A 57,671-nucleotide genomic window follows, 5' to 3' on the forward strand; every position below is an offset into this window, starting at 1 on the left:
CAGGTCGGTATCGGCGATCTTCTGCCCGCGCGGATTGACCAGCAGGGCGTGGCCGGTCAGCAGGCTGTACCAGGACAGGCGCTGGCGGCGCAGTGTGCCATCGCCGGTATCGATGTCGAACCAGCTGCCGAATGGCAAGGAGGACAGCTGCTGGTAAGCGGCTTCCTCGGCACTGCTGCGCGGTGTGGCGGGCGTCGTGCCGGCGGCCGTACCGGCGTGCTCGCCCAGGCGCGCGCGCGCCTTCAGGCGGGCACTGAGTTCGGTACGCGAGGTGCTCTCGTCCTCGCCGCCAGGCGTGGCCAGCCTGCGTGCGACGGCGGCGGCTTCCTCGGCGTGGTAGCCGACCTGCAGCAGGGCGGCCTCGACCTCGGCAGCAAGCGTTGCATCGGTGCCGCCGGGCGCATCAACGGGCTGCGCGGTGATGGTGGCAATGCGTTGGGTCTGCTGCAGGCGTTCCTGCCACTGCGGTGAATCGTCGCCGTGGCGCAGGCGGGTCAGGGTGAGGGCATCGGCCCAGGCCTGGCGCAGCAGGGTCTGCACGAAGCGGGGCGGCTCCTGCGCGTCGCAGCACTGGTCGATCTGTGCACTGGCCTGGCGCCGGGCCAGCTCCAGCCGCTCCTTGCCGCGTGCAGCTTCCACATGGCGGCGCTCGGCCAGCTCGGCGCGATGCGCTGCGGCGCGCTGATGCTGCTGCACTTCCTCGTTCGCGCTGGCGAAGGTTTCCGGCGCCCGCGCATCCTGGCCCAGCAGGCCCTGCACGCTCTGTGCCATGCGCTGCAGCAACTGCGGGTCGACATCATCGTCGCCCAGCCAGTTGGCGCCGACTTCGGCAATCTGGTTGAGCAGTTCGCGCGCGGGGTGCTCGTCGCGCACGAAGAAGCCGGGGTCGGCCATTGCCGCACGTGCCAGCGGCACCTGCAGGCGCGCCAGCAGGGCGGCCGGCACCGGGTCCGGACGCTGCTGCTGCTGCACCTGCTGCATCAGCATGCGCAGCAGGTCGAGGCTGTCGCGGTCGTGGCTGCCCAGCTGGGCCTGCGTGCCATGCTCGCTGCGCAGTTGCGCCACCACGGCTGCCTGCAGGTCGGCTACGCCGGTGGCGGCGCTGGACTGCGCCTGCAGGCGTGCGAGGACCGCATCCACGGCCGCGCTCGGCACTGCATCGCGATCCGCAGGTGCTGCGCTGGCATGGCGTGCCTGCTGCAGCAGCGCATGCAGCGCGCTGCCCGTGGAGGTGGTCAAGCCCGGCAAGGCCGCGCCGGCCGTGCTGTCATCCTGGAAAGCGTCCTGCACCAGGCTCGACCAGGAGCCGGCCGGTGCCGATCCGTTCCAGCCGGTCAGTGGCGCGGCGGCACGCTTTGCCGGCTGCGTGGCGCGACCACCGCCCACCGACTGGGTGATGATCCGCCGGGTGCTCGATGAACGCGCCAGATAGGGGGTGTAGACCAGGCCGGGCAGCACGCCGTGCTGGGCCAACAGGGCATTGGCACGGTCGAGGATGTCGCCCAGGCGTTCCAGCACCTGGCGTTCGAAGCTGCGGTACAGCGCCAGCTGAACGTCGACAGTGAGCGAATCCTGTTCGGCAATCCGGCGCAGCATGGCGCACAGTGCCTGTGGTGCCAGCGGCAGGGTGTCGGCCTCGAAGGCCGGTGCCGCCGCCAGTACGCCCAGGCGTTGGCCCAGCAGGTTCAGCGTGTTGGTCGAACGCAGCGTCTCCCGCCGCACCATCTCGGTCAGCAGCAGGTCGCGGTCCACTTCATGTTCATCGACCAGCGACAGCCCGAGCATGCCGGGCAGCGGCGGCGGCGTGGAACCGGGGCTGAAGTGGGCCGTGGGTTCGCGCAGCCGTATCAGCGCATCGGCCACGGCATCAAGCATGCGGTCAGCGAAATGACCGGAGAAGGCATGCAACTGGCCGCGCTGGGCCATCAGCTCCGCCTGCAGCTGCGGATTGCGCGCGCGATCCGCGTCGTGCAGCAGCGTCTGCTCCAACGCTTCGACGGTCAGGATCAGCGGCGCGGCCAGCGTTTGCCGGCACAGGCCGATCAATGCGCCCAGCAGCTCACGCACCCGAGGTGGCAGGTCGCTGGCGGCCAGGCGGGTTTTGTCGGCAGAGGTAATGGAAAAGACAGCTGACATCGGCGAGCGGTACCCGGATTCCCGCGGATCGATCTTGTGAATCTACCGTGTCGGCCGCAGTCGGCGCTACTTTAGGGTGAACGTGTCTCGCGTCTGCTGGGGAGGGACGACGGATGAACGGTAGTGCCGGTCGCTGGCCGGCAGCGCTGTCTCCACCGGAGTGCCGGCCAGCGGCCGGCACTACCCGCTACGGCGGAAGGTCTATTCCTCCAGGAACAGGCTCACCACATCGTTGGTGAATCGGCGGCCCAGCTCGGTTGGCTGTACGTGGCCGTCCGCCACATCCAGCCAGCCGCGCTGGACGGCCTCCGCCAGCGGTGCGTCCAGCACGCTGCGCGGCAGCCCGGTGCGCGACTCGAAATCGCGCAGGCCGAAACCTTCGTGCAGGCGCAGCAGGTTGAGCATGTACTCGAACGGCAGCCGCTCCGGCGCGATCACGTCGTCACCACCGAACGAGGCCGGGGTGCCCGCGCTGTCCAGGTAGGCCTGCGGATGCTTCAGCTTCCAGCGGCGCAGCACGTGTTCTTCGGCACCCGAGCTGATCTTGCCGTGCGCGCCGGCACCGATGCCCAGGTAGTCACCGAAACGCCAGTAGTTCAGGTTGTGCGCACTCTGGCGGCCAGGGCGTGCGTAGGCGCTGACTTCGTACTGGTTGAAACCGGCCTGCGCCAGCAGCGCCTGGCAGTGCTCCTGCATGTCCCAGGCGTTGTCTTCATCGGGAATGCCCTGCGGCGGCCGCGCGAAGAACACCGTGTTCGGTTCCAGGGTCAGCTGGTAGTGCGAGATATGGGCCGGTTGCAGTGCAAATGCGCGTTCCAGATCGGCCTCGGCACCGGCCAGGGTCTGTTCCGGCAGCGCGTACATCAGGTCGATGTTGAAGTTGTCGTAGCCCGCGTCCTGCGCCATCTTCACCGCGCGCTCGGCTTCGCCACTGTCGTGGATGCGGCCCAGACGCTTGAGCATGGCATCGTCGAAACTCTGGATGCCGAAACTGAGGCGATTCACCCCGGCCGCGCGGTAGCGGTCGAAGCGGCCATGTTCGGCGGTGCCCGGGTTGGTTTCCAGGGTGATTTCGGCATTGGGCGCGAAGCGCAGGCGTGCGCTGGCCTGCTGCAGGAAACGGTCGATCGCTTCCGGCGGGAACAGGCTGGGGGTGCCGCCGCCGAAGAACACGCTGTGCACCACCCGGCCCCAGACCAGCGGCAGGTCCTGGTCCAGGTCACGCAGCAGCGCGTCGATGTAGGCGTCGAACGGCAGCTCGCCCTTGGCCTGGTGCGAATTGAAATCGCAGTAGGGGCATTTGCGCACGCACCACGGCAGGTGCACGTACAGCGACAGCGGTGGTGGCACCAGTCGCGGCGGGCTGTCGTGGTCAGCGGAGCAGGCTTCGCCCGGCAGGTGGTTGCAGTGGTCGTGGTCGTGCGGCATGGGCTTGTTCGGTAGTGCCGGCCACTGGCCGGCTTCCCTGGTTCGATCGGGTGGCGTCAGTACAGCGTCGCCAGCTGCTGCTTGAGCTGGTGCAGGGCAATGGCACGGTGGCTGATGGCATTCTTCAGTGCCGGCTCCATTTCCGCGGCGGTCAGGCCGTGGGTGGTGTCCAGGAACACCGGGTTGTAGCCGAAACCATTCGTGCCGCGCAGTTCGCGGATGATCTGGCCTTCCCAGCGGCCTTCGCAGATCAACGGCTGCGGGTCGGTGGCGTGGCGCAGCAGCACGATCACCGCATAGAAGCGGGCGCTGCGCTGGCCGTCGGGAATGTCGGCCATCGCGTCCAGCAGCTTGGCGTTGTTGGCCGCGGCGTTGGTCGGGTGACCGGCATAGCGCGCGCTGTACAGGCCCGGCGCACCGCCGAGTGCGTCGACGATCAGGCCCGAATCATCGGCCAGTGCCGGCAGGCCGGTCGCTTCGCAGGCCGCGCGTGCCTTCAGCAGCGCATTCTCGACGAAGGTCAGGCCGGTCTCTTCCACGTCGCCCAGGCCCAGTTCGGCGGCCGAGGTGATCTGCAGCGGCAGGTCGGCGAGGATCTCCTGCATCTCCACCAGCTTGCCGGCGTTGTGGCTGGCCAGTACCAGTTTCTTCATTGACGGGGCTCCAGCAGGTCCCAGGTGTTGCCATACAGATCGCGGAATACCGCGACCGTTGCATAGGGTTCTTCGCGCGGCGCTTCCAGGAACTCGACTCCCGCGGCAAGCATCGCCGCGTGGTCGCGGTGGAAGTCGTCGGTGTTGAGGAAGAAGGCGACGCGGCCACCGGTCTGGTTGCCGATGCGGCTGCGCTGCGCCTCGTCGCTGGCACGGGCCAGCAGCAGCGCGGCGGCGCTGCCGTCGGTCGGGCCGACCACCACCCAGCGCTTGTGGCCCTGGTCGATGTCCTCCAGCAGTGCGAAGCCGAGCTTGCCGGTGTACCAGGCAATGGCTTCGTCATAGTCGGCCACCACCAGGGTGGTCAGGGCAAGGCGCCGGTTCATGCCGACAGCGCCGCCTGCTGCGCGGCCAGCAGCTCGGCCACGCCCTTTTCGGCCAGGCCCAGCAGCGCGTCCAGTTCATCGCGACGGAAGGCGTGGCCTTCGGCGGTGCCCTGCAGTTCGATGAAGCCACCACCGTCGTTCATCACCACGTTCATGTCGGTGTCGCAGTCGCTGTCTTCGGCGTAGTCCAGGTCCAGCACCGGGGTGCTGCGGTACACGCCCACCGACACCGCGGCCACCGCGCCCAGGATCGGGTTGCGCTTGATGTCGCCACGCTTCATCAGCACGTTCACCGCATCGACCAGGGCCACGTAGGCGCCGGTGATGGCGGCGGTGCGGGTGCCACCATCGGCCTGCAGCACGTCGCAGTCCAGGGTGATGGTGCGCTCGCCCAGCGCGTTGCGGTCCACGCACGCGCGCAGGCTGCGGCCGATCAGGCGCTGGATCTCCAGCGTGCGGCCGCCCTGCTTGCCGCGGGCCGCTTCGCGATCACTGCGGGTATGGGTGGCGCGCGGCAACATGCCGTACTCGGCGGTGACCCAGCCTTCGCCCTTGCCGCGCAGGAAGCCCGGCACGCGGTTCTCGACGCTGGCGGTGCACAGCACGCGGGTTTCACCGAAGCACACCAGCACCGAACCTTCGGCGTGGCGGGTGAAGCCGCGTTGAATGACGACCGGGCGGAGCTGGTCGGGCTGGCGGCCGCTGGGGCGGGAATCGGACATGGTGCGGGTTCCGTAATGGCGAGGGAGTACGCCTCCACGCCCGCGGCCTTCACGGTGCGGGCAAGGGGGCTCTGGTGAGGGCGCTAGGGTACCATTCCCCCTTTGCACGCACCGGACACATTCCATGATTCGAAGCATGACCGCCTATGCCGGCGGCGAGCGGGTCACCCCGTGGGGCACGCTGGGCTGCGAGCTGCGCTCGGTCAACCACCGCTTCCTGGAGGTCGGCACCCGCCTGCCCGAGGAACTGCGGGCGCTGGAGCCGCAGCTGCGCGAGCGCATCGCCGCACGCCTGAGCCGTGGCAAGCTGGATCTGGTGGTGCGCCTGCGCGCGCCGGAAGCGGCGGCCAACCTGCAGGTGGACGAGGCCCTGCTGGGCCAGCTGGGCCGCCTGGCCCACCGCCTGACCTCCGATTTCCCCAACCTGCAGGTCAGCTTCACCGACCTGCTGCAGCTGCCGGGCGTGACCCGTGGCGAGGCCACCGATGCCGCGGCCCTGCAGGTCGAGGCACTGGCCCTGCTGGACCAGGTGCTGGACGGCTTCGTCGAGGCCCGCGAGCGCGAAGGCGGCAAGTTGTCGGCGGCCATCAGCGAGCGCGTGGACGGCATCGAACGCATCGCCACCGAAGTCCGCACGCTGATTCCGGCCATTCGCGACGGCCAGCGTGCCAAGCTGGCCGCACGCCTGGCCGACCTGCCGCACCCGGTCGACCCCGGCCGCGCCGAGCAGGAACTGGTGCTGTGGCTGCAGAAGCTGGACGTGGATGAGGAGCTGGATCGCCTCGGCAGCCACATTGTCGAGATCCGCCGCGTGCTCAGGCAGCGCGAGCCGGTCGGCCGCCGCCTGGACTTCCTGCTGCAGGAGTTCAACCGCGAAGCCAATACGCTGGGCTCGAAGTCAGTGGACAGCCGTACGTCCAATGCCGCGGTGGAGCTGAAGGTGCTGATCGACCAGATCCGCGAACAGGTGCAGAACATCGAGTGATGTTGCATCCAGCATTACAGCAGGGGCGCCTTCGGGCGCCCTTCTCATTACAGCGTCTCAGCGGACGCTGACACCCGGCAGGCCCGCGCTCAATCGCCCCACGACGGCTGCCTGGCCGAACCCTGCGTCGTGGAAGCAGGCCAGCACCGCGTCCACCGCTTCCGGGGCGCAGGACACCAGCAGCCCACCGCTGGTCTGTGGGTCGGTCAGCAGCGGCTGCCAGTGTGCCGGCAACCCATCGGCGAAACGCACCTCCGCACCATACGAGGCCCAGTTGCGGTTGGACGCGCCGGTCAAGCAGCCGCGCTGCAGCAGCTCCAGGGCCTGAGGCAGCAGCGGCACCTGTGCGCTGTCCACCTCCGCAGCGACACCACTGGCGCGACACACTTCCAGCAGGTGGCCGAGCAGGCCGAAACCGGTGACATCGGTCATCGCGTGCACACCGTCCAGCGCGGCCAGGGCCACGCCCACGGTGTTCAGGCGGGTGGTCGACGCGATCATCTGCTGGTAGCCGTCGGCGTCCAGCACTTCTTTCTTCAGCGCCGACGAATACACGCCCACGCCCAACGGCTTGCCCAGCACCAGCACATCGCCGGCGCGGGCATCGGCATTGCGCCTGAGCCGCTGCGGGTCGAGCACGCCGATCGCGGCCAGGCCATAGATGGGTTCCACCGAATCGATGCTGTGGCCTCCAGCGACCACGATGCCGGCATCGGCGCAGGCACGCTCGCCGCCCTGCAGGATGCCGCGGATGGTCTCCTGCGGCAGCGTGTTGATCGGCATGCCGACGATGGCCAGCGCGAACAATGGTCGTGCCCCCATCGCGTACAGGTCCGACAGCGCGTTGGTGGCGGCGATGCGGCCGAAGTCGAACGGGTCGTCGACAATCGGCATGAAGAAATCGGTGGTGGCGACGATTGCCTGGCGGTCATCGAGGCGGTACACCGCGGCGTCGTCGCTGGTCTCGCGGCCGACCAGCAGTTCGGCCGGTGCCGGAAGCGCTGGCACGCCACGCAGCAGTTCGGACAGCACGCCCGGCGCGATCTTGCAGCCGCAGCCGCCGCCGTGTGCCAGCGAAGTCAGTCGTTGCGGGGCATCGGCCGTTGAAGGGGCGGGGGACTGCGCGTGCGTGGCCATGCCGACATCTCCTGCGGAAACACCAATGGCGGAAGGCAGCAGGAGTCGAACCTACCAGGGAACGATCGACGCCCCCTACTGGGTTTGAAGCCCAGCCGCATGCCCGGATGCGCATGCCTTCCGAAAGTACGGCGGCACCGGTGGGCTCAGTCGCGGGCTGCGTTCCACTGCAGGTCGCCGCGCGGCCGATGCTGGTCACCGACGCGTCGAGTGTAGCCAACGCGGTTGAAGAACTCCAAGATCTGGATGCTGCGCTTGCGGCCCAGGCCGATGGCATCGCGGAAGGTGGCCGCATCCACCGTGCCGGTGGCCTGCGACAGCTGCGCGACGATCGCGGCCAGCTCGGCAATGCGGGCCGGTGCATAGAACAGGTCCGGCACTACCTGGAACAGTTCGCCACGCGCGGTAGCGCGGCGCAGGACGGCGCGGACCTCGTCTTCGGCCAGACCAACGTCGGTGGCCAGCGTGCGCACCCACGGTGGATCGAAGCGACCGGCGTGCAGCTGCGGCAGCACGCGTTCCAGCAGAAGCCGTTCGCGTTCCGGTGGCGCATGGTCATGGCCGGGCAGGCGCCACCAGGCGCCCACGCGCTGCACGCTGCCGTCGTCCAGCAGGTCCTGGAGAAGCGCGATCCAGAGGCTCGCTGCAAGCGAGGGCAGGGTGCTGCGCTGAAGGCGTCCGCTATCAACACCGGGCTCGTCCGGACGTCGCTCGTGCCAGCTGCGCAGCGACGTGATCACCTGTTCGCGAAGCGCCTGCCAGTGCGAAGCAAGGATGACCACCGTGTCTTCGCGGGTGACGATGCGCCGCGTGCCCGCAGGAAGATCGATCCGGTCCGCCGCGCGCCGGCAGTAGCGTTGCAGGGCGGCCATGGCTATGCCGAAGGAAGCCTGCTGCAACAGCGGGCCGATTCCCGCACCTGTGGCCAGCTGCTCCAGTGCGCCCAGCCAGGCGAGCCGTGCCTGGCTGCGCCGGCGCCGCTGTGGCGGGTCCGGATCGAGCACGATGCCACCACCCAGCGTGCGGATGGCCGCTGAATCACGGGCGATGAAGCGATCACCGCACATCGCACAGACCGGTGCATCGAACACCAGTTGCACCAACTGTCCGTCGCCGTGATCGACGTCCTCCAGCAGCACCACATGGGCCTGCCGGTGCATCGTGCCCCAGTGGATGTGCAGCGGCGCCCAGTCGCGCAACGGTGTTGCCAGTGCGGGAAGCCGCAGGCGTACGTCGACGCGACGGGTCGCCAGCAGGGCGCGCGGGTCGGCGATCCAGTCGCCACGGTGGATGTCGTCGCGGGCGATGGCAGCCAGGTTCAACGCGCAGCGCTGCCCGGCCATGGCGTGTTCGCTGGCCTGGTTCTGCGCGTGGATGCTGCGTACGCGCACGTCAGTGGCGGCCGGCATCAGCTGCAGATGCTCACCCACTGCAGCGATGCCGCCGTGCACTGCGCCGGTCACCAGCGTGCCGTGGCCGGCCAGCGAGAACACGCGGTCCACCGGCATGCGGAACAGCTCGCTGCGCAGTTCGGCCTGGCGCGTGTTGGCGTTGTCCGACGCCCACGCGTGCAGCTGGGTACGCAGCGCGTTGATGCCAGAATCGTCTGGTGCGGTGCTGTTGCAGGCGAATACGGGGGAATCCTGCAGCGGCGTTCCGGCCAGCAGCGCGGCGATCTCGATCTCGACCCGGGCCAGGCGCGCCGCATCCACACGGTCGATCTTGGTCAGGGCTACCGCGCCGCGGTCCACGCCCAGCAGTTGCAGGATCGCCAGGTGCTCGCGGGTCTGCGGCATCACACCGTCGTCGGCGGCGATCACCAGCAGGGCGACATCGATGCCGGTGGCGCCGGCCACCATCGTATGCACGAAGCGTTCATGGCCCGGCACATCGACGAAGCCCAGCGTCGCCTCGGCACTCCCGCCGCCTGTGCTTTCCACCGGGACATAGGCATAGCCCAGCTCGATGGAGATACCGCGCGTGCGCTCTTCCTGCAGGCGATCGGTTTCGATGCCGGTCAGTGCGCGCACCAGGCTGGTCTTGCCATGGTCGATATGCCCGGCGGTGCCGACGATCATGCCTGCAGCGTGCTCCATTGCGCGAGGAAGGCGGCTTCGTCGGTGGGTTCCAGGCAGCGCAGGTCCAGCCACAGCGCGTCATCGGCAATGCGGCCAAGCACCGGTCGCGGCAGCTGGCGCAAGCGCTTGGCCAAGCGATCCAGCCCGCCGCGGCGCGCGCTGGTAACGCGCAGTCCGGCGCTTGCCAGCTGCGCCTGTGGCTGCGCGCCGCTGCCGATCTGGCTGTACATCGAGGCCCGTTCAAGCGCGTAGTCGGCGGCCAGCGACGCGCGCATCGGCTGCAGCAGGCGGTGTGCCTGCTCGTCGATGTCATCCCGCAGGCGCGAAAGGCTGCGCAGGGTCGGCAGCCGCAGTGCCAGCCGTTCCGGTTCGCGGTACAGGGCCAGCACGGCTTCCAGTGCGGCCAGGCCCATCTTGTCCATGCGCAGCGCCCGCTTGAGCGGATTGCGGTTGATCCGCGCGATCAGGTCGGCGCGGCCGGCGATGATCCCGGCCTGGGGGCCGCCCAGCAGCTTGTCGCCACTGAACGAAACCAGATCGGCGCCGGCCGCCAGTGCTTCCTGCACGGTGGGCTCGTGCGGCAGGCCGAAGGCCGCCAGATCGCACAGGCTGCCACTGCCCAGGTCCACCACCAGCGGCAGGCCGTGCTCGTGCGCGATCGCAGCCATCGCCGCAGTGTCGACCTTGGCAGTGAAGCCGGTGATCGTGTAGTTGCTGGCATGCACTTCCATCAGCAACGCGGTACGTGCGCCGATGGCATGGGCGAAGTCGGCCGGGTGGGTACGGTTGGTGGTGCCCACTTCCAGCAGTCGCGCGCCGGCGCTGCGCATCACATCGGGAATGCGGAAGGCACCGCCGATCTCCACCAGTTCGCCGCGCGACACCACCACCTCGCGGCGGTTGGCCAGGCTGTTGAGCAGCAGCAGGACCGCCGCCGCATTGTTGTTGACCACGGTGGCGGCTTCGGCGCCGGTCAGTTCGCAGACCAGCGCCTGCACCCGTGCATCGCGGTCGCCGCGGCGGCCGCGGATGATGTCGAATTCCAGATCGACCGGCGCTGTCATTGCGCGGGTGACCGCCTGCACGGCGGCATCGGGCAACAGCGCGCGGCCCAGGTTGGTGTGCAGCACGGTGCCGGTCAGGTTGAACATCGGCTGCAGCTCCAGGCGTGCGTCGGCCGCCAGTGCGGCGCCGAGCGCCGCGACCAGCGACGGGCCGTTGATGGCCTGTTCGAGGCGTTCGGCCGAGAGCTGCGCGGCGCTGATACGGTCGCGTAGTTCCTGCAGGTGTGCGCGCAGCAGTTGGGTGATGCGGCTGCGGCCGTGGCGTTCGATCATGGCCGACAACGCAGGCAGGCGCAGCAGTCGGTCCAGCGAAGGCAGGGCGGCGGCCGATGCCGGCGTGGCGTGCGTGCGTGGCATAGGTCAGTTGCCGTCGGATTGCCACAGCAGCGGGTTCTGGCTGGCGCGCGCATAGCCTTCCTCGGCCAGCAGCAGGTCCAGCGCCAGCGTGCCGAGGTCATCGGCCACCGGCTCCAGTGACGGATCTTTCTCCAGGTACAGGATCTTGCGATAGCTGTGGCAGTGGTCGCAGGTCTCGGCGCGCACCGCACTCCCGCGCACCGCCTCGCCGCTGTCACCGTCCACCTCGGCCAGGGCGCGATAGGCAATGTCCTTGCCGGCGGCGCCGCACTGGCTGCACTGCACGCGCACGTAATGCCACTGGCAGGCACACAGTGAGCACGACAGGTAGCGATAGGCGGCGTAGGGCGGGCGCGCCTGCACCACGCTGGCCACCGGCAGCGTGCCACAGAGCGGGCACAACCCTGGCGCATCGGCCAGCGGCTTCAGGTCGGTCGGATGGAAGCTGGCGGCGAGCACCGCCCAGTACACCTGCAGCGCGTTCATCACCAGCAGCGCAGCGACGGCGTCGACCGACGGCGCGTCATCGCGTTCCAGCACCGCATGCGCCTGTGCATCCAGCCACGCATCATCAGCGGCGGCGACGCGCTGTAGTTCCTGCCGGGTTTCCACAGGCAGCCCGGTTTCGTCGGCACAGTGCCGGCACAGCGTGCGCAGCCAGTCGCGCCAGCGCCCATCCAGTTGCAGTGTGTTGGCCGGCCGCAACGGCATGCCGGCGCTAGCCGCCGCGCTTGACTGCTGCGCGCGCGCCTGTGCCTGAAGCCCCTCGCGTTGCCGCGGCGTCAACTCATCCAGCAGCGCCTGCTGCGCATCGGCCAGCGCCGCCAGCAGCTGCAGGTAGCCACCGATGGCACTGTGCGCGGCCAGGCTGCGCAGGCGTGCCGCGCGCGTAGCGAACAGTGACCCGGTATCAGGCAGGATGATGCGCGGCACATCGCGCGAGGCGAGCGTCTCGATCTCACCGGGTCCAAGGATGCGTTGCGCCATGCAGGGCCAGCCAGAAGAACCAGGCTCCATCCTCGCTGTTGTCGGCGCTGGCGTCCAGCGTGTTGCCGGCCATTTGAAAGGTTGGGGTCAGATCCGTTTTCCACAGGAAAACGGATCTGACCCCATCGGTTGGTTGAAAGTGGATCCCGAGCGTTGGTCGGGATTCGATCAGTGCCGACCAACGGTCGGCACCCACCGACAGATCGCGGCCAACTGTCGAAGGCGGGGTGGGTCCGGTTGCGGGAGCGTGAGCCGCATGGGCCCGAGGCATGCCTCGGGCGGGTTGGGCAGGACGCCCAACCCCGGTCTTGCCGTGTGCGCGGGACAGCGCACACGAGCAAGCGGCGACCGAGCTTACATGGGTGAGGGCGCTTTGCTTGCGAAGCACTGCTTCGCAAGCGCCCGAACGCACAGCCGCCAGCGGCTGGGCCGGGCCCCGGAGGGGTACTTGCAGCGTCCCCCGCAACCGGACCCACCCCGCAACTCCTCAGGAAGCCAGCTTTTGACGTTGACGTTGCTTCTGCGGGTACAGGGCCGCAGGCCCTGCCGCTACCCCTGTTCCCGCCGCCCGCGCAGGATGTCCCGGAACCACTGTCGGTGGTGCTTGTACGCCCACCCATAGGTCACCTTGCCCTGGGTCATCGCCCGCACCGACCCCTTGATCCAGATCGCCGCATAGATGTGCACCACGATCGCGCAGATCAGCACCCAGCCGAACAACGCATGGGCGAGCACCGAGAAGCGGATCACCCCGATCGGGAAGAAGTGGCTGAAGTACTGCCGCCAGATCACGAAGCCGGTCAGCAGCAGTGCCGACAGGCAGCCGATGATGGCCCAGAACAGCAGCTTCTGGCCGGCATTGAAGCGACCGACCGGTGGCAGCTTTTCATCCTCGTTGCGCAGCACATCGCGCATGCCGCGCATCCACGCGCGGTCGTCGGCGGTCGGCAGATTGTCGCGCCACATGCGCAACGCCAGCAGCGCAAAGCCCACCACCATGGCCAGGCCGATGAACGGGTGCAGGATGCGCGTCCACGGTCCGCCACCGAACAGCTGGGTCAGCGGGAACAGGGCAGGGTGGAACAACGCCAGCCCGGACAGCGCGGTCAGCACGAAGCAGATCGCCACGATCCAGTGGTTGATGCGGGTCGGCGCGCGGTAACGGATGATCTGCCGCGGGTGCGGGGCGTACTTCATGGCCGCTGCTCCTCTTCGATCTTCTTCGCCTCGTGCTCGGCTTGTTCTTCTTCCTCGTCATTGACCGTGTTGCGGCCGATGCCGATGTAGTGCAGGAAGCCAGCAAAGGCCGTGGCGGCGATCGCCAGGACGCCCAGCGGCTTGGCTACGCCCTTCCAGACTTCCACCATCGGGCTGATGCGCGGGTCCTTGGGCAGGTCGGCGTAGAGCTCGGGCTTGTCCACATGCTGCAGCACGTACATCACGTGGGTACCGCCGACGCCCTGCGGGTCGTACAGGCCGGCGTTTTCATAGCCGCGTGATTTCAGGTCTTCCACGCGTCCGGCGGCGTGCTCGGTCATCGCCTGTTTGCTGCCGAAGGTGATCGCCCCGGTCGGGCAGGTCTTCACACAGGCCGGCTCCTGGCCGACCGCCACCCGGTCCGAACACAGCGTGCACTTGTAGGCCTTGTGGTCCTTCTTGGAGATGCGCGGTACGTCGAACGGGCAGCCGGTCACGCAGTAGCCGCAGCCGATGCAGTTCTCTTCCTGGAAGTCGACGATGCCGTTGGCGTACTGGATGATCGCGCCGGGCGACGGGCAGGCCTTCAGGCAGCCCGGGTCGCTGCAGTGCATGCAGCCCTCCTTCCGGATCAGCCACTCCAGCTTGCCCTTCTCGTCCTCGTACTCGCGGAACTTCATCACCGTCCACGACTGTTCGCTCAGGTCGGGCGGGTTGTCATAGCTGCCAACGCAGCTGCCCACTTCGTCGCGCAGGTCGTTCCATTCCATGCAGGCGACCTGGCAGGCCTTGCAGCCGATGCACTTGCTCACATCGATCAGCTTGGCGACCTGGCCGGTGTGTGCGCCCCGCGCCTCCGGCGAGGGCGTGGTGGTGGCCGAGCGGCGGATGATGTCCAGCGATTGCAGTGGCATGGCGTGTCTCCTACACCTTCTCGACCTTGACCAGGATGCACTTCGACTCGGGCGTCTGCGAGTTGCCGTCACCGATGGCATTGGTCAGCGTATTGGCGATATATCCGGGCTTGGCCGCACCGAGGAAGCCCCAGTGGATCGGCACGCCCACCTGGTGCACGGTCTTTCCATCGATCTGCAGGGCCTTGATCCGCTTGGTCACCACCGCAACGGCTTCGATATGGCCACGCTTGGAACTCACGCGCACGCGGCTGCCGTTGGTGATGCCCAGCTCGTCGGCCAATGCCGCACCGATCTCGACGAACTGCTCGGGCTGGATGATGGCGTTGAGCTTGCCGTGCTTGGTCCAGAAGTGGAAATGCTCGGTCAGGCGGTAGGTGGTGGCCACATGCGGGAACTCGTCCGGCGAACCGATCTGTGCACGGTCGCTGGCGAACACGCGTGCCGCGGGGTTGTTCAGCGTCAGGGCCTGGCCGGGGCTGAGCGGATTGCTGCGCAGCGGGGTATCGAACGGTTCGTAGTGCTCCGGGAACGGGCCTTCGGCCATGCCGGCCTTGGCGAAGAAGCGGGCGATGCCTTCCGGGTTCATGATGAACGGGCCCATCCCGCCGGCAGGATCTTCGTCGGCCTTGAAGTCCGGCACGTCCACGTTGCCCCAGTTCTTGCCGTTCCAGGCCAGCAGCGTGCGGCGTGGATCGAACGGTTGGCCAGCCACGTCGCACGAGGCGCGGTTGTACATCACGCGGCGGTTGGCCGGCCACGCCCAGGCCCAGCCCAGCGTGTTGCCGATGCCTGTCGGGTCACTGTTGTCACGCCGCGCCATCATGTTGCCGGTCGGGCCCCAGGCGCCGATGTAGATCCAGCAGCCGGAGGACGTGCTGCCATCGTCGCGCAGGTCGCCGAACGCGGCCAGCTGCTCGCCGGCCTTGCGCACCAGCTTGGTCGGGTCCTTCGGATCGAACACGTCGGCCAGCGCCTTGCCGTTGTATTCCATCGCCAGTTCTTCCGGCGTCGGCAGCTCCGGGTTGGAATACTTCCAGGCCAGGTCGCGTACCGGCTCCCACCACGCACCGCCATCCTTCTCGTACATCGCTTTGATGCGGTGGAACAGCTCGGACATGATCTCGATGTCGCTGCGTGCTTCGCCCGGCGGATTGGCACCCTTCCAGTGCCACTGCAGCCAGCGCGAGGAATTCACCACCGCGCCGTTCTCCTCGGCGAAGGAAGTGGTGGGCAGGCGGAACACTTCGGTCTGGATCGTGCTCGGGTCGACGTCGTTCAGTGCGCCGTGGTTCTGCCAGAAGGCGATGGTCTCGGTTTCCAGCGGATCCATGCTGACCATGAACTTCAGCTTGGAGAACGCACTGATCAGCTTGCCCTTGTTCGGCGCCGAGGCCAGAGGATTGAAGCCCTGGCAGATGTAGCCGTGGATCTTGCCCTCGTTCATCAGCTCGTACGCCTGCAGCATGTCGTACGGCTTGTCGAGCTTGGGCAGGTAATCGAAGCACCAGTTGTTGTCGGCGGTGGCGGCATCGCCCCACCACGATTTCATCAAGCTGACGTGGAACTTCGGGTAGTTCTGCCAGAACGACATCTGGTTGGCGCGCAGGGGCTTCTGCGTGCGCTTGGCGATGTAGGCGTTGTAGTCCTGCTCATCCTGTTTCGGCAGCGTCAGGTAGCCGGGCAGCAGGTCGGACATCAGGCCGATGTCGGTCAGGCCCTGGATGTTGGAGTGCCCGCGCAGCGCGTTCATGCCGCCACCGGCTACGCCGATGTTGCCCAGCAGCAGCTGCACCATGGTGCCGGCACGCACGTTCTGCGCGCCGATCGAGTGCTGCGTCCAGCCCAGCGCGTACAGGATGGTCATCGCCTTGTCCTTGCCGGCGGTGGACGCGATCATGTCCCACACTTGGCGGATGCTGTCGGCCGGCGTGCCGCAGATGCGCTCGACCATCTCCACGGTGTAACGCGCGTAGTGTTGTTTCAGCAGGTTGTAGACGCAGCGCGGATCCTTCAGCGTCGGATCGCTGCGCACGAATCCATCGTCACCGTAGGCGTAGTCCCAGCTGGAGCGGTCATAGCTGCGCTTTTCTTCGTTGTAGCCCGAATACAGGCCGTCCTTGAAGGCGAACTCGTCCTTCACCAGGAACGACATGTCGGTGTAGTTCAGCACGTACTCGTGCTGGATGCGGTCCTCGGTCAGCAGGTAGTTGATCAGGCCGCCCAGGAACACGATGTCGGTACCGGTGCGGATCGGCGCGTACACATCGGCCACCGCGGCCGAGCGGTTGAAGCGCGGATCGACCACGATCAGCCGCGCCTTGTTGTGGGCCTTGGCCTCGGTCACCCATTTGAACCCGCACGGATGCGCCTCAGCGGCGTTGCCACCCATGATCAGGATCAGGTCGGCATTCTTGATGTCGACCCAGTGATTCGTCATCGCACCACGGCCTAGCGTCGGGGCAAGACCTGCCACCGTCGGGCCGTGTCAGACACGTGCCTGGTTGTCGAATGCCAGCATGCCGAGGGAGCGGACGACCTTGTGGGTCAGCACCGCGGTCTCATTGCTGGTGGCCGAGGCCGCCAGCATGCCAGTGGTCAGCCAGCGGTTGACCGTCTGCCCGGCTTCGTTCTTCTGCACGAAGTTGGCATCGCGGTCTTCCTTCATCAGCCGCGCGATGCGGTCCAGCGCATCGTCCCAGCTCAGCCGCTTCCACTCGTTCGAGCCCGGCGCGCGGTACTCGGGGTAGAGCAGGCGCGACTTGCTGTGGATGATGTCGGCCAGGCCGGCACCCTTCGGGCACAGCGTGCCGCGGTTGACCGGATGGTCCGGGTCGCCCTCGATATGGAAGATGCTCGGCTCGGCGTTCTTGGCGCCATCGCCGAGGCTGTACATCAGGATGCCGCAGGCCACCGAACAGTAGGTACAGGTGTTGCGGGTCTCGGTCGCGCGGGTCAGCTTGTACTGCCTGACCTCCGCGAGCGCGATGCCGGGCGCGAAGCCCATCAATGCCAGGCTGGAGCCGACCAGGGTTGTCCCGGTCACTTTCAGGAACTGGCGGCGGCTCATCGATGGCATGCCGTTCTCCTGGGATGGCGGGGAGGCGCAGGCCTCCGGGCTGTCGTTGGGTACGGGCCGGTTATAGCACAGGCCCCCGGATGCCCATGTGGCACAAGGCGCGGCGCCTGCCGGACGGGCCCGGAAAGGGCCTGCTCTGGTAAAGTTGCGTGCCCGCCCCCTGGGGAAGCGTCTGCCGGGCCTGGTCCCAGGATGTTCCGCGCAGCCCCCGCCGTCCTGGCGCGATCCTCCGCGCCGGATCTGGAACACCGAGGAAAAATTTTGCGAAATCAACCAATTGGGTTCCGCGCATGAGCGCCCCGTCGAAGCCGTCGGACGCCGTTGCGCGCGGCACGCTGTACATCGTTGCCGCCCCGTCCGGCGCCGGCAAGAGCAGCATCGTCAATGCCACCCTGGCCCGTGACCCGCAGATCGCCCTGTCGATCTCCTTCACCTCGCGCGCGATGCGCCCCGGTGAGGTGAACGGCCAGCATTACCACTTCGTCAGTGCCGAGAAGTTCGAGCAGATGATCGCCGCCGGCGACTTCTTCGAGCACGCCTGGGTGCACGGCGACTGGAAGGGCACGGCCCGGCAGTCGGTGGAGCCGCAGCTGGCCGCCGGCCAGGATGTGCTGCTGGAGATCGACTGGCAGGGCGCGCAGCAGGTGCGCCAGCTGGTGCCGGGCACGGTCACCGTGTTCATCCTGCCGCCGTCCAAGCAGGCCTTGCAGGACCGCATGCGCAAGCGCGGCCAGGACAGCGAGGCGGTCATCGCCCAGCGCCTGGGCGCGGCCCGCGATGAAATGCTGCACTTCAACGAGTTCGACTACGTCATCGTCAACGAGGTGTTCGACACTGCCGTGGACGAGCTGTGCGCCATCTTCACTGCCAGCCGCCTGCGCCGGGAGGCCCAGAAGGTCCGCCACGCCGGCCTGATCCAGGCGCTGCTGACCCCCGATCCGGGTGCAACTGACTGATTCCAAAAGAATCGGGTAGGGGTTGGCTTGATTTTGTCCAGCCCCTGCCAGTACACTCCGTCCCCTTTCCCTCATTCGACTGAGCGGCCGACCGGTCGCCGGGAGCCCGTATGGCCCGCATCACCGTAGAAGATTGCCTGGAAGTCGTTAACAACCGTTTCGAACTGGTCATGATGGCTTCCAAGCGTGCCCGTCAGCTCGCCAACGGCGTGCAGGCCACGCTGGACAACAGCGAGACCGAGGACAAGCCGACCGTGCTGGCGCTGCGCGAAATCGCCGCCCGCAAGATCGACAACGCCCTGATCGACGAAGTCGAAAAGGCCGAGCGTGAGCGCGCCGAGCGCGAAGCGCTGGAGTGGGCTGCCGCCGAAGTGGTCGCCGACGAAGACATGTCCAAGAACGACGATTGATCGCATCGATCAACGTAATCGTTGGACACACCGAACAGCCCGCCCCGTGCGGGCTGTTTCGCATTCAGGATTTGCCGTAAACGTCGCGCTGGAATAGGCTTCGGGCATGAACCCAGGCCCCACTGCCAAGGTCGCCGCAGCCCCCACTGCCGCCGTACCCGACTACGTCCTCCAGCTCGAACGCGCCGCCCATTACCTGCCGCCGGAACAGCTGCCGCTGTTGCGCCGTGCCTGGGAAGTCGGGGCCTCCGCGCACGCTGGGCAGACGCGCAAGTCGGGCGAGCCCTATATCACCCATCCGGTGGCCGTGGCCCAGGTGCTGGCCGAACTCGGCCTGGACGTGGAAGCGCTGATCGCCGCGATCCTGCACGACACCATCGAAGACACCCCGCTGACCCGCGAGGCGCTGGCCGCCGAGTTCGGCGAAGCCGTGGCCGAACTGGTCGACGGTGTCACCAAGCTGGACAAGCTGAAGTTCCGTGACCGCCAGGAGGCGGCCGCCGAGAGCTTCCGCAAGATGCTGCTGGCGATGTCGCGCGACCTGCGCGTGATCATGATCAAGCTGGCCGACCGCCTGCACAACATGCGCACGCTGGGCGCGCAGAGCCGCGAAGCGCGTGGCCGCATCGCCCGCGAGACGCTGGAGATCTACGCGCCCATCGCCCAGCGCCTGGGCATGAGCCTGGTCAAGAGCGAGCTGCAGAACCTGGGGTTCAAGGCGCTCTACCCGTGGCGCCACGCCATCATCGAAAAACACATCCGCAGCCAGCCGGTGGTGCGCCGCGAAGCGATGGCGCAGGTGGAAGTGCAGCTGTCGCAGCGCCTGGCCAAGGAGGGCATCGAGCATCGGCTGATCAGCCGTATCAAGACCCCGTGGAGCATCTACAACAAGATGCGCGACGAGAACAAATCCTTCGACCAGGTGATGGATGTGTTCGGCTTCCGCCTGGTCGTGCGCAGTGTGCCCAGCTGCTACCACGCGCTGGGCTCGGTGCACGCCACCTTCAAGCCACTGGATGGGCGCTTCCGCGATTTCATCGCCATTCCCAAGGCCAACGGTTACCAGTCGCTGCACACGGTGCTGTTCGGGCCGTATGGCTCGCCGATCGAAGTGCAGATCCGTACCGAGGAAATGGACCTGATCGCCGAACGCGGCGTGGCCGCGCACTGGACCTACAAGTTCGGCGGCGATTCGCCCAACAGCGCACAGAGCCGTGCCCATGCGTGGATCGTCGAGCTGATCGACTCGCAGCGCGCCGCCGGTTCCTCGCTGGAATTCCTCGACAACGTCAAGGTCGACCTGTTCCCTGACGAGGTCTACCTGTTCACCCCGAAGGGCAAGATCCTGGCCCTGCCGCGCAACTCCACCGCGCTCGATTTCGCCTACGCCGTGCATACCGACGTGGGCAACATGGCGGTGGCTTCGCGCGTGGACAAGAAACTGGTGCCGCTGCGCACCAAGCTGGTGTCGGGCCAGTCGGTGGAGATCATCACCGCGCGCTCGGCCACGCCGAAACCGCAGTGGCTGGAATTCGTGGTGACCAGCAAGGCACGCACCGCCATCCGCCACCAGCTCAAGCAGCTGGAGCACGAAGATGCCGTGCAGCTCGGCCATCGCATGCTCGACCGCGCGCTGGAAGCGATGGATTCGTCGCTGGAGCGCCTGCCGAAAGGCCGCTTGGATGCGTTCCTGGCCGAACACCGCTTCCCGCGCCTGGAAGCGCTGCTGGCCGAGGTCGCACTGGGCAACTGGATGCCGACCCAGGCCGCGCAGGCGCTGATGGCCTACGCCGAACTGCGTGGCGGCCCGCATTCACGCCACCACTCGCAGGAGAAGATCCTGATCAACGGCAGCGAGCGCGGCGTGGTCACCTTCGCCGGCTGCTGCCAGCCGATTCCCGGCGACGAGATCATGGGCTACCACACCGCCGGCAAGGGCATCGTGGTGCACCGGATGGACTGCCCGAACCTGGCCGAGCTGCGCAAGTCGCCCGAGCGCTGGGTGCCGATCGGCTGGGACACCACCGTCTCCGGCGACTACGACACCTCGCTGGTGGTGGAAGTGGAGAACGGCACCGGCGTGCTGGCGCAGCTGGCCGCCGCCATCGCACAGAGCCATTCCAACATCGAACGCGTGGACTACCTGGACCGCGACTTCAACGCCGCCGTGCTGGCGTTCAACATCCAGGTGCGCGACCGCAACCACCTGGCCGAAGTGATGCGCCGCCTGCGCCGCCTGTCGGTCGTGCAATCGGTACGCCGCCAGTAGATCCACGCCATGCGTGGATGACGTTCCGCGCACACGACGCACGGGGTCGGATCCGTTTCCCGCCAGGAAACGGATCCGACCCCAGCCGACATCACCCCCAGCCGGTACAATCACCGCTCTGTTTTCCCCAAGCACCGGAGCGACCCATGTCCCGCCAGATCATCAACACCGAAAAGGCCCCCGCCGCCATCGGCCCGTACTCGCAGGCCGTGCGCGCCGGCAACACCGTGTACTTCTCCGGCCAGATCCCGCTTGACCCGGCCACCGGCGACATCGTCGGCGCCGGTGACGTCGAAGCACAGGCCCGCCGCGCCTTCGACAACCTCAAGGCCGTGGCCGAAGCGGCGGGTGGCTCGCTGGACAAGGTCGTGCGCCTGGGCCTGTACCTGACCGACTTGGGCGAGTTCGCCAAGGTCAACGCGGTCATGCAGGACTACTTCCAGGCCCCGTACCCGGCCCGTTCCACCATCGAAGTCTCCGGCCTGCCGAAGGGCGCCAGCTTCGAGGTCGACGCGGTGATGGTCATCGACTGACCGCCACGTGGCACGCAAGGCGGCGGTCACCCCGGTCCTGTCACCGTCCGGCGAAGCATCCCTGGCGATGCTTGCCGGCGTCGGTCCGGCCGTGGCCGCCAAACTGCAGGCACGTGGCCTGGCCACCCTGCAGGATCTCTGGCTTCACCTGCCGCTGCGCTATGAAGACCGGACCCGGCTGACCCGCATCGAAGACCTGCGCAACGGCGTGCCGGCGCAGGTGGAAGGGCGGGTGGTCGCGGTCGAGCGTGGCATGCGCTACCGGCCGATGCTGAAAGTGGCGGTGGAAGACGAAGGGCAGGGCACCCTGGTGCTGCGCTTTTTCCACTTCCGCCAGCAGCAGGTCGGGCAGTTCGCGGTCGGCACCCGGCTGCGCTGCTTCGGCACGCCCAAGCCCGGCCACCTCGGCCTGGAAATCGTCCATCCCAGCTACCAGGTGCTGGGCCGCAACGACGATCCCGAACTCGGCGACCGCCTCGACCCGGTGTATCCCACCGTCGAAGGGGTCGGCCCGATGACCATGCGCAAGCTGATCGGCCAGGCGCTGGACCGCCTGCCCGAGGAAAGCACGCTGGAACTGCTGCCCAACGGTTGGCTCGATGGCCTGGGCCTGCCGCCGCTGCGCAGCGCGCTGCTGACCGTGCACCGGCCACCGCCGGATGCCGATCTGGCCGCGTTGGCGGCTGGTACCCACCCGGCGCAGCGTCGCCTGGCGATGGAAGAACTGCTGGCCCATCACCTCAGCCTGCGTCGCCAGCGTATTGCATTGCAGGCGCACCATGCGCCGCCGCTGGCCGGCCCCGGAAAACTGGCCAAGGCGCTGCTGAAACAGTTGCCGTTCGCGCTGACCGGCGCGCAGGCACGCGTGTTCAAGCAGATCCGTGAGGACCTTGCGCGGCCCAGCCCGATGCTGCGGCTGGTGCAGGGCGACGTCGGCTCCGGCAAGACGGTGGTGGCCGCGCTGGCCGCCATGCTGGCGGTGGAGCAGGGCAAGCAGGTCGCATTGGCCGCCCCCACCGAGTTGCTGGCCGAGCAGCACCTCAACAATCTGCGTGGCTGGCTGGAACCGCTCGGCGTGCGCATCGCCTGGCTGGCCGGCAAGGTCACCGGCAAGGCGCGCGCCAAAGTGATGGAGCAGGTCGCCAACGGCGAAGCGCAGGTGGTGGTCGGAACCCACGCGCTGATGCAGGAGGCGGTGGTGTTCCAGGACCTGGCGCTGGCCATCGTCGACGAGCAGCACCGCTTCGGCGTGCACCAGCGCTTGGCGCTGCGCGACAAGGGCGCGGGCGGCAACAGCGTGCCGCACCAGCTGGTGATGACCGCCACGCCGATTCCGCGCACGCTGGCGATGTCCGAATACGCAGACCTGGATGTATCGGCCATCGACGAACTGCCACCGGGCCGCACCCCTGTGCAGACCGTGGCCTTGAACAATGACCGTCGCCCGGAACTGATCGAGCGCATTGCGCTGGCCTGCCAGGAAGGGCGGCAGGTGTACTGGGTGTGCACGCTCATCGAGGAAAGCGAAGAACTGGATGCCACCCCGGCGCAGGCCACCTACGAATCGCTGCAGGCGCTGCTGCCCGGCGTGCGCGTGGGGCTGGTGCATGGCCGCCTCAAGGCCGCCGAGAAGCTGGCGACGATGGTGGCGTTCAAGGCCGGCGAGATCGACTTGCTGGTCGCGACCACGGTCATCGAAGTGGGTGTGGACGTACCGAATGCTTCGTTGATGGTGATCGAGAACGCCGAACGTCTCGGCCTGGCTCAGCTGCACCAGCTGCGCGGTCGCGTCGGTCGTGGTTCGGCAGTGTCGCGCTGCGTGCTGCTGTACCAAGCACCACTCTCGCAGATGGCGCGTGAGCGCCTGCAGACCATGCGCGAAACCAACGATGGTTTCGTCATCGCCGAGAAGGACCTGGAACTGCGCGGCCCCGGCGAACTGCTCGGGACGCGCCAGACCGGCCTGGCCGGTTTCCGCATTGCCGACCTGGCCCGCGACGCTGGCCTGCTGCCCGGCGTGCATGAATTGGCCGAGCGCCTGTTGGCCCAGCAACCGGCCCTGGCTGATCGCGTGGTGCAGCGCTGGATCGGCACCGCGGTGCGCTACGCCTCGGCCTGATCCCTGTAGAGCCGAGCCCATGCTCGGCTGCCGTTCGCGCTGCGCGCGGGAGTCGAGCATGGTTCGACGCTACAGACAGCGCTTTTGATCATTTCCATGTTCATCCACGCATCGCGTGGATGTGTCGACCAAGGTCGACACCTACCAACAGCGGTAGCGATCTGTCGAAGGCAGGGTGGGTCCGGTTGCGGGGGTGTCCGCGGCATGGATGCCGCGGCCAAGCCCCCATGGACGGGTTTACGGCGTCCCCCGCAACCGGATCCACCCCGGCCTCCCCCAGGAAACCAGCTTTTGCCGTTGCTGTTGATGTTGCCTCTGCGGGTGCAGGGCGCAGCCCTGCCGAACCCCAACCTCCGTACTTGCAACGGTCATCATCCCGGTCCACACTTCGTTGCCGATCTGAAGACGGCAACGATGACCCACAAGATCCCCCTGTTGATCGACACCGATCCCGGTGTGGACGACGCCCTGGCCCTGCTGATGGCCTTTGCCGATGAACGGCACGACGTGGTCGCCCTGACCATCGCCGCCGGCAATGTCGGCCTCGAATACACCGTCCGCAACGCCCTCAAGCTCTGTGACATCGTCGGCCGGCCCGACGTACCGGTGTTTGCCGGCAGCCCGGATCCGCTGCTGCATCCCTCCGTTGACGCTGCCCACGTGCATGGCCGTGATGGCTACGGCGACGTGGACCTGCCGCCGCCGAGCCGCCAGGCCGAGGCCGAGCACGCTGCCCTGGCCATCCTGCGCCTGTCGCACGAACACGCCGGCGAACTGATGCTGGTGATGTTGGGCCCGCTGACCAATCTGGCGCTGGCACTGAAGCTGGACCCGACCCTGCCCCAGCGCATCAAGCGCATCGTGGTGATGGGTGGCGCGGTTACCTGCCACGGCAACATCACCCCGGCAGCCGAATTCAACATCGCCTTCGATCCGGAAGCCGCGCACGTGGTGTTCACCTCGTTCAAGCACCTGCTGGTGTCGGACTGGGAGGCGACCGTTGCCCACGGCCTGCCGCTGGAGGACGCCGAGAAATGGCTGCAGGCCGATTCCGACCGCGCCCGCTTCTACGAACTGATCTCGCGCAAGACCCGCGCGCTGTCGGAAGATGCCAAGGGCGGCCGCTGGTATACCGCCGATGCGGTGGCCATGGCGTGGGCGCTGAATCCGGAAGGGCAGCTGCAGGTCGAGTCACGGCCGCTGAACGTGGAGCTGAATGGCACGTTCAGCCGCGGCGCCACCATCGTCGACTGGAACCGCCAGACCGGCCAGCCGGACAACTGCGATCTGCTGATCGCCTACGACCAGCAGCGTTTCGAGGCCCTGGTGCGCCAGGCCCTGGGCGCGGACTGACCTCGATTGCCCGCCACCGGTTGCCCCGAGCGGCAACCGGTGCTTATAATGCCGCTCTTGACCACCAGCCCATTTACGGTGTGAGCCCATGAAGGCCGATATCCATCCGAACTACCGCGACGTCGTCTTCCATGACGTCACCTCCGATTTCAAGATCCTGACCCGCTCCACCATGGCGACGAAGGAAACCATCCAGTGGGAAGACGGCAACGAATACCCGCTGGTCAAGGTTGAAATTTCCTCTGCTTCGCACCCGTTCTACACGGGCAAGCACAAGGTCATCGACACCTCGGGCCGTATCGACAAGTTCCAGAAGCGCTACGCGCGCTGATCTGTCGATCCAGCTTCGAACCGACGGCCGCGCTCTGCGCGGCCGTTTGTTTTTCCCCAACGCCAACCCAACGGGCGTTTGGATGGACGGAACACTGCGTTCGTGTGACAACGCTTTTGCCGATCCGGGCCGCTCAACGGCCTGTGTCTGGCCGCCTGTCGTATACGACTTCCGTCTAGCACCCGACAAATGCTGCTGTGCGATAATGACATGATCCCCGGCACAGGCCGAGGACGTCATTCACGTGCCTGACCAATGCGCTTGGGCAGGCGCCTTCCCATGAAGGAGCGCACACAGTGTCCGATCTTGATCAGGTCACGCTCAACGCCGGCGATAAGTCCGTCGTTCTGCCCGTCATCAAACCCACCCTTGGCAACGACTGCGTCGACATCGCGAAGCTGACCAAGGAAACGGGGTTCTTCACCTACGATTCCGGCTTCACCGCGACGGCCAGCTGCAAGTCCGCCATCACCTACATCGACGGCGACAAGGGCGTGCTGCTGTACCGCGGCTACCCGATCGAACAGCTGTCGGAAAAGTCGAGCTACGTCGAAGTGGCCTACCTGCTGATCAACGGCGAGCGCCCGAGCGCCGAGCAGCTGAAGGCCTTCACCGATGAGCTGACCGCCGAAGCCAACGTCGACGATTCGATCAACACCCTGATCGGCAGCTTCGCCAAGGATGCCCACCCGATGGCGATCCTGGCGGCCGCGATCGCGCAGCTGTCGGCCATCTACCACGACTCGCTGGACCTGTCCGACGCCGAGCAGCGCCGCAAGGCCGCCGTGCGCCTGATCGCCAAGGTGCCGACCCTGTCGGCGCTGATCTACCGCCACGGCAAGGGCCTGCCGGCCAACAAGCCGGACACCTCGCTGGACTACGTCAGCCGCTTCCTGAAGCAGACCTTCGAGTCCGCTGACGGCCAGTACGACCTGAACCCGGACGTGGTGAAGGCGCTGGACCTGCTGTTCATCCTGCACGCCGACCACGAGCAGAACGCCTCGACCTCGACCGTGCGCCTGGTCGGTTCGACCGGTGCCAACCCGTACGCGTCGGTCGCCGCTGGCGTCACCGCGCTGTGGGGTCCGGCCCACGGCGGTGCCAACGAAGCCGTGCTGAAGATGCTGGAAGAGATCGGCACTGCCGACAACGTCGAGTCCGCCGTGGTCAAGGCCAAGGACAAGACCTCCGGCTTCCGCCTGATGGGCTTCGGCCACCGCGTCTACAAGAACTTCGACCCGCGCGCCAAGGTCATCGGCGAGATGACCAGCAAGGTGCTCAAGCAGCTGGGCGTGCAGGATCCGCTGCTGGACGTGGCCGTGAAGCTGGAACAGGCTGCGCTGCAGGACGAGTACTTCGTCGCCCGCAAGCTGTACCCGAACGTCGATTTCTACAGCGGCATCATCTACAAGGCGCTGCAGATCCCGACCGAAATGTTCACCGTCATGTTCGCCCTGGGCCGTACTTCCGGCTGGGTGTCGCATTGGCTGGAACAGCAGGTCGATCCGGAAATGAAGATCGGCCGTCCGCGCCAGGTCTACACCGGCAGCGACGTGCGCGACTACCAGGGCTGATCGCCCGCGTAGGTTGTGCTGAAAACGCCCCGCAGCCGCGGGGCGTTTTTTTTTGCCCCGATCGCGCTCGGCGGAGGGTGGCTGCGGGCCGTTGGTCCGCACGGCAACCAAACATCCATCCGGCACTACACCTCTGAATACTGGCTCGGCGGACTCCCCAGCACACGCCGGAATGACGCAGAAAACGCACTCGGGCTCGCATATCCCAGATCCAGTGCCACGCGTGTCACCGCTTGCCCTTGCCCCAATCGTTCGATGGCCACCAGCAGGCACACCTGCTGCCGCCACTCGGAAAAACTCACGCCGGTATCCGCGCGGAACATCCGCGTGAACGTGCGACGGCTCATGCCCGCATCCGCAGCCACCTCATCAAGCCCAATGGCGAGCGAAGGCGCATCGAACAGCGCCCGGCAGACGCGCGCGAGGCGTGCATCGGCAGGCAATGGCGCGTGCAGGGAAAGCGTGGACATCGACGCGATCTCCGCCACCAGCAACTGCATCAGCTTGCCCGCTCGCCCGTTCTCGTCGTACAGCGCTGGCAGGTCCACCGCATCCTCCAGCAGCTGCCGCAACAGGGGAGAGACCGCATACACGCGGCAGTGCGCCGGCAGTGCCACGGCGGCGGCGGCCTCGATCGAAAGAAAAGCGTTGAGCATCGTCACCGGCCCGCGCATCGTCATCTCATGGGCCATCCCGGCCGGCACCCAGCAGGCGCGCCGTGGCGGCACCAGCCAGCGACCCTGCGGAGTCGTCACGCTGATGGTCCCGCGCGCGGCGAATGCGAACTGACCACGTCGATGGGCGTGCCGGGGAAACGTGGACGCGGCCGCGTAGTCGTTCGAGGTGACCACGACATCGCGCGGCAGGTCTTCGTAGGGATCGAGCAGCGAGTTGCGCATGGCCCGGATTCTATAGCGGTTGACCCGCCATCGACGGCGGGCCGGGCGTGCGCTGCCTAGCATCAGTTCTCCTTCCGAATGCGGCGATTCTTCATGGCCAACACTTTTCATCGCGTGGGGCAGGGGCCTCACTTCGTCCTGGTCCTGCATGGCTGGTTCGGTGACGCGCATGCGTTCGAGCCGATCGAGCCGTGGCTGTCGCGTGATCATTTCAGCTACGTCTTCATGGATTGCCGTGGCTACGGCGGCATGCAGGATGCGGCGGGCCAGTACAGCATCGACGAGGTGGCACATGATGCGTTGGCGCTCGCCGATGCGCTGCGGATCGACACCTTCAGCGTGATGGGGCATTCCATGGGAGGCATGGCGATCGAGCGCATTGCTGTGCTCGCGCCACAGCGTGTGCGATCCATGCTGGCCATCGCGCCCGTTCCCTGCGGCGGTATTGCCTATGACGCGCCCACGCGGCGCCTGTTGGAGAGTGCCGCGGGCAGCCTCGCCACCCGGCGGGCCATCATCGATCGCAGCAGCGGCGGGCGTCTGCCTGCGACCTGGTTGGACTGGAAGGCCGGCTACTCAATGGAGTGCTCCGCGCCCGGCGCATTTGCTGCCTATCTTTCCGCGTGGGCAGATACGGATTTCAGCAATGAGATCGTTGGTGAACATCGGTTGAAGGTGGTGGTGGGTGGGAATGATCCAACGTTCAACCGATCACTGATGGAGAAGGCCTATCTGTGCCGCTATCGCCACGCAACGCTGGAGGTCATCGAAAGTGCAGGGCACTACCCGATGAATGAGGCACCTTTGGCATTGGTGGCGGCCATGGAGTGCTTCCTGTTGTCGTTGCCCGGGAGGTAGCGTCGACTGGCAGTTGACTCGCGCGTCTGGCGCGAAAAGCAGTCGAGCGCGAATCATGCCCTTGGCCCGGCGGCAGGTTCCGTGCGCATGGCGATGCGTTCATCTGGAGGGCGCCCACATATTCTTCGGCGCGGCTCGACTCTACAAAAGCGAAGCAATGAGGTTTGTTGCATTGAACCGATGAGGGAAATTGCATAACTCTCAAACATTGAGCGAATTCAAGAATTCCCCTTAACGTTCAACGTTTTAGGAATGCTTGAATGGCCTGCATGGCAATGGATTTCTAACATTCTCTCCGTCGCCCGCACCCATCCCCGCGGGCGATGCTCCCCTCCCTTTTCTCCTTGGGGAGGGGAGCTTTCATATTCCCCCTTTGTCCGAGAGAGACAACCATGCACGCCATCATCAAGAAGGCCGCGCTCGCTGCAGCGCTGGCCACCGCCTCGCTGTCCGCGCACGCGCTGGAAACCAAGATCTCCGTCTATGCCGACGTCGACCCGACCCTGGCACTGTTGCGTGATGACGGCACCCCGTTGCCGGACCTGGTCACGCTGACCCACGATCCGCTGCGCGGCCTGATTCCGGACACGCAGCGCGTGCGCATCCACTCCAATGATGACACCGCCGATATCGAGGCACGTATCGATGGTGCGTTTGCCCTCGCAAATGAAACCGGCAGCGTCACCGTGCCGATGAGCATCAGCCTCAACAATCGCACGCTGGGTACAGCCGCCATCGAGTACAAGGCGGTCGACCTGTTCACCGGCGCCGGTTCGACCCCGGGCGCCTCGATTTCGATGCCGTTGACCATTGCCCAGGCCACCCCGGCCCCGATCACCACCAAGGGTCGCTACAGCGGCATCGTCAACGTCGTGCTGAACCAGAAGGCGACCTCGCCGTAATCCCCGCGCCGGCCCGGTTCCCGGGCCGGCCGCTTCTCCAGCGGTACCCCCATGACCTCACACGCCCCCGCCGTCACCCGGCTGGCGGTCGCGCTCGCCCTGGCGTTGTCCACTCCGCTGGCGGCCGCGCGCGGCGTCCCGCCCGGTTTCGAAGACCTGGTCGAAGGACAGACCGAACAACTCGACATCCAGCTGTTCGGCCGCTCGGCCGGGCTGTCGCCGGTGCGCGTCACCCTGGAGCATGTGCAGCTGGAGGATCCCGCGCGCGTGCTGCAGGCACTGGACCTGTCCGCCGAGGCGCAGGCCGCGCTGCTGCCGGCGCTGTCGCAGCCGCTGCCACGCAACAGCCACCTGGCCTGCCGGTTCGGGGGCGCCGAGGCCGGTTGCGGCTATCTGGATCCCCCGCAAGACCCTGCGGCCGCGCGCGCGCTGTACGACGAAGGCGAGGGCGCCGTGCGCCTGTTCGTGGCTCGCCAGTGGATCGGTGGCGAGCCCGCCGCGGAACGCTTCCACGCGCTCAGCAGCAATGCCGAGAACGCTTTCCTGCACCAGCAGGTACTCAACCTTACCGGTGGGCGCGACTACCAGTCGTTCAGTGCGCGCGGCACCGGCGTTCTGGGCCTGTTCCAGCGAGGCCATATGTCCGCCGACTGGTACTTCACCCAGCAGCGCTACCGCAGCAGCGGTGGCGATGCGCATTTCGAATTCGACAACGTCTATTACCGCCATGACCTGGGCCAGCAGTACTACCTGCAGGCCGGGCGCATGGACCGCCGCAACCTGTCCAGCCCACAGGGCGGCACCTTCGGTTTCAGCATGCTGCCGCTGGACCGCTTCGACGGTGCCCGCGTGGGCACCACCCAGGCTTACGTGGACAGCGATGCTGCCGTGCAGGCCTCGCCATTGACGGTCCTGCTCGCCCGCGATGCGCGCGTGGACGTGTTCGACGGCGAGCGCCTGCTGCAGACCTACTACCTGCAGGCCGGCATCAACCAGATCGATACCCGCAACTTCCCGTTCGGCAGCTACCTGGTGCGCATGCGCATCTACGAGGATGGCGTGCTGGTGCGTACCGAAGAGGCCCCCTTCGACAAGGGCGGCGACTGGACCGACAGCCAATGGCAGTGGTTCGTGCAGGGGGGCCGCCGCAACGAGCGGCGCAGCGATCGCTTCGACAGCGAACAGGTGGCGGTGGCCGGCATGCGCGTGCCATTGGCACGCGACCTGGCCGTTACCGCGGGCGTTGCCCATCTGGGCGAGCACAGCTATGGCGAACTGCGCGTCGACCTGCGCCGCGTGCTGGCCACGCAGGAAATGCGCGCAACGTTCAGCGGCATGCGCGGCAGCGATGGCAGCCACGGCCAGCAGCATCAGCTGTCATACCGGCGCAAGGCGTCCTGGAACATCTACCAGCAGCGCATGCGTGGCAAGGCCTGCCAGTTCGAGGCCGATGCACGGGACCGCCTGGGCTGCACCAACTCGCTCAGCGGATCGGTCTCGCTGCCGATCGCCGGTGGTACGGCGTACCTGGGGTATACCCGGCGCCAGACCTGGCGCACCGGTTGGAGCCGTCCTGGCGACGACGATCCGTTGGCGCCACTGGATCCGTTCCTGCCGCCGCAACCGCTGCAACCGCACCGTGAGCCGCAGCTCAGCCGCACCTGGCAGGCCAGCTTCAGCCGCAGCCATCGTTGGCAGGATTTCAGCGTCTCCACGCGGCTGGGCCTGTGGCAGCAGCACAGCCACGACAGTGCCCGCGACACCCGCACGCGCGACCGTGGCATCTACCTCAACGTGAGCTTCACCCGCCTGCAGCGCAGCCATGTTGGCAACGGCCAGCGCCGCTACGCGGTGGACATGCGCCAGCCGCAGCACCAGCGGCCGGAGATCAACTACAGCGTCGGCCAGAGCTATCGCCAGGAGGTGGACGCGCAGTTCCGTGAGCTGACCTCCGAGCTGCGCGCCAACAACAACGACCGCTACAGCGCATCGCTGGGCGGGCAGCTGCAGAACCGTTACGGACAGACCGGCGCCACCGTGGCGTACTACCAGCAGCATGGCCGCAGCGAGACCGCTTACAGCGGCACGCACAGCTCGGCCTTCGCACTGGGCCGGCGCGGTGCCTACTGGGGCGCAGGCAGCGGCGCCGACGCCGGGCTGGCGGTACAGGTAGGCGCCACCGATGACCTGGACCTGCAGGGCGTGGCGGCCGAACTGCAGGTGAGCGGCGCGGGCCGGCAACGGTTGCAGATCGGCGAGCGCCGGCTGCTGCCGTTGACCGCCTACCAGTCGCACCGTGCCGAACTGCAGGACGCCAGCAACGACGCCAGCATGGCCGCCATCCGGGTGAGCGGTGTGGGCGGTGCGCGCCCGATGTTCCTGGCCCCGGGGCGGCTGATGCGCATGCCGGTGCCGATCGAAGTGACCTATACCTTCATCGGCACCGCCCGCACGCTTGCCGGCGCGCCGCTGGGCGGCGCCCGCATCCTCAACGCGCCGGTGCCCGGCACCAGCGCCAACGGCGGCTTCGTCGCCGACTTCCCGCGTCGCGAGACAACGCTGTACCTGCTGCAGGACGACCGCCTGCTGCACTGCCCGCTGCAGGTGCGCGAGCGCCGCCAGGTGGTGCTGCTGGTCGGTGCCGTGCGCTGCGAACCGCTCGCCGTGGCCCAGCTGCCGGCGGAGATCCGCCAGCAGGCCCGCGTCACCCGGCTGCTGCAGGAACGCGCGCTGATTGCCGCCACGCCCCAGACCGCTGCTGCAGGAGGAACGCCATGAGCCGGCGTGTGTTGTTCGTGTTGATGCTGGTGTGCGCGCTGGCCGTGCTGATGCCACGTGCGTGGGCGCAGCGGCCGCCGGAGACGGATCCGCCCACTGGTGTGATTACCCACGACATCAAGTTGTCATGGGATCGTTCGTCGCTGCCTGGCGATACCGAGATTATGGCGCCAAGAACGCTGATCGCCTACGACCAGGTTCCTGCCAAGGGCTACGGAATGCTCTACCTGACCTGTGCTTCGCGCTCAGATTCTGCAACCGGGCGGTGCGAGACCGAGGACTTGGCTGCCCTACAGGGAAACGGAACTGCAATTCCCCTCCGCTTCCAAGAGAAGCGCGGTGGCATGACAAGAGACCTGCTGGTCAATGGTGCCCTATATCGAGCAGACGTTTCCCAACGGTGCGACTTGGGCTTCTGGCGATCGCTGACCTACCGATTGGAGTCGTCAGAATCAGGGATGTGCGTGGCAGAAAAGCCTGGTGGAACAGGGCTGGGCCTGGTACTCCATGCAACGGAGCTGTCTGGCCTCGTCGCTGGAACCTGGCTGGGCACGCTCGAGTTAGATCTGCGAATGCCACCATCTTGGCATCTGGCGAAGTATGTCTTCAATTTCGAGTTCACCGTCACCGACTACGACGCGATCTCGATCTACTTCCCGGCCTTCGACACCGTCGCGCCGCTGGTCAACATGGACCTGCGCTACGACCCCATCAAGCAGATGGTGGGTGGCCGCAAGCAGCTGGAGATGTGCCTCTACGACGGCCTCGGCTCGCAGAGCGAATTCCTCGGCGTCACCGTGCGTGACAGCGGGCCGCGCCCGCCACCCGGCAGCGACTTCGCGGTCTGGCACCGAGATGGTGGCAGCGACGACCGCCAGCGCCTGGATTACCACGTCAGCCTGAACTACGGCGGGCGCGATATCCGAATGCGGCATGGCGTGGAAGAACTGCTGCATGGCATCGACAGCGCCGAACTGCGCCTGGTGATGCTGCCCGGCATCAGCCAGCCGGTCTATTGCGTGCCCACACCGCTGACATTGCTGACACCTCCCACCCCTGTCGCCAGCAAGCGCCCCGGTCTCTACGAGGGCGAGCTGACGGTGGAACTGCGCGTACCCACCGCCAAACCCTGATCCCACACGGAGCCTGCCATGAACAAACTGATCATCTGGATGCTGCCGTTGAGTGCGCTGCTTGCGCCAGCAGCACACGCCAACCTGTCCATCCATCCCATGCGAACCGCGATGGATGCCAAGCGCGGTGCGCAGATCCGCGTCTACTCGCAGTCCACCCGCCCGCAGTATGTACAGGCCAGCCTGCGCCGCATCGACAACCCGGCAACGTCCCGCGAACAGGAGCAGGACATCGAGGTCGCCGATTCGGCCATTGCCATCACGCCCGGCAAGTTCGCGCTGTCAGGCGGTGGCAATCGCCTGATCCGGCTGATCCCGCTGCAGCCGGTGCAGAAGGAAACCGCATACCGCGTGTACTTCGAAGGTGTGCGCGGCCCGGAAGGCACTGAACTGGAAAGCAGCGACGACGCTGCGCACGCCGACGTCGGCGTCAGCCTGGTGTGGGGCGCGCTGGTGAACGTGGTGCCCACCGACGGTGTGGTCAGCCTGAGTGTGCGCGGCAACACGCTGCACAACAGCGGCACGCTGCGCGTGGGCATTGTCCATGCGGCCGAATGCACGGCGGCCGGCGTCTGCACGCCGCACGACCTCTCGCACAGCCTGTATCCGGATGCCGATTTCACCCCGCCGTTCCAGCCGCAGCCGGGCAATTCGCTGCGCCTGCGCTACCGGCTCAGCCAGGACGGCTATCGCGAGCATGTCCAGGACGTGGCCATCCAGTCCAGTTGATCCCCCTCTCTGCGTCCCGCGCATGGCGCGGGATGTCTTTTCCGCAAACTGTTAAGGAGAAAGACCATGAATCGAATCTATCGACGTATCTGGAATACAGCACGCCAGTGCTGGGTGGTGGCGAGCGAGCTGGCTGTCGCAAGGCGCTGTGGTGCTTCAAGAAGGAAGCTGGCGTTGCGGGTTGTTGCACTTTCCGTGTCCACGATTGGCGCTATGGACGCCGGCGCAGTCGAGTACTGGGGGTGTGACGTCTTCGATCTGGGCAAGCCCGAGCTCCGCTGCGCGCCACACCTTGGTCAAACCGATGCGGTCCCCTATGCAAGCTCCAAGTTGTCCACGTCCAAGGAGTATCTGATCATGGGCGGCGGGGCCTACAACGACGGATCGTGGAACGCCACCTTTGGTCACAAAGCCAAGGTGCTTGGCAACTACAACACTGCTCTCGGCCAGCAGGCATACATCAGTGGTGTGGACAGCGTTGCAGTTGGCTACAACGCCACGGCCCAGCTGGGGCACAGCACAGTGGTGGGTGCCAACGCCTATGGCAAGGGCATCGGGTCCACTGCCTTCGGAAACAAGGCGTCAGCCACGCGCCAGAACTCGATCGCCATCGGTAGTGGATCGCTCTCGCAGAGCGAGAACTCAGTGGCGATCGGTGCAAATTCCCTTGCCAGTGAAGTGAACACCGTCTCCGTCGGCAGTGACAAGGAGAAGCGGCGGATCGTCAACGTAGCCGATGGGCGGATCACCGCAGCCAGTACCGACGCCGTCACGGGCAAGCAGCTGTACGCGACCAACAGCAAGCTGGGTGCGGTCGAAGCAAACGTTGGCACCATGAAAAATGATCTGACAGCGGTTCGGACGCTTGCGCAGTCCGCCACCAATCGCATCGATGCCACCACCCTGGCACTGGGTAGGGGCGCGATCGCAGAATCGGGGAGCTACGGCATCAGCACCGCCATCGGCAACAATGCCAAGGCCTACAACGGTCGCAGTGTCGCACTCGGGTTCGATGCGCTGGCTGGCGTCGATGCGGAGGGCAACCGAGTGACCGGCCAGAATGCCGGCGTTTCCATCGGTGCAAACACGCGCAGCGCAAACGGCGCGGTCGCGACCGGCTTCCGGGCCATTGCCAGCGGGAACTTCTCCATTGCTGTAGGCGGTGACGCCAATGCGGCCGCCGAACATGCCACTGCAATGGGGTACCTGAGCAAAGCCACGGCAAAGCAGTCCACGGCGCTGGGGCGTGGCAGCGAGGCCAAGGCGCAGTTCGCCACCGCGCTGGGCAATCTTGCGGTATCGGCCAATACCAGTGCCGTGGCACTGGGTGACCGGGCCAACGCCCGCCATGACAACGCGGTGGCACTGGGTGCCGGCTCTGTCACGGCGTCGGTCAACTCCGTTTCGGTGGGCAGCGCTACGCTCAAGCGCAAGATCCAGTACATTGCCGATGGCGTGGTCAGCAATGGCAGCACCGACGCGATCACCGGCAATCAGCTGTTCGCGACCAACCAGGCCGTATCCGCTGCGCAGAGCACGGCCACGAGCGCGCAGACGGCGGCCAACGCGGCCAAGGCCGACGCCGCCAAGGCACTGACCGAGACGACCGCGCTCGCGGGCCTGGTCTCTCAGACCGCCGCCACCGGCAATGTCCGCCTGGGTGGGAAGAACAGCGGCACCGTACTGGACGTGCGCAACAGCGCCAACGCCAGCCGGAAGGTTACCGGTGTAGCGGATGGCACGGTAAGTGCCAGCAGCAATGAAGCGGTCAACGGCAAGCAGCTCAATGCCACCAACGTGCAGGTGGCTGGCGTGGAGAAAGCGGCTACGGCGGCGCAGGCGGATGCAACGGCTGCAAAGGCAGACGCTGCCAAGGCGTTGGTCAGCACCACCGCGCTGGAAGGACTGGTCAGCCAGACCGCCGCCAACGGCAATGTCCGTCTGGGCGAGAAGAACAGCGGAACTGTGCTGGACGTGCGCAACAGTGGCAACGCCAGCCGGAAGGTTGCCGGCGTGGCGGATGGCACGGTAAGCGCCAGCAGCAATGAAGCGGTCAACGGCAAGCAGCTCAATGCCACCAATGTGCAGGTGGCTGCCGTGGAGAAAGCGGCTACGGCCGCGCAGGCGGATGCAACGGTTGCGAAGGCGGACGCTGCCAAGGCATTGGTCAGCACCACCGCGCTGGAAGGACTGGTCAGCCAGACCGCCGCCAACGGCAATGTCCGTCTGGGCGAGAAGAACAGCGGAACTGTGCTGGACGTGCGCAACAGCGCCAACGCCAGCCGGAAGGTTGCCGGTGTAGCGGATGGCACGGTAAGCGCCAGCAGCAATGAAGCGATCAACGGCAAGCAGCTCAATGCCACCAATGTGCAGGTGGCTGCCGTGGAGAAGGCGGGCGCAGCTGCGCAGGCGGATGCAACGGTTGCGAAGGTCGACGCCGCCAAGGCGTTGATCAGCACGGGTGCTCTGGAGGGACTGGTCAGCCAGGCTGCCGCCAACGGCAATGTCCGTCTGGGTGAGGAGAACAGTGGAACCGTGCTGGATGTGCGCAATAGCGTCGGGGACAATCGCAGGATCAGTGGGGTGGCGGATGGGTTGGTGACCGACAGTAGTGCGGAAGCTGTATCTGGGCGGCAGTTGTTTGCAACCAACGCTCGTATTTCGTCACTGGAAGGTACTGGCCAGTTCTTGAGTGTAGGGCACGCGCCGATTAGTGAGCCGGCTGAAGCGGGTGTTGCGGGTGTGGCGCTAGGAAACGCGGCAAAGACTGGAAAGGAGGGGGGCACCGCAGTGGGTACTCGTGCCGTGGCGATGGGGAGGAACTCCGTAGCTGTGGGGCGCGGATCAACTGTGTTCGATGGATCAGAGGGTGGATTTGCTCTAGGAGCTGGAGCTCAGGTCGGTGGCTCGGGTGGTGTCGCGGAAGGTGGTGTTGCGATCGGTGCGGGCGCAAGGACTGGTGAGGGTGCAACTGGTTCGCTTGCACTTGGTCAAGGTGCTGAAGCGACCGAAGCAGGCGTTGCGTCGTTCGGGAACGCCTTTGCCCAGAGGCGCCTGGTGAACATCGCCCGGGGCACTGCCGATCACAACGCCACGACCGTCTCCCAATTGAAGGACTCCCTCGCCACCCTCGGCGGCAGCGCAGGCATGGATGCCAGCGGCAACATCATTGCCCCGATCTACTCGGTGCAGGGCGGGACGCAGAACACCGTTGAAGACGCGTTGATGGCGCTCGATGGAGCTGTCACCACCGCAGGTCGCCGTGCGGACAAGGTGGAAGGCCAGCTCAACTCGATCTTCCAGGATTCACCCTCCGCCCGTGGCGATGGCATGAGCCAGATCGCGCTGAGTGGCGCGAACGGCATGGTGTTGACCAATCTGGCTGACGGTCGGGTGGCGCCAGGAAGCCGTGATGCCGTAACGGGCAATCAGCTGTTCGCCGCAGAGCAGAAGATCTCGCAGAATCGAAATGATCTGGAGGCGATGCGCAAGGAGCGGGAGATGCGCGAAGGGGCAATGCGTGGATTGGATGCGAGCGGCCCGATTGATTTCGGCGGTGCGCGTTTGACTGGCGTGGCCGATGCAGGGCTGTCGGCTGATAGCTCGGATGTTGTGCGCGGCAGTCAGCTCTATGAGACCAACAGTCGTGTTTCGGAACTTGAGGACGTCGCACACTTTGTGAGTATCGGCTCAGCGCCCTTCAGTGAGCGCGCAGAAGCGGGTGTGGCAGGCGTTGCGGTGGGAAATTCAGCAAAGACGGGACTGGAGGGAGGAACTGCGGTAGGGACATTTGCGGGGGCCATGGGCAAGAACTCGACCGCAATTGGTAGAGCGGCGACTGTCTCTGTGGATTCTGCGAATGGATTCGCAATGGGAGTCGGTGCACAGGTCGGTGGAGACGCGGGCGGTGCGAATGAAGGTGTCGCGATTGGTGCAGGCGCAAGAGTTGGAAGCGGGGCTCACGGATCGCTAGCACTTGGAAATGGCGCCCAAGCAGATGAAGAGGGAGTCGCGTCATTTGGCGGTGTTGGCATCAAGCGCCGCCTCGTAAACATCGCCAACGGCACCGCCAACCACAACGCCGCTACCGTCGGCCAGCTGCGTGGCGCGCTCTCCGCTCTCGGCGGTGAGGTCGATGCCAACGGCAACATCGTCGGCCCCAGCTTTACCGTGCAGGGCCAGTCCCAGTCCACCCTCAATGGTGCGCTGGAGGCGCTCGACGGCGCGGTCGTCAGCAACCGCTCGCGCGTGAACCAGGTCGAATCCCAGCTGCGCAGCGTGTTCCAGGACACCCCCTCCGTCCGCGCCGACGGTCTCAACCAGCTCACCCTGGCCGGAACCCACGGCATGGTCATCTCCAACGTGGCCAATGGCTTGGTCGCCGCCGGCAGCCGCGATGCGGTCAATGGTGGCCAGCTGCATTCGATGCAGCAGCAGCTCAACGGCCGTATCGATGGCCTGGAAGAGCGCATCGATGCGCCGCAGCCGCAGGCAATGGCCGTTGCTTCGGCGCCGGAGCCGGAAGCACCGGTGCCGCAGGCCGAAGGCGGCCAGCAGGTGGCGTCGGTCGGCGAGGGTGAGCAGCTCGCGCCGCAGCCGAAGTCGAAGCAGGACGAGACGCCCAAGCCGCAGGTCGACACCGCTGAATTGGAGAAGATGCTGGCCCGCGCCAACGAGTACACCGATGGCGCGATCAGCAATTTCGAACGTCGCCTGGACAAGATGGACAAGCGTTTCAACCGCATGGCGGCGATGAGCAGCGCGCAGACCGCGATGGCGATGAACACCGCGGGCCTGGCCACCTACAACCGCCTCGGTGCGGGCGTGGGCTACAGCGAGGGTGAGTCCGCGATGGCCGTGGGCTACCAGCGCGTGCTCAACGAGAAGGGCTCGGCCACCTTCAGCCTCAATGGTGCGTTCACCAACAGCGGTGAGCGCAGCATGGGCGTCGGCGTGGGCATCGGCTGGTAAGCCATGGAGCCCCGGCGTGACGCGCGTAATCCGCCCCGCCGCGCCGGGGCTCTTGCCGAGGAAATGGCAATGTATCGATGGGTAAGCCGGTTCATCAGCTACCGCACGTTCTATCTGTGGCGGGCACGCTTTTACTACTACACCCGCAATCTGGACCGCTGGCTGCTGTTCGCCCTGCTGTGCGTGGCGGGTGTGGGCTTGGCGGCCTGGTACACCTGGCGGGTATCGAGTGTGCCGCCGCCGCGCGTGCATCCGGAGGCCGCCGCGCTGCGCGTGGAGAACATCACCCAGGAGGCGATCCATCGCATCGTGCTGGTGCGGCATGGCGGCCCAACCCCGGGCGAGCCGTTCACCACCCCGGAGGATGTCCGTGCCGGTACGCTGCGCACATTGCGGGTGCGGCAACTGCTGGACAGTGCGGTGGTGTGGCAGTTGAAGGCCCACATGCTGGCCGACATCGCGGCGTACATCGATGCCACGGGAAGCTGCTTCCCTTTCCCGTGCTGGCAGGTGAGCCATCGGCTGGAGCTCATGCGTGCGGCGGAGGCGGAGAACGCGGCCATCAACCGGGCGCTGGAGCCGGTGCTGGAGGTGCCGCTGGACAGGATGCCCAACCTCAACGGCGGTGAGCGCGCGCGGATCCAGACGGCGTGGTCGGACCCGTTCGGCGATGTCTACAACCAGGCCTGGTTGCTGGGCGATCTGCAGAACATGCACGCGCGGATGATGATGGCGTACCCGCAGCGGGTGGGAGCCCCCTGGCTGATGCGCCTGCTTGGCGATGAGACGGAGGAGCAGCACCATGATGTCTGGTAGGGCAGCACGCCTTCTGTAGAGCCGAGCCATGCTCGGCTGCTCTTCGGTCAGCCATCCGGATGCCTGAAGCACCGTTCGGACCAACGGTCCGCACCCACCAGAAGAAGGAAGCAGGTAGCGCGCTTTCTGTAGAGCCGGGCCATGCTCGGCTGCTCTTCGGTCAGCTATCCGGATGCCTGAAGCACCGTGCGGACCAACGGTCCGCACCCACCAGAACCTGCGCAACCGTCACCCGCCGATGTACGCGGTGATCTCCGCTTCGGCCAGCAGCTGCCGCAGCTGTGCGACAGACGCGCGTCGCATCGGCTTCTCATCCACCGGCGACAGCGGCGCCTGGCGCAGCGCATCGTACGGCAGCACGGCCAGGTCGAAGGTCAGCTCCTCGGCACTGAACACCCACACCGGCACGTCCAGGCTACGCTCGCGGTCCATGCGCAGCCGGCGCGTCCGCGATTCAGCGGGAATGCCGTGCTCGTCCAGGAAGCGATGCACGGCTTCCGGGTCGTCGCTGTGCAGGTGCAGCTGCACCGGGCTGTTGGCATCGGCGGTGCCTTCCAGCACCGGGCCGGCCAGCCGTGGGGCGAAGCCGTGCAGGAACTCCAGCGCGCGCATCGCGGCCTCGCGGCGGCGCTGCAGTTCATTGCCGTGCTGGGGCCCGGAGAACAGCCGCTGGTACTCGCGCAGGGCGTCTTCGATCTCGGTGTTGCGCGGCAGGGAGGCATCGTCGTGGATGCCGAGCCGGCTGGCGGCCTTCAGCTTGGCCTGGTGGTAGTCGCGGATGCCGCCTTCAGCCATCAGGCGGGCGGCTTCGTGGGCGAGGCGGTGGCGCCGCTCGCGGGTCTGGCTGGCAGCATGCTGGCGGGCGCGATGCATGCGAGGACTCCTGTTGCGACCTGGCTACAGACTAGCGCACGGATGTGACATCCGCGTAGGCGTTTTCCCGGAGGGGAGCAAGCGGGTGCCGTTGATCCTGTAGAGCCGAGCCCATGCTCGGCTGCTCTACCGCGGGCGTCCGGAGCCGAGCATGGGCTCGGCTCTACAGTCGCATCGGCGCCAACCCATGGTTGGCACCCACCGAACCCTTCCTCAGAAGATATCGAACGCGGCGGCGTCGGCCTGCGGCGTATTGAGGTTCAGGTCGTAGTCGGTCAGGCGATCCATGTCTTCCACCTTCACCCACTCGGTCGCGCCGTTGAGCGTGGCCTGGACCATGCCGCTGGGCGGCTCGTTCTGCGCGATCGGGGTGTCCTTCAGCGCGGTGCGCATGTAGTCGATCCAGATCGGCAGCGCCGCCTTGCCACCGTACTCGCGGTAACCCAGCGAGCGGAAGTCGTCGCGGCCTACCCACACGGTGGTCACGTACGGGCCGCCGAAGCCGGAGAACCAGGCGTCACGATGGTCGTTGGTGGAGCCGGTCTTGCCGCCCACGTCCTCGCGGCCGAGCACCTTGGCCTGCACACCGGTACCGCGCTGGACCACGTCGCGCATCATCGACACCAGCTGGTAGGCGGTGCGGGCGTCGATCGCGCGCGGAGCGGTGCGGGCATCCGGGTTGGCCGGAGCGGCGGCAGTTTCGGTCTTGGCTTCGGCCTTGGCCGCAGCGGCCGGGTCCACCTTCGGGGCCGGGGCGCCGAAGTTGAAGCCATCCACCACCTGGTTGACCGGCTGATCGCTGCTGCCGGCGCAGTCGCGGCAGGCCAGCGCCGGGTTTTCCTTGAACACCAGGTTGCCGTCGCGGTCATTGACCTGGTCGATCAGCCAGGTATCCACGCGCGAGCCGCCATTGGCGAACACCGCGTAGCCACGCGCCATCGACAGCGGGGTCAGCGATGCAGTGCCCAGCGACATCGACAGGTTCGGCGGCAGCTCCGATTCGGCAAAGCCAAACTCGCTGATGTACTTGCGCGCGTAGTCCACGCCCATGCCATCGAGCAGGCGTACCGAGACCAGGTTGCGCGACTGCACCAGCGCTTCACGCAGGCGCATCGGGCCGCGGAAGCCGCCGCCGTCGTTCTGCGGGGCCCAGGTCTTGCCGCGGCGATCGCGGAACACGACCGGGGCGTCGAGCACGATCGAGGCTGGGTTGTAGCCCTTGTCGAAAGCGGCCGCGTAGACGAACGGCTTGAAGCTCGAACCCGGCTGGCGGCGGGCCTGGGTGGCGCGGTTGAACTTGTTGCCGGAGAAGCTGAAGCCACCGACCAGCGCCTTCAGCGCGCCGCTGTGGGCATCCAGCGAGACCAGTGCGGACTGGCCGCGCGGGATCTGGTCCAGCAGCCACTCCCCTTCCTTGGCACCGGCGCGTACGCGCACGATGTCGCCGCGCTGCACCAGCTTGCCCGGGGTCTTGTTGGTCCACTTGGCGGCGCCGGCCGGCAGCACGATCTCGGTGCGGTTGGCCAGCACCACCGTGGCGCTGCCATCGGCCGCGGTGCTGGCGACGATTGCCGGCAGCAGGCCGGCCTGGCCGTACATGCCGCGCAGGTGCTCGGCCAGCGCGGCGGTATCGTCGCCGGCGCCCAGCTGCACCTGCTTCTCCACGCCGTGCCAACCGTGGCGGTGGTCGTACAGCAGCAGGCCATCACGGACGGCCAGGTTGGCGGCGGTCTGCAGGGTGGAGTCGATCGTGGTGGTGACGTGGTAGCCCTTGTTGACCACGTCGCCGCCGAAGCGGGCGATCATTTCCTGGCGCACCAGCTCGGCCACGTAGGGTGCATCGACCTGCACCGGCGGCTCATGCGCGGTGGCGTGCATCGGCACGGCCTTGGCCGCGTCGGCTTCGGCCTGGCTGACGAACTTCAGGTCGGCCATGCGCTGCAGCACGTAATTGTCGCGGCGCTGGCGGGCACGTTCCGGGTTGGAGATCGGGTTGCCCGACGACGGGAACTTGGGGATACCGGCCAGCGAGGCCATCTCGTCCAGGTCCAGCTCGTTCAGCTTCTTGCCGTAATAGAACTCGGCGGCAGCGGCCACGCCGTAGGCGCGGTTGCCGAAGAAACTCTTGTTCAGGTACAGCTCGAAGATCTCGTCCTTGCTCAGCTCGGACTCGATCTTGCGCGCCAGCAGGATCTCGGCCAGCTTGCGGGTGTAGCTGTACTCGGAGCTGAGGAAGAACTGGCGGGCGACCTGCTGGGTGATGGTGGAGCCACCCGGCACGCGCTTGTCGTTGGTGGTGGCCAGCAGCCAGACCGCGCGGCCGATGCCCATGTAGTCCACGCCGCCGTGTTCGTAGAAGCGGGCGTCCTCGGTGGCCAGGAAGGCCTGCTTCAGCCGCTCGGGCACGTCCTTCATGGTGACCGGGGTGCGCCGGGTCTCGCCGAACACCGCCATCAGCTTGCCGTCGGCAGCGTAGACGTACATCGGCTCCTGCATTTCCACGTCGCGCAGGGTCTGCACGTCGGGAAGCTTGGAGGAAACGGCATAGTACAGACCGCCCACGGCGGCCGCGCCGATCAGCGCCAGGACCAGGACAATCAGGAAGATCCAGCGCAGCCAGCGGCGGAGTCGAGTCATCGGGTTCAGATTCCGATTGCGAATTTCGTGGTCGCAGAGTATAGATTACGCAAGGTGGCGGCTGGGGTCGGCACCGGGGAGCGCAAGGGGAACAGTCAGGGGCTGCATGGTGAATCCGTGAGGGATTTCACAGCAGGGCCGTTGCCATTTGCTAAGAATACGTTATTAATGCTCGGACGCAGGTCTTGCGTCCAAGTGCCCGTCGGCAGGGGAGAAACCGTGGGGCTCATCCCAAAAAGTCAGTCGCCGCTTGTAGGCGTCGACATCAGTTCGACTGCGGTAAAGCTTTTGCAGCTGTCCCGCAGCGGCAATCGTTTCCGCGTGGAACATTACGCTGTGGAACCTCTTCCGCCGAATGCGGTGGTGGAGAAGAACATCGTCGAAGTGGAGGCCGTCGGTGAGGCCATCCGCCGGGCGATGAACCGTTCAGGCAGCAAGGCCAAGTTGGCCGCTGCCGCCGTCGCGGGGTCGGCGGTGATCACCAAGGTGATCCCGATGCCGGCCGACCTCGACGAAAACGACATGGAAGCCCAGATCGAGCTGGAAGCGGTCAACTACATTCCGTATCCGATCGAGGAAGTGAACCTGGACTTCGAGGTGATCGGGTCGATCCCGAACAACCCGGAGATGGTCCAGGTGCTGCTGGCCGCGTCGCGTTCGGAGAATGTCGAGCTGCGCCAGTCCGCGCTGGAGCTCGGTGGCCTGCAGGCCAAGGTGATGGACGTGGAGGCCTTCGCGGTCGAGAACGCCTACGCCCTGGTCGCCAGCGAGCTGCCGGTGTCCATCGACGGTGTGGTTGCGCTGGTCGACATCGGCGCCACCATGACCACCCTCAATGTCCTGCGCGGCGGTCGTAGCCTTTACAGCCGCGAGCAGGTGTTCGGTGGCAAGCAGCTGACCGACGAGATCATGCGCCGCTACGGCCTGAGCTACGAGGAAGCCGGGCTGGCCAAGCGCCAGGGCGGCCTGCCGGAAAGCTACGAGATGGAAGTGCTGGAGCCGTTCAAGGAAGCCACGGTCCAGCAGATCAGCCGCCTGCTGCAGTTCTTCTATGCGGGCAGCGAATTCAACCGCGTCGATCACATCGTGCTGGCCGGCGGCTGCGCCGTGCTCGGTGGCCTGCCGGAGATGGTCGAGGAACAGCTGGGCGTGCCGACCGTGGTCGCCAACCCGCTGGCGCAGATGACCCTGGGGCCGAAGGTGAACGCGCATGCGTTGGCCCAGGATGCCCCCGCGCTGATGATCGCGACCGGTCTGGCGCTGAGGAGCTTCGACTGATGGCACGCATCAATCTATTGCCCTGGCGCGCCGAACGGCGCAAGCAACGCCAGCGCGAGTTCTACGCAATGCTGGGCATGGCCGCTGTCGGTGGCCTGCTGTTGTCGCTGATGATCTGGTTCTATTACGACCGCCAGGTGAGCGGCCAGATGGACCGCAACGCCTATCTGGAAGCCGAGATCGAGAAGGTCAAGGAACAGAACAAGGAGATCGATCGCCTCGACGCGCAGAAGGAACGCCTGCTGGCCCGCAAGAAGGTGATCGAGGAACTGCAGGCCAAGCGCTCGCAGATGGTCCACCTGTTCGACGCGCTGGTGCGCACCATTCCCGATGGCGTGGTGCTGACCGCACTGAAGCAGGAAGGGGATGTGCTGACGCTGGAAGGTCGCACCCAGTCCAATGCCCGCGTTTCGGCCTACATGCGCAACCTGGAGACCTCCGGCTGGATGACCAATCCGGAGCTGTCGATCATCGAAGCGCGTGACCCGGAGAAGGACAAGGATGGCAAGGTCGGTCCGCTGGCCGACATCAAGGCGCTGCCCTACGTGTTCGTGGTCAAGGTGAAACTGCCGGCACAGAGCGAAGAGGTCTCGGCGACGCCGGGCCTGAACGCCGATGGCTCGGTGGCGACGGCTGCGCCGGCACCGGTGGCTCCGTTGGCCGCAGGTCCGGATGCCGCGACGCCTGCGGCTCCGGCAGCGGGCCAGCCGGCAGCGGCTCCGGCCGCACCGGCCGCTGCACCGCCGGCCACTCCGGCCAAGCCGAACCAACCGGCCGCTCCGGCTGCCGCGCCGGCTCCGGCACCTGCCCCGAAGCCTGAGGGCAGCCGCCTGGCGCAGCCGCCGCAGGCCTTCAATGCGCTGCTGCAGGGGGACCGCGCATGAGCCAGAAGATCGACATCAAGAACCTGGATTTCAACGACATCGGCAACTGGCCGCAGAAGGCCAAGATCGTCTTCTGCTCGTTGCTGGCGCTGGTCATCATGTTCGTGGCGTGGATGCTGCTGATCAGCGGCAAGCGCGAGGAACTGGCCGGCCTGGAATCGAAGGAAGTCGAGCTGCGCACCGAGTTCACCAAGCAGCAGGAACGCGCGGTGAACCTGGGGCCGCTGAAGCAGCAGCTGGCGCAGATGGAGCAGGTGCTGCAGCAGATGCTGCGGCAGCTGCCGAGCAAGACCGAAATGCCCGACCTGATCATCGACATCTCGCAGACCGCGCTGTCCAGCGGCCTGACCAACGAGCTGTTCGAGCCGGAGCAGGAGCAGATCAAGGAGTTCTACGCCGAGAAGCCGATCAAGCTGCGCATGGTGGGCAGTTACCACCAGTTCGGCGCATTCGTCAGTGGCGTGGCCTCGTTGCCGCGGGTGGTGATCCTGACCATGCATGACATCAACCTCAAGCCCAAGGAAAAGACCGGCGGCAACGTCCGCAGCGGTGCACTGGAACTGTCCGGTACGGTCAAGACCTACCGTTACCTGGACGAGACCGAAGTGCAGGCGCAGCAGGCGGCAGACGCTGGCAAGGAGGGCAAGAAGTGATGCGCGCGCAGACCGTACGTGGTGCGATGGTGCTGGCTGTACTGCTGCTGGCCGGTTGCGGCCGTGGCGTGACCAGCACGCCCGGCGACGCACCGAACCTTGAGAAGTGGGTGGAAGGCGAGCGCGCGCGACCGGCGCAACCGCTGGAGCCGCTGCCGGTGATGCAGCAGTTCGAGACCTTTGAATACTCCGCGCAGGGCATGCGCGATCCGTTCACCGATGCCTGGACCAATCCGCAGCAGGGGAACGGCGGATTGCGACCGGACCCGAACCGGCGCAAGGAGCCGTTGGAAGGCTTCCCGCTGGATGCGCTGGACATGGTCGGCACCATCGGTACCGGTGCAGGCACCGTGGCGCTGGTGATGGGGCCGGACAAGGTCACCTACCGGGTTCGCCCGGGCGGTTACCTGGGGCAGAGCGACGGGCGGGTCACGGCGGTCTTCGAAGACCGCGTGGAGCTGATCGAACTGGTGCCGGATGGCGCGGGTGGCTGGCTGGAACGGCCGGCAACGCTCTCGCTTGAAGATCAATGATCGTTTACTGGGGATAGCACGATGACCTTTCACCAAGCCAAGGGGCTGCGTCCCATCCGGCGCTCTACCTTGAACCGTGTCAGCGCGCTGGGAGTCGCGCTGATGCTGGCCTGCGCTCCGGCGCTGGCTGCCGCACCGGCGGAAAAACCGGTGGGCGCCACCGTGGCACCGGCCGCTGCGCCGGCAGGCCTGTCGGTGGCCAAGATCGATTTCAAGCGTGGCGATGACGGCGCCGGGCGCCTGATCGTGCAGTTCGACGGGCAGGGCGCGATCCCTGACCTGCGCACGCAGGGCAACAGCGTGGTGGTCGACGTCGGCAATGCCCGACTGCCGGCCAACCTGCAGAAGCCGATGAACGTCACCGACTTCGCCACGCCGGTACAGCGCATCGACGCCAAGCCGTCCGGTGCCGGCACCCAGCTGGTGCTGAGTACCGGCGGTGCAGTGGAGTCGCTGGCCTACCAGAGCGGCAACGAGTACGTGGTCGAGATCAGCCCGCGGCAGGCCCAGGCCGCCGTCGGCGCGGTCACCGCCGGCAGCGTCACCCAGGCGGCCAAGGCCGTCGGCCAGCGCGGCTTCACCGGCAAGCCGGTGACCTTCAACTTCCAGGACGTGCCGGTGCGCACCGTGCTGCAGTTGATCGCCGAGGAGTCCAACCTGAACGTGGTTGCGTCCGACTCGGTGCAGGGCAATGTGACCCTGCGCCTGGTCAATGTACCGTGGGACCAGGCGCTGGACATCGTCCTGCGCGCCAAGGGCCTGGACAAGCGTCGCGACGGCAGCGTGATCTGGGTGGCGCCGCAGGCTGAACTGGCCAAGTTCGAGCAGGAGAAGGAAGACGCGCGCATCGCCATCGAGAACCGCGAAGACCTGCAGACCGACTACATCCAGATCAACTACCACAGCGCCACGCAGATCTTCAAAGCGCTGACCGAGGCCAAGGGCATCGGTGGCAGTGGCGGTGGTGGCAGCGGTGGTGGTTCGGGCAGCTCGTCGCAGGAAGACAGTGGCTTCCTGTCCTCGCGCGGCCGCATCGTGGCCGACGAGCGCACCAACACGCTGATGATCAGCGATATCCCGAAGAAGATCGCGCGCATGCGCGAGCTGATCAACGTGATCGACCGCCCGGTCGACCAGGTGCTGATCGAAAGCCGCATCGTCATCGCCACCGATACCTTCGCCCGCGAACTGGGCGCGAAGTTCGGTGTCAGCGGCAGCCGTGACAACGTGTACTTCAGCGGCAGCCTGGATGCCAATGCCGAGACCCGCAAGTCGCAGGTCGCAACAGACCTGGCCAACGCCAAGGCCGAGCGTGACTGGGAAGCCGGTGGCCGGGTCGGCCCGCCGCCGGTGAAGTCCGGCTCGGCGATCACCCGTGGCCTGAACTGGAACCTGCCGGTGGCCGCCGCCAGCAACCCGGGTTCGCTGGCACTGTCGATCCTCAATGCCGGCTACCTGCTGGACGTGGAATTGTCGGCCATGCAGCAGGAATCGCGAGGCGAGGTGATCTCCAACCCGCGCGTGGTCACCACCAACCAGCGCGAAGCGATGATCAAGCAGGGCAAGGAGATCGGTTACGTCACCATCAGCGGTGGTACCGCTGGCGGCGTGGCGACGCCGAACGTGCAGTTCAAGGAAGTGGTGCTGGAGCTGAAGGTCACTCCGACCATCACCAACGACAACCGCGTGTTCCTCAACATGCAGGTGAAGAAGGACGAAGTCGACCAGCTGATCCAGCTGGAGGGCTACGGCACCGTGCCGTCGATCAACCGCCGCGAAGTCAATACCGCGGTGCTGGTCGAGGACGGGCAGACCGTGGTGATCGGTGGTGTCTACGAGTTCACCGATCGCAACAGCATCAGCAAGGTGCCGTTCCTGGGCGACGTGCCGTTCCTGGGCAACCTGTTCAAGAAGCGCGGCCGCAACAAGGACAAGGCCGAACTGCTGGTGTTCGTCACCCCGAAGGTGCTGCGCGTGGCCAAGCAGAACTGAGCCACCGCTCCGAAGTCTTCGAAGAAGGGCCGCCCTGTGCGGCCCTTCCTCGTTTCCGCCGGTAGATCCACGCCATGCGTGGATGCGCTGTTCAGCCGTTCTTGATGCCAATCGCAAGGCACCCTGCGATGATGTCGGGAACCCGTGCCGTCCTGCGCCGGTCAAAGGCCCCCATGAACCTGCCACCGCCGATGCCCGAAACTGTCTCGCCGCCGCCCGCGCCGGCAACCTCCCGCCTGCATGCGGCATTCACCCAGCTGCGCGATGCGTTGTCGACCGAGATCGTCGGCCAGGCGGCCCTGGTCGAACGCCTGCTGATCGCGTTGCTGGCCGACGGCCACCTGCTGGTGGAGGGCGCGCCGGGCCTGGCCAAGACCACGGCGATCCGTGCACTGGCCTCGCGCCTGGAAGCAGACTTTGCCCGCGTGCAGTTCACCCCCGACCTGCTGCCGGCCGACCTCACCGGCACCGAGATCTGGCGCCCTCAGGAGGGCCGCTTCGAGTTCGTGCCTGGCCCGATCTTCCACCCGATCCTGCTGGCCGACGAGATCAACCGTGCGCCGGCCAAGGTGCAGTCGGCGCTGCTGGAAGCCATGGGCGAGCGCCAGGTCACGGTTGGCCGCCATACCTATGCGCTGCCGCCGCTGTTCCTGGTGATGGCCACGCAGAACCCGATCGAGCAGGAAGGTACCTTCCCGCTGCCGGAAGCGCAGCTGGACCGCTTCCTGATGCATGTGCGCATCGGTTACCCGGACCAGGCCGCCGAATCGGAGATCCTGCGGCTGGCCCGTGAGCGTGCCCGTGGCGCATTGGGTGAGGCCGCGCCGGCGCCGGACAAGATGCCGATGCAGGACGTCTTCGACGCCCGCCGCGAAGTGCTGGACCTGCACATGGCACCGGCGCTGGAGCGCTACCTGATCGAACTGGTGCTGGCCTCGCGTGATCCATCGCGCTACGACGCCGGCCTCGGCCGCCGCATCGCATGGGGGGCAAGCCCGCGCGGTTCCATCGCACTGGAACGCTGCGCCCGCGCGCGGGCGTGGTTGGCTGGCCGTGACTTCGTCACGCCCGACGACGTGCGCGCGGTCGCCGCCGACGTGCTGCGCCATCGCGTGCTGCCCAGCTATGAAGCCACCGCCGAAGGCTGGGACGGCGAGCGCCTGGTGCAGGAGCTGCTGGCCCGGGTGCCGGCACCCTGAGCCTGCGCATGACCGATCCATCCGTGGAACAGGCACCGTCTGCGCTCGAAGGTGACGGGCTGCGCCCGCAGCTGGCCGAACTGGTCGCGCTGCGCCGGCTGGCACAGCGTCCGCCGCCGCCGCGCCGTGGCCGCACCGGCAACGCGGGCCAGGCACCGTCCCCGCTGCGCGGCCGCGGCATGGAGTACGCCGAGTCGCGCGAATACGTGGCCGGCGACGACGCGCGCCACATCGATTGGCGTGTGACGGCGCGCACCGGTCGCGCCCATACCAAACTGTTCCAGGCCGAACGCGAACGGGTCAGCCTGATCGTGGCCGATACCTCGCCGGCGCTGTACTTCGGCACCCGCGTGCGCTTCAAATCGGTGCAGGCTGCACGCGCCGGTGCTGTTGCCGCGTGGTCGGCGCAGCGCCGTGGCGACCGCGTGGGCGCATTGCGTGGCAGCGACCGCGAAGCGCCGATCGCTCCGGCAGGTGGGCCACGCGGCGTGCTGCGCGTGCTCGACGCGCTGACCCGCTGGTACGCACAGCCGCCAGCCGACGATCTGGGCCTGGAGCGCGCGCTGGACCATGCCGGTCGCGTGCTGCGCCCGGGGGCACGCATGCTGGTGCTGGCCGATCCGCAGCAGGCCATCCGCATTCCACCGGCGCGCTGGAGCGCGCTGGCCCAGCATCACGACCTCAGCCTGGTGCTGCTGGTCGATCCACTGGAACTGCACCCCCCCTCGGCGGCGTTGCAGTTCCAGACCGCACAGCAGCGCATCGGCCTCGACCTGCGTCGCAGTGAAGTGCAGGCCCATTGGCAGGCACACTTCGTCCAACCGCTGCAGGAACTGCGGCGCCAGCTCGGCGCACGCCGTGTCGACGTACAGGTGCTGTCTACCGATGCGCCCAGCGACGCCTGGCTGGCGCCGTCGCCGACCGAGGTGCCGGCATGAGCGCCGCGCTGCCGTTGCGCGATGTGCAGCTGCCGCCAGCACCGTCATGGTGGCCGCCAGCCCCTGGTTACCTGATGATCGGCGCGGTGGTCGTGCTGTTGCTGCTGGTGATCGCCGTAGTGATGTGGCGACGTCGCCGCCGCCGCCAGCGCTGGTTGCAGCTGTTCGATCAGGAACTGGCAATCGCCCCCGACGCTACAGCCGAACTGGCGGCCATCGCGGGACTGCTGCGCCGTGCCGCACGCCATGCGAAGCCGGGCAGCGAATCACTGCGCGATGACGCCTGGTGGCAACGCCTGGACCCGCAGGGCACGTTGCCCGATGCGCGCCGCAGCCTGTTGGCCGAAGGCGCCTATCGCCCGCGCGTCGACAGCAACGACGTGGCCGCTGTGCGCAGCTGGGCCCGCGAACGCTATCTGGCGATGCTGCTGGAGCGGCGCCGATGAACCTGCTGGCAAGTTACTGGCCATGGCCGGACCTGCAGCTGGCGTGGCCGCTGGCCCTGCTGGCCCTCCCGATGCCGCTGCTGATGCGCTGGTGGAAGCGCCGTGCAGAACCCGGCGCCGCACTGCGTGTGCCCTATGCTGCCGCCGAGCTCGAAGCCCTGTCTGGTGGCGGCCGTGTTGACGCGTCGTGGCTGCGCACGCTGCTGCTGTGGCTGGGCTGGTGTGCACTGTGCATCGCGCTGGCACGACCGCAGCAGCTGGGCGAAGCCATCACGCCGCCGCAGCAGGGGCGGCAGATGATGCTGGCGATGGATGTGTCCGGCAGCATGGGCGAGGGCGACATGGTGCTGGGCGGCCAGGCGGTCGATCGCCTCACCGCGGCCAAGGCCGTGCTGGCCGACTTCCTGGATCGTCGTGCCGGCGACCGCGTTGGCCTGCTGATCTTCGGCGACCGCGCCTATACGCTCACGCCGCTGACTGCGGACCTGGCCAGCGTGCGCGATCAGCTGCGCGACAGCGTGGTCGGCCTGGCCGGGCGCGAGACCGCCATCGGTGATGCCATCGGCCTGGCGGTCAAGCGCCTGCGTAGCCAGCCGGAGGGGCAGCGCGTACTGATCCTGTTGACCGATGGTGTCAGCAATGCCGGTGTGCTGGAACCCCTGCGCGCTGCGGAAGTCGCACGCGCCGAAGGCGTGCGCATCCACACGGTTGCGTTTGGCGGCGATGGCAGCATGCGGTTGTTCGGCATTCCGATTTCCACCGACCAGGATCCGGTCGATGAGGCCACTCTGAAGAGGATCGCCAGCATGACCGGCGGCCAGTTCTTCCGCGCGCGTGATACCGCGCAGCTGGCCGGGATCTACGCCGAGCTCGATCGCCTGGAGCCAGTGGCCGCAAAGGGCCCGAGCCTGCGCCCTCGCGAGGAACGCTATGCGTGGCCATTGGCCCTGGCATTGCTGCTGGGCGCATTGGCATGGCTGTGGCCGGAGCGTCGCCGATGATCGCGTTTGCTTCGAGTCTTCCCGACTGGAACGCGCTGCACTTCCTGCGGCCCGCCTGGTTGTGGGCACTGCTGGCGCTGCCGCTGATCATCGCGTTGGCGCTGTACCGGCAACGGCGCAGTGATGCGTGGCGGCAGGCGGTGGATGCACATCTGTTGCCACATCTGCTGGCCGCCGGCGCGAAGCGTCGCGTGCGCCTGCCATGGGCGCTGCTGCTGGGCTGGACACTGGCATCGCTGGCGATGGCCGGACCGAGCTGGCGGCAGCAGGCGCAACCGATGTTCCAGGCCAGCGCACCGCTGCTGGTGGTACTGGACCTGTCCAGCCGGATCAACGCAACCGATCTGCCACCGTCGCGCCTGCTGCAGGCGCGCGCGAAAGTGGGCGAGCTGCTGCGCGCGCGCCAGGGCGGGCAGGTGGGCCTGGTGGTGTATGCCGATGATGCCTACACCGTGGCGCCGCTGACTGATGACGGCCGCAATGTTGCGCTGTATCTGGATGCGCTGTCGCCGGACGTGATGCCACGCGATGGCCAGCGTGCCGACCGCGGCATCGACTGGGCAACACGGCTGATGCGGCAGATCGGTGCGCTGCAGGGGCAGATCCTGCTGGCCAGCGACCAGGCGGATGGTGAAGCTGCACTGGCGGCAGCGCAGGCACGCAGCCTGGGCCTGCAGGTGTCGGTGCTGGGCCTGGGCACGCCTGCCGGTGCGGCCTACCGCGATGGCAGTGGGCAGATCCGCCAGGCTGCGCTGGATGAGGGCAGCCTGCGCGCGGTGGCCACTGCCGGTGGCGGCCGCTATGCACGCATCTCCGCCGATGACAGCGATCTGCGTGCGCTCGGTGTACTCGACGCGCGCGAAGGCACGGCGGCGCAGCGGCCGGGCGAAGGCAAGCAGTGGCGTGACGAAGGCTTCTGGCTGCTGCCGCCGGTGATGCTGCTGGCATTGCTGGCCTTCCGCCGTCGTGCGCTGCTGGCCGCGGTGCTCGCAGTCGGCCTCGTGCCATGGATGAATGACGCGCAGGCGCAGGCACCTGCGACGCAGGCCTCGCAACCCGCGCAGGGCACGCTGTGGAAGCGTAGCGACCAGGCGCAACATCAGCGCCTGGCCGAGGGGGTCCAGGCTTACCGCAAGGGCGACTTCGCCACTGCGCGCAGGCAGTTCGAGGGTGTCGACAGCGATGCCGGCTGGTACAACCTGGCCAACACGCTGGCACGCGAAGGCAACTACGACGAAGCGATCGCCGCCTACGACCGCGCGCTGGCGTTGCATCCCGGCATGGCCGATGCGGTCGCCAACCGTGCCGTGGTCGATGCGGCGCGCAAGCGCAAGCAGTCGGGTGGCAAAGGCCAGGATCAGCAGAAGCCACCGCAGAACGGGCAGCAGAAGCAGCAGAACGATGCCCCGGGCCAGCAGAACCCGCAGGGCCAGAAGCCGCAGCAGGGCCAGCAGAATCCCGGCCAGGGCCAGCCGCCGTCGGGCCAGCAGGGGCAGCCCAAGGCGGGTGACGACAAGAACCCGTCGAGCCCGCAGCCCGGCGAGCGCGGCCGCGATGGCCAGCAGGCGCCACCACAGGTGGAGGATGCCAAGGCACAGGCCCAGGCCGATGAGCAGCAGCGCCAGCGGATGCAGCAGGCGATGCAGCAGGCACGCGAGGGCGAGGCTGGCAAGGACGGCAAACCCGTACCGGGGGGGGAGGGCCGCACGCCGCGCGAGCGCGAGGAGCAACAGGCGGTGGAAGCGTGGATGCGGCGTGTGCCGGATGATCCGGGCGCGCTGCTGCGGGCCAAGTTCCAGCTGGAAAACGAACGCAGGAAGAGGGAAGGGCGATGACGCGGGCGATCAACATGCACGGGCGCTGGTCACGGCCGGTACTGGCGGCGCTGTTGCTGTGGCTGCCGCTGCTGGCCTGGGCGCAACCACGCGCCTGGCTGGACCGCGACCGCATCGCGATGGGTGATACGGTCACCCTTAATGTCGAGAGCGATCAGGGCGCTCCCGACTTCACGCCATTGCGCACCGACTTCGACCTGAGCGGCCAGACCAGCAGCCGCCAGGTGGAATGGAGCAATGGCAGCATGCAGCAGCGCAACCTGTATGGCGTGGCGCTGACGCCGCGGCGCAGTGGTGCGCTGGTGGTACCGGGCCTGCAGGTGGGCAGTGTGCGCACTGCGCCGCTGACGCTGCAGGTCGATGCGGCCGCCGTGGCCGGGCCTGACAGCAATGCGATGGCCTTCATCGAAACCGTTGTCGATGACGATACGCCGTACGTGCAGCAGAGCGTGGGCGTGGTGGTGCGGTTGTATTTCGCCTCGCAGCTGGCCTCCGGCGAGCTGGTGCTGGATACCCCGGCGGGCGCGTCGTTGCAGCGCGTTGGCGACGACCGCACAGATGTGCGCCAGGTCAACGGGCGCCGCTACAACGTGGTCGAACGACGTTTCCTGCTGATCCCCGAGCGCAGCGGCGCGTTGCGGCTGTCCGGTGCGCGTTTCAGCGGGCGCAGCGCCGGAGGTTTCTTCGATGACTTCTTCGGGGGCGGCGATGGCCGCATGAATGCCACTGGCGCAGACCGCACGTTGCAGGTGCAGGCACAGCCGGCACAGGCGCCGCAGCCGTGGTTGCCCCTGCAGAGCCTGCAGCTGCGCTACACCAGCGCGCCCACCACTGCCCGTACCGGCGAGGCAGCCAACGTGGTGGTCGAAGCGGTTGCCGAAGGCGCCACCCGTGCACAGTTCACCGACCTGCCGGTCCCCGATGTCGGCAACGCAGCGCAGGTGTTTGCCGAACCGGCACAGTACGAAGAGACCTTCAACGGCAGCACGCCGCGCCTGAAGATCACCCGCCGCTATTCGATCGTGCCGCGCCAGCCGGGTTCGCTGGTGGTGCCGGGACCACGCCTGCCCTGGTGGGATGTGCGCAACGGCAAGGCACAGGAAGCCAAGCTGCCGGACCTGACGCTGGCCGTTGCGGCCGGTACCGGCGCTGCCACTGCCTCGCCGGCAGCGCTGCCACCGATCGACACCGCTGCCGCGCTGCCGGGCAGCGATGGACAGGATGCGCGTATCGCCGCGACCGATCCACGCGCCAGCGGCCTGTCCGAGCGTCCGTGGCCGTGGATGGCGGCGGCCATTGGCCTGGCGCTGCTGTGGCTGCTGACCCTGTTGTGGGGCTGGCAGCGAGGCCGACGCCCGCGTGTGGCGGCGCCTGCAGCCGGCACGCCCTCCGTGCCGACCGTGGTGAGCGGACGCGCGGGCCTGGCCGAACTGCGCCGCGCGCTGGATGGTGAGGGTTTCGATCAGGTGGAGGCGCGTCTGTGTGCGATGGCGGGCGTGGAGCGCATCGAGCAGGTGATCGCCCGGCTGGATGACCCGGCCCAGCGCCAGGTGTTGCTGGACCTGCAGCAGGCGCGCTGGGGCGGGCAGGGCGAACTGGCCCCGTTGCGCACGCGCCTGCGTGAGGTCTTCCGTGACGGACCGCACTGGTCGGTGGCTACGGGTGCAGCAGAAACTGGCCTGGCGCCGTTGTATCCAACGCGGCGAACCTGAACCGGCGCCGCTTGCGCGCTTTGTTAGAGTGCATTCATTTTTCGAGGAAACCCGCGTATGACAGCAGCTGCTGCCGACAAGAAGAAGTTGCCCCTGCATTGGAAGATGGGCATCGGCTTTGCGATCGGCCTGGTCCTGGGACTGATCGTGCATGCCCTGGGCGGCAGCGTCGATGGTCTGCAGGCCGGTGCCAAGTGGGTCATGGACTACGTCACCACCCCGGCGTCGGGCCTGTTCCTCAACCTGATCTTCATGCTGATCGTGCCACTGATCTTCTCGGCGCTGATCATGGGCGTATCGGAGATGGGCGACATCCGCGCCCTCGGCCGCATCGGCTGGAAGACCCTGGCGTATACCGTGCTGCTGTCCGGCATTGCCGTGGGCATCGGCCTGGTGCTGGTCAACCTGCTCAAGCCGGGCGCGGGCGTCGATCCGCAGGTCGCCGCCATGATGCTGTCGGAGAACGCCGAGCGCAGCAAGGAAATCGTCGCTGGCATCCATGGCACGCCGAAGGGCATGGACATGCTGCTGTCGATCGTGCCGAGCAACGTGCTGCAGGCCGCGTCGGACAACGGTGCGATCCTGTCGCTGATGTTCTTCGCGCTGATGTTCGGCATCGGCATGGTGCTGACCGACAACGAGAAGGTTGCCCCGCTGCGCCGCGCCATCGAAGGCGTGTTCGAAATTTCGATGACCCTGATCAACCTGGTCATCCGCCTGGCCCCCTATGCGGTGGCCTGCTTCATGTTCAACCTGGCCGCGCTGTTCGGCTTCGAGCTGATCATCCGCCTGGGCGCCTACGTGGGCGTGGTGGTGCTGGCACTCGGCCTGCACATGGTGGTGACCTACGGTACTGCCGTATGGCTGTCTGGCCGCTCGCCGCTGTCGTTCTTCCGCGATACCCAGGAAGCGACGGTGATGGCGTTCTCCACCGCCTCCAGCAACGCCACCCTGCCGACCGCACTGCGCGTGGCCGACCAGATGGGCCTGCCGCAGCGCGTGTCGCGCTTCGTGCTGACCGTGGGCGCCACCGCCAACCAGAACGGCACCGCGCTGTTCGAGGGCGTGACGGTGATCTTCCTGGCCCAGTTCTTTGGCGTGGACCTGAGCATTGGCCAGCAGATCATGGTGATGGCGGTCTGCATCCTTGGCGGCATCGGCACTGCTGGTGTGCCGTCGGGCTCGCTGCCGGTGGTGGCGATGATCTGCGCGATGGTCGGTGTGAATCCGCTGGGCATCGGCCTGATCCTGGGCGTGAACCACTTCCTGGACATGTGCCGTACCGCGCTGAACGTGACCGGCGACCTGGCTCTGACCACGCTGGTGGCCAAGGGCGAGTCCCATGACGGACCGGCGCTGGGCACGCCCCTCGATTGAACGCGCCCTGAATGCCATGGATACTATCCCGACGCATGGAAGGCGTCGGGATTGGCGCCGTGCGAAAGGGAGCAGAAATGAGGATTTCGTACGTGATGGTCGCCGCCCTGGGCCTGCTGGCTTTCGACGCCAGTGCCCAGAAAGCCTGTGAAACCAACTACACCAAGACCGGCAGCTTCTTCGCCGGGCGCACCTTCACCACCTGGGACGTGGTGCCCACCGTTACCCCGGCCGACGCTCTCAAGCGTATCCAGATCGAGGGCGTGAAGTCGGGCCTGAAGGTGGCCAGCGTGGACAAGGACCTGGGGATGCTGACCCTGGAACAGAACGTCCAGTTCAATGGTGGCCAGACCACCCTGCCGTGGAACGTGCTGGTTGAAGCCGAGGGCAAGGGTTCCAAGATCACCGTGACCAAGACCACCCCGGCCACCTACGCCACTGGCGAGGACTTCCAGAAGAAGTCGATGTGTGGCGTGATCGAGGCCGCCGCGCCCAAGTAAGGGGTTGGCGGGACCAGATCCCTTTCACTGGCAAGGGATCTGGTCCTACGCCTCAACCC

Annotated in this window: 44 protein-coding genes and 1 tRNA gene (1 of these 45 running past the window's edge); 29 read left to right on the top strand and 16 right to left on the bottom strand. The window is 66.9% G+C overall.

Features of this window, described 5'->3' with window-relative positions:
- From AC5P7X_RS02295 to rph, 5 genes are all read right to left on the bottom strand, one after another.
- Positions 1 to 2,136, bottom strand: the 5' portion of a protein-coding gene (locus tag AC5P7X_RS02295) for a DUF1631 family protein (RefSeq protein WP_206620357.1). 144 nt of this gene lie to the left of the window's left edge; the window shows 2,136 of its 2,280 coding nt (coding positions 1-2,136); its start codon is at positions 2,134 to 2,136; the stop codon falls past the left edge of the window.
- Positions 2,137 to 2,337: 201 nt separating this feature from the next.
- On the bottom strand, positions 2,338 to 3,564 hold the full coding sequence (gene hemW / locus AC5P7X_RS02300) for a radical SAM family heme chaperone HemW (RefSeq protein ID WP_495214369.1): 1,227 nt from the start codon (positions 3,562 to 3,564) through the stop codon (positions 2,338 to 2,340).
- Between the two features lie 56 nt (positions 3,565 to 3,620).
- The gene (rdgB, locus tag AC5P7X_RS02305) at positions 3,621 to 4,217 is read right to left on the bottom strand and encodes an RdgB/HAM1 family non-canonical purine NTP pyrophosphatase (protein WP_005418971.1); all 597 of its coding nucleotides are present in this window, start codon (positions 4,215 to 4,217) and stop codon (positions 3,621 to 3,623) included.
- Entirely contained in the window at positions 4,214 to 4,603 is a 390-nt protein-coding gene (locus AC5P7X_RS02310) for a VOC family protein (protein WP_005418968.1), read from the bottom strand. Before AC5P7X_RS02310 ends, rdgB begins: the two co-directional genes overlap by 4 nt.
- Complete coding sequence (gene rph, locus AC5P7X_RS02315) at positions 4,600 to 5,325, bottom strand: ribonuclease PH (protein ID WP_329842660.1); 726 nt, start codon at positions 5,323 to 5,325, stop codon at positions 4,600 to 4,602. Before rph ends, AC5P7X_RS02310 begins: the two co-directional genes overlap by 4 nt.
- A gap of 124 nt (positions 5,326 to 5,449) precedes the next feature.
- On the opposite strand from rph, the gene AC5P7X_RS02320 reads away from it, so the two are divergent.
- Entirely contained in the window at positions 5,450 to 6,310 is an 861-nt protein-coding gene (locus tag AC5P7X_RS02320; protein WP_495214370.1) for a YicC/YloC family endoribonuclease, read from the top strand.
- Between the two features lie 57 nt (positions 6,311 to 6,367).
- Here AC5P7X_RS02320 and selD read toward each other — a convergent pair whose 3' ends face one another.
- The 8 genes from selD to fdnG form a co-directional block, all read right to left on the bottom strand.
- Positions 6,368 to 7,447: a selenide, water dikinase SelD gene (gene selD / locus AC5P7X_RS02325; protein ID WP_053497458.1), complete on the bottom strand. Its 1,080-nt coding sequence runs from the start codon at positions 7,445 to 7,447 to the stop codon at positions 6,368 to 6,370.
- Between the two features lie 26 nt (positions 7,448 to 7,473).
- A tRNA-Sec gene (locus tag AC5P7X_RS02330) sits at positions 7,474 to 7,569 on the bottom strand.
- 24 nt (positions 7,570 to 7,593) lie between these two features.
- A complete protein-coding gene (selB, locus tag AC5P7X_RS02335; RefSeq protein ID WP_346608079.1) occupies positions 7,594 to 9,525 on the bottom strand; it encodes a selenocysteine-specific translation elongation factor in 1,932 nt (643 codons plus the stop codon).
- The gene (gene selA, locus AC5P7X_RS02340) at positions 9,522 to 10,946 is read right to left on the bottom strand and encodes an L-seryl-tRNA(Sec) selenium transferase (RefSeq protein WP_495214371.1); all 1,425 of its coding nucleotides are present in this window, start codon (positions 10,944 to 10,946) and stop codon (positions 9,522 to 9,524) included. The genes selB and selA overlap by 4 nt, the downstream gene beginning before the upstream one ends.
- Positions 10,947 to 10,949: 3 nt before the next feature.
- Positions 10,950 to 11,933, bottom strand: a complete 984-nt coding sequence (fdhE, locus tag AC5P7X_RS02345; protein ID WP_495214372.1) for a formate dehydrogenase accessory protein FdhE — start codon at positions 11,931 to 11,933, stop codon at positions 10,950 to 10,952.
- Positions 11,934 to 12,482: 549 nt separating this feature from the next.
- Complete coding sequence (locus AC5P7X_RS02350; protein ID WP_005418959.1) at positions 12,483 to 13,130, bottom strand: formate dehydrogenase subunit gamma; 648 nt, start codon at positions 13,128 to 13,130, stop codon at positions 12,483 to 12,485.
- Positions 13,127 to 14,044, bottom strand: a complete 918-nt coding sequence (gene fdxH, locus AC5P7X_RS02355; protein WP_053500839.1) for a formate dehydrogenase subunit beta — start codon at positions 14,042 to 14,044, stop codon at positions 13,127 to 13,129. Before fdxH ends, AC5P7X_RS02350 begins: the two co-directional genes overlap by 4 nt.
- Positions 14,045 to 14,054: 10 nt before the next feature.
- Positions 14,055 to 17,123, bottom strand: a complete 3,069-nt coding sequence (gene fdnG / locus AC5P7X_RS02360) for a formate dehydrogenase-N subunit alpha (protein ID WP_495214373.1) — start codon at positions 17,121 to 17,123, stop codon at positions 14,055 to 14,057.
- A 290-nt stretch (positions 17,124 to 17,413) separates the two neighbouring features.
- On the opposite strand from fdnG, the gene gmk reads away from it, so the two are divergent.
- The 8 genes from gmk to AC5P7X_RS02400 all read left to right on the top strand — a co-directional run bounded on the left by gmk (position 17,414) and on the right by AC5P7X_RS02400 (position 26,668).
- A complete protein-coding gene (gmk, locus tag AC5P7X_RS02365) occupies positions 17,414 to 18,079 on the top strand; it encodes a guanylate kinase (RefSeq protein WP_005410878.1) in 666 nt (221 codons plus the stop codon).
- Positions 18,080 to 18,189: 110 nt separating this feature from the next.
- Entirely contained in the window at positions 18,190 to 18,489 is a 300-nt protein-coding gene (gene rpoZ, locus AC5P7X_RS02370) for a DNA-directed RNA polymerase subunit omega (RefSeq protein ID WP_005410877.1), read from the top strand.
- A 106-nt stretch (positions 18,490 to 18,595) separates the two neighbouring features.
- Positions 18,596 to 20,758: a RelA/SpoT family protein gene (locus AC5P7X_RS02375; RefSeq protein WP_005418955.1), complete on the top strand. Its 2,163-nt coding sequence runs from the start codon at positions 18,596 to 18,598 to the stop codon at positions 20,756 to 20,758.
- A gap of 146 nt (positions 20,759 to 20,904) precedes the next feature.
- Positions 20,905 to 21,291 (top strand): RidA family protein, encoded by a 387-nt coding sequence (locus AC5P7X_RS02380; RefSeq protein ID WP_005418954.1) that lies wholly within the window; start codon positions 20,905 to 20,907, stop codon positions 21,289 to 21,291.
- Between the two features lie 7 nt (positions 21,292 to 21,298).
- Entirely contained in the window at positions 21,299 to 23,410 is a 2,112-nt protein-coding gene (gene recG, locus AC5P7X_RS02385) for an ATP-dependent DNA helicase RecG (RefSeq protein ID WP_005418953.1), read from the top strand.
- A 414-nt stretch (positions 23,411 to 23,824) separates the two neighbouring features.
- A complete protein-coding gene (locus AC5P7X_RS02390) occupies positions 23,825 to 24,763 on the top strand; it encodes a nucleoside hydrolase (protein ID WP_346607682.1) in 939 nt (312 codons plus the stop codon).
- A gap of 88 nt (positions 24,764 to 24,851) precedes the next feature.
- A complete protein-coding gene (locus AC5P7X_RS02395) occupies positions 24,852 to 25,094 on the top strand; it encodes a type B 50S ribosomal protein L31 (protein ID WP_005410871.1) in 243 nt (80 codons plus the stop codon).
- Between the two features lie 296 nt (positions 25,095 to 25,390).
- The gene (locus AC5P7X_RS02400; protein WP_095379067.1) at positions 25,391 to 26,668 is read left to right on the top strand and encodes a citrate synthase; all 1,278 of its coding nucleotides are present in this window, start codon (positions 25,391 to 25,393) and stop codon (positions 26,666 to 26,668) included.
- A 125-nt stretch (positions 26,669 to 26,793) separates the two neighbouring features.
- Here AC5P7X_RS02400 and AC5P7X_RS02405 read toward each other — a convergent pair whose 3' ends face one another.
- Positions 26,794 to 27,567, bottom strand: coding sequence for an AraC family transcriptional regulator (locus AC5P7X_RS02405; protein WP_206620366.1), 774 nt, complete (start codon positions 27,565 to 27,567; stop codon positions 26,794 to 26,796).
- A 93-nt stretch (positions 27,568 to 27,660) separates the two neighbouring features.
- On the opposite strand from AC5P7X_RS02405, the gene AC5P7X_RS02410 reads away from it, so the two are divergent.
- The 7 genes from AC5P7X_RS02410 (at position 27,661) to AC5P7X_RS02440 (ending at position 39,754) form a co-directional block, all read left to right on the top strand.
- Positions 27,661 to 28,425, top strand: coding sequence for an alpha/beta fold hydrolase (locus AC5P7X_RS02410; protein WP_053498485.1), 765 nt, complete (start codon positions 27,661 to 27,663; stop codon positions 28,423 to 28,425).
- 392 nt (positions 28,426 to 28,817) lie between these two features.
- A complete protein-coding gene (locus AC5P7X_RS02415) occupies positions 28,818 to 29,327 on the top strand; it encodes a CS1 type fimbrial major subunit (protein ID WP_171957486.1) in 510 nt (169 codons plus the stop codon).
- A 51-nt stretch (positions 29,328 to 29,378) separates the two neighbouring features.
- Positions 29,379 to 32,105 (top strand): TcfC E-set like domain-containing protein, encoded by a 2,727-nt coding sequence (locus AC5P7X_RS02420; protein ID WP_495214374.1) that lies wholly within the window; start codon positions 29,379 to 29,381, stop codon positions 32,103 to 32,105.
- Positions 32,102 to 33,238 carry a CblD like pilus biogenesis initiator family protein gene (locus AC5P7X_RS02425; RefSeq protein WP_495214375.1) on the top strand — a complete coding sequence of 379 codons (1,137 nt, stop codon included), beginning with the start codon at positions 32,102 to 32,104 and terminating at the stop codon, positions 33,236 to 33,238. Before AC5P7X_RS02420 ends, AC5P7X_RS02425 begins: the two co-directional genes overlap by 4 nt.
- Before the next feature lie 18 nt (positions 33,239 to 33,256).
- Complete coding sequence (locus tag AC5P7X_RS02430; protein ID WP_495214376.1) at positions 33,257 to 33,967, top strand: pilus assembly protein; 711 nt, start codon at positions 33,257 to 33,259, stop codon at positions 33,965 to 33,967.
- Positions 33,968 to 34,033: 66 nt separating this feature from the next.
- Positions 34,034 to 38,938, top strand: a complete 4,905-nt coding sequence (locus AC5P7X_RS02435; protein WP_495214377.1) for an ESPR-type extended signal peptide-containing protein — start codon at positions 34,034 to 34,036, stop codon at positions 38,936 to 38,938.
- 69 nt (positions 38,939 to 39,007) lie between these two features.
- Positions 39,008 to 39,754, top strand: a complete 747-nt coding sequence (locus AC5P7X_RS02440) for a hypothetical protein (RefSeq protein ID WP_495214378.1) — start codon at positions 39,008 to 39,010, stop codon at positions 39,752 to 39,754.
- A 228-nt stretch (positions 39,755 to 39,982) separates the two neighbouring features.
- Here AC5P7X_RS02440 and AC5P7X_RS02445 read toward each other — a convergent pair whose 3' ends face one another.
- Together AC5P7X_RS02445 and AC5P7X_RS02450 are read right to left on the bottom strand one after the other, a co-directional pair.
- A complete protein-coding gene (locus AC5P7X_RS02445; protein WP_043034094.1) occupies positions 39,983 to 40,627 on the bottom strand; it encodes a hypothetical protein in 645 nt (214 codons plus the stop codon).
- Positions 40,628 to 40,840: 213 nt separating this feature from the next.
- A complete protein-coding gene (locus AC5P7X_RS02450) occupies positions 40,841 to 43,264 on the bottom strand; it encodes a penicillin-binding protein 1A (RefSeq protein WP_495214379.1) in 2,424 nt (807 codons plus the stop codon).
- Between the two features lie 219 nt (positions 43,265 to 43,483).
- On the opposite strand from AC5P7X_RS02450, the gene AC5P7X_RS02455 reads away from it, so the two are divergent.
- The 13 genes from AC5P7X_RS02455 (at position 43,484) to AC5P7X_RS02515 (ending at position 57,612) form a co-directional block, all read left to right on the top strand.
- Positions 43,484 to 44,542 carry a pilus assembly protein PilM gene (locus AC5P7X_RS02455; protein ID WP_014038321.1) on the top strand — a complete coding sequence of 353 codons (1,059 nt, stop codon included), beginning with the start codon at positions 43,484 to 43,486 and terminating at the stop codon, positions 44,540 to 44,542.
- A complete protein-coding gene (locus AC5P7X_RS02460; RefSeq protein ID WP_061479339.1) occupies positions 44,542 to 45,426 on the top strand; it encodes a PilN domain-containing protein in 885 nt (294 codons plus the stop codon). The genes AC5P7X_RS02455 and AC5P7X_RS02460 overlap by 1 nt, the downstream gene beginning before the upstream one ends.
- A complete protein-coding gene (locus AC5P7X_RS02465; protein WP_005418916.1) occupies positions 45,423 to 46,079 on the top strand; it encodes a type IV pilus inner membrane component PilO in 657 nt (218 codons plus the stop codon). The genes AC5P7X_RS02460 and AC5P7X_RS02465 overlap by 4 nt, the downstream gene beginning before the upstream one ends.
- Entirely contained in the window at positions 46,079 to 46,612 is a 534-nt protein-coding gene (locus tag AC5P7X_RS02470; protein ID WP_005418914.1) for a pilus assembly protein PilP, read from the top strand. The genes AC5P7X_RS02465 and AC5P7X_RS02470 overlap by 1 nt, the downstream gene beginning before the upstream one ends.
- A 21-nt stretch (positions 46,613 to 46,633) precedes the next feature.
- Positions 46,634 to 48,604 carry a type IV pilus secretin PilQ gene (locus AC5P7X_RS02475; RefSeq protein ID WP_069139281.1) on the top strand — a complete coding sequence of 657 codons (1,971 nt, stop codon included), beginning with the start codon at positions 46,634 to 46,636 and terminating at the stop codon, positions 48,602 to 48,604.
- A gap of 173 nt (positions 48,605 to 48,777) precedes the next feature.
- On the top strand, positions 48,778 to 49,803 hold the full coding sequence (locus AC5P7X_RS02480; protein WP_005418911.1) for an AAA family ATPase: 1,026 nt from the start codon (positions 48,778 to 48,780) through the stop codon (positions 49,801 to 49,803).
- Positions 49,804 to 49,811: 8 nt separating this feature from the next.
- A complete protein-coding gene (locus AC5P7X_RS02485; RefSeq protein WP_138952626.1) occupies positions 49,812 to 50,741 on the top strand; it encodes a DUF58 domain-containing protein in 930 nt (309 codons plus the stop codon).
- Positions 50,738 to 51,187 (top strand): DUF4381 family protein, encoded by a 450-nt coding sequence (locus AC5P7X_RS02490; protein WP_005418904.1) that lies wholly within the window; start codon positions 50,738 to 50,740, stop codon positions 51,185 to 51,187. The genes AC5P7X_RS02485 and AC5P7X_RS02490 overlap by 4 nt, the downstream gene beginning before the upstream one ends.
- Positions 51,184 to 52,188, top strand: coding sequence for a vWA domain-containing protein (locus AC5P7X_RS02495; protein WP_495214381.1), 1,005 nt, complete (start codon positions 51,184 to 51,186; stop codon positions 52,186 to 52,188). Before AC5P7X_RS02490 ends, AC5P7X_RS02495 begins: the two co-directional genes overlap by 4 nt.
- Positions 52,185 to 54,023 (top strand): tetratricopeptide repeat protein, encoded by a 1,839-nt coding sequence (locus AC5P7X_RS02500; protein ID WP_495214382.1) that lies wholly within the window; start codon positions 52,185 to 52,187, stop codon positions 54,021 to 54,023. Before AC5P7X_RS02495 ends, AC5P7X_RS02500 begins: the two co-directional genes overlap by 4 nt.
- Entirely contained in the window at positions 54,020 to 55,735 is a 1,716-nt protein-coding gene (locus AC5P7X_RS02505; RefSeq protein WP_495214383.1) for a BatD family protein, read from the top strand. The genes AC5P7X_RS02500 and AC5P7X_RS02505 overlap by 4 nt, the downstream gene beginning before the upstream one ends.
- Before the next feature lie 57 nt (positions 55,736 to 55,792).
- Positions 55,793 to 57,112 carry a dicarboxylate/amino acid:cation symporter gene (locus AC5P7X_RS02510; protein ID WP_005418900.1) on the top strand — a complete coding sequence of 440 codons (1,320 nt, stop codon included), beginning with the start codon at positions 55,793 to 55,795 and terminating at the stop codon, positions 57,110 to 57,112.
- Positions 57,113 to 57,189: 77 nt separating this feature from the next.
- Positions 57,190 to 57,612, top strand: coding sequence for a hypothetical protein (locus AC5P7X_RS02515; RefSeq protein ID WP_235642201.1), 423 nt, complete (start codon positions 57,190 to 57,192; stop codon positions 57,610 to 57,612).
- Positions 57,613 to 57,671 lie beyond the last annotated feature (59 nt).

The organism is Stenotrophomonas sp. YJH_SMC_53, assembly GCF_059369995.1.

Bases quoted from the DNA above. Each gene is read 5' to 3' on its own strand.
- AC5P7X_RS02390 (WP_346607682.1), top strand. From the start codon at position 23,825: ATGACCCACAAGATCCCCCTGTTGATCGACACCGATCCCGGTGTGGAC.
- AC5P7X_RS02450 (WP_495214379.1), bottom strand. From the start codon at position 43,264: ATGACTCGACTCCGCCGCTGGCTGCGCTGGATCTTCCTGATTGTCCTG.
- rdgB (WP_005418971.1), bottom strand. From the start codon at position 4,217: ATGAAGAAACTGGTACTGGCCAGCCACAACGCCGGCAAGCTGGTGGAG.
- fdhE (WP_495214372.1), bottom strand. From the start codon at position 11,933: ATGGCGCAACGCATCCTTGGACCCGGTGAGATCGAGACGCTCGCCTCG.
- AC5P7X_RS02485 (WP_138952626.1), top strand. From the start codon at position 49,812: ATGACCGATCCATCCGTGGAACAGGCACCGTCTGCGCTCGAAGGTGAC.
- AC5P7X_RS02470 (WP_005418914.1), top strand. From the start codon at position 46,079: ATGCGCGCGCAGACCGTACGTGGTGCGATGGTGCTGGCTGTACTGCTG.
- gmk (WP_005410878.1), top strand. From the start codon at position 17,414: ATGAGCGCCCCGTCGAAGCCGTCGGACGCCGTTGCGCGCGGCACGCTG.
- selA (WP_495214371.1), bottom strand. From the start codon at position 10,946: ATGCCACGCACGCACGCCACGCCGGCATCGGCCGCCGCCCTGCCTTCG.
- AC5P7X_RS02510 (WP_005418900.1), top strand. From the start codon at position 55,793: ATGACAGCAGCTGCTGCCGACAAGAAGAAGTTGCCCCTGCATTGGAAG.
- AC5P7X_RS02505 (WP_495214383.1), top strand. From the start codon at position 54,020: ATGACGCGGGCGATCAACATGCACGGGCGCTGGTCACGGCCGGTACTG.
- AC5P7X_RS02350 (WP_005418959.1), bottom strand. From the start codon at position 13,130: ATGAAGTACGCCCCGCACCCGCGGCAGATCATCCGTTACCGCGCGCCG.
- AC5P7X_RS02375 (WP_005418955.1), top strand. From the start codon at position 18,596: ATGAACCCAGGCCCCACTGCCAAGGTCGCCGCAGCCCCCACTGCCGCC.
- AC5P7X_RS02465 (WP_005418916.1), top strand. From the start codon at position 45,423: ATGAGCCAGAAGATCGACATCAAGAACCTGGATTTCAACGACATCGGC.
- AC5P7X_RS02515 (WP_235642201.1), top strand. From the start codon at position 57,190: ATGAGGATTTCGTACGTGATGGTCGCCGCCCTGGGCCTGCTGGCTTTC.
- AC5P7X_RS02380 (WP_005418954.1), top strand. From the start codon at position 20,905: ATGTCCCGCCAGATCATCAACACCGAAAAGGCCCCCGCCGCCATCGGC.
- selD (WP_053497458.1), bottom strand. From the start codon at position 7,447: ATGGCCACGCACGCGCAGTCCCCCGCCCCTTCAACGGCCGATGCCCCG.
- AC5P7X_RS02310 (WP_005418968.1), bottom strand. From the start codon at position 4,603: ATGAACCGGCGCCTTGCCCTGACCACCCTGGTGGTGGCCGACTATGAC.
- AC5P7X_RS02480 (WP_005418911.1), top strand. From the start codon at position 48,778: ATGAACCTGCCACCGCCGATGCCCGAAACTGTCTCGCCGCCGCCCGCG.
- AC5P7X_RS02410 (WP_053498485.1), top strand. From the start codon at position 27,661: ATGGCCAACACTTTTCATCGCGTGGGGCAGGGGCCTCACTTCGTCCTG.
- AC5P7X_RS02420 (WP_495214374.1), top strand. From the start codon at position 29,379: ATGACCTCACACGCCCCCGCCGTCACCCGGCTGGCGGTCGCGCTCGCC.
- AC5P7X_RS02445 (WP_043034094.1), bottom strand. From the start codon at position 40,627: ATGCATCGCGCCCGCCAGCATGCTGCCAGCCAGACCCGCGAGCGGCGC.
- fdxH (WP_053500839.1), bottom strand. From the start codon at position 14,044: ATGCCACTGCAATCGCTGGACATCATCCGCCGCTCGGCCACCACCACG.
- selB (WP_346608079.1), bottom strand. From the start codon at position 9,525: ATGATCGTCGGCACCGCCGGGCATATCGACCATGGCAAGACCAGCCTG.
- AC5P7X_RS02425 (WP_495214375.1), top strand. From the start codon at position 32,102: ATGAGCCGGCGTGTGTTGTTCGTGTTGATGCTGGTGTGCGCGCTGGCC.
- AC5P7X_RS02415 (WP_171957486.1), top strand. From the start codon at position 28,818: ATGCACGCCATCATCAAGAAGGCCGCGCTCGCTGCAGCGCTGGCCACC.
- AC5P7X_RS02475 (WP_069139281.1), top strand. From the start codon at position 46,634: ATGACCTTTCACCAAGCCAAGGGGCTGCGTCCCATCCGGCGCTCTACC.
- AC5P7X_RS02320 (WP_495214370.1), top strand. From the start codon at position 5,450: ATGATTCGAAGCATGACCGCCTATGCCGGCGGCGAGCGGGTCACCCCG.
- hemW (WP_495214369.1), bottom strand. From the start codon at position 3,564: ATGCCGCACGACCACGACCACTGCAACCACCTGCCGGGCGAAGCCTGC.
- AC5P7X_RS02460 (WP_061479339.1), top strand. From the start codon at position 44,542: ATGGCACGCATCAATCTATTGCCCTGGCGCGCCGAACGGCGCAAGCAA.
- AC5P7X_RS02395 (WP_005410871.1), top strand. From the start codon at position 24,852: ATGAAGGCCGATATCCATCCGAACTACCGCGACGTCGTCTTCCATGAC.
- AC5P7X_RS02405 (WP_206620366.1), bottom strand. From the start codon at position 27,567: ATGCGCAACTCGCTGCTCGATCCCTACGAAGACCTGCCGCGCGATGTC.
- rpoZ (WP_005410877.1), top strand. From the start codon at position 18,190: ATGGCCCGCATCACCGTAGAAGATTGCCTGGAAGTCGTTAACAACCGT.
- AC5P7X_RS02500 (WP_495214382.1), top strand. From the start codon at position 52,185: ATGATCGCGTTTGCTTCGAGTCTTCCCGACTGGAACGCGCTGCACTTC.
- AC5P7X_RS02495 (WP_495214381.1), top strand. From the start codon at position 51,184: ATGAACCTGCTGGCAAGTTACTGGCCATGGCCGGACCTGCAGCTGGCG.
- AC5P7X_RS02435 (WP_495214377.1), top strand. From the start codon at position 34,034: ATGAATCGAATCTATCGACGTATCTGGAATACAGCACGCCAGTGCTGG.
- AC5P7X_RS02430 (WP_495214376.1), top strand. From the start codon at position 33,257: ATGAACAAACTGATCATCTGGATGCTGCCGTTGAGTGCGCTGCTTGCG.
- AC5P7X_RS02440 (WP_495214378.1), top strand. From the start codon at position 39,008: ATGTATCGATGGGTAAGCCGGTTCATCAGCTACCGCACGTTCTATCTG.
- rph (WP_329842660.1), bottom strand. From the start codon at position 5,325: ATGTCCGATTCCCGCCCCAGCGGCCGCCAGCCCGACCAGCTCCGCCCG.
- AC5P7X_RS02490 (WP_005418904.1), top strand. From the start codon at position 50,738: ATGAGCGCCGCGCTGCCGTTGCGCGATGTGCAGCTGCCGCCAGCACCG.